The organism is Emticicia aquatilis (genome assembly GCF_014644295.1).
GTDB lineage: Bacteria > Bacteroidota > Bacteroidia > Cytophagales > Spirosomataceae > Emticicia > Emticicia aquatilis.
Genome location: NZ_BMKK01000021.1, coordinates 1 through 51,938 on the forward strand (window position 1 = coordinate 1; position 51,938 = coordinate 51,938).

Sequence of the window (51,938 nt, forward strand, 5' to 3'; positions counted from 1 at the left end):
TATTGTACCAACAGGCACAATCAAGTTTCGCTTTTTACAGGTATAACCCTACTTCGCTCGGCACATGCAACGTCTCTACGTGTTGGAGATTATTTATGATTCCGTATAATTCAAATCTTTATGAAAAGTTTCTTCCAAATTGTTAAGCCCCCAAAATGCTAGTAAAATAGCTACTACGCCTACAACCATTGCCGAATTTACTGTACCGATGTACGGGTTCAGAAACTCAAAAAGTAGTGTTTGCGGAATGACCGTTGCACGAAGGATATTCAATGAAGAAGTCGTAACGGTAGCTCTGATATTTGTTCCGTATTGCTCGGCAGCGAGCGTAAGCAACACAATCGAATAGCCTACACAGAAGCCCAAGAACAAAATCAAACCTTTATAAATCAAAGCAGATTGATTACCAACAACAAAGAACACAATAGCAGCTAAGGCATAAAGTGATAAATATAGGCGAATGGCTTTTTTACGACTTTGGAAATATTGACTCACGAAGCCACCCGTTAAATCTCCGAAGGTTAGTCCCAAAAAGTAATAAATGACAACCTCTGAAACCGTCGGTGCTTGCGTCATTCCCCAAGCTTTGGCAATTTCGGGCGTGAACGTCATCACTACTCCGTTGACATACCAAACAGGAAAGCCCAACACACAAATGCTGATGTATTTTTTGATATAATCTTTGTTTTTGAAAAGCAGACGCAAATCTCCTCTATTACTGGTTTTTCCTTTCATTTCGTTGAAAAGTCCAGATTCCAGCACGCCCAAACGAAGAATCAACAACACAAAACCTAAACCTCCACCTAATTGATAAGTAAATTGCCACGAATATTTACCTCCGATGTATGCCCCGAAAATAGCTCCCAACATTCCACAACCACCAATAATAGCAGGGCCAATTCCTCTGAATTTTTGAGGCATTTGTTCAGTTACGAGCGTGATGGCAGCTCCTAATTCGCCCGCTAAACCAATTCCTGCCAAAAATCTTAATAGCAAGTAGATTTCAAAATTGGGAGCATAAGCATTGGCAAAAGTGGCAGTAGAATACAAAATGATTGAGCCAAAAAGAACCGATAATCGACCCATTTTATCGCCAATAATTCCCCAAATAAAGCCTCCGATAAGCATACCTGCCATCTGAATATTGATAAGCCAAACTCCTTTTGAGAGCAAATCAGCTTCGGCTACACCCATAGCCAAAAGGCTGGGTTTTCGCACGACGCTCAAAATCATAATGTCGTATAAATCAACAAAAAAGCCCAATGCAGAGGCGATAATAGCTAACCAAATGTGTCGTTTCACGTCTAAATGAGTGATTGAGTGAATGATAGAATCTGTGAATATTTATACTCGTAAACTCGGTAAACCAACTCCAGCCGCATCGAAACCACCATCGGCACACAAAATTTGACCGTTAATGTAGCTTGCTTGCTCGCTACACAAGAAATAAACAGCATTCGAGATTTCTTCGGTTGTGCCGTAGCGAGCCAACGGAATCGCATCTGCATACGAAGTACGAATATCAGCACTGTGTACTAATTTGGCCATTTCTGTTTCTACTGGGCCTGGGGCAACCGCATTGGCACGAACACCCATGTTGCCGTATTCAACCGATTGTTGTTTAGTGAGGTGCATGATGGCCGCCTTACTTGTGCCATAAGCAATCCGTAATGTACTGGCACGAACGCCAGAAATACTGGCGATGTTTACAATACTCCCTTTTCCTGCCACCAATGCCGCTAAACAAGCCTGACTACACAGAAACGTACCGTTTAAATTTACGCCCATTACGGCACTCCAATCTTCAAAACTAACTTCTTGGGCGGGTTTAAAAATGGCAATTCCTGCATTATTGACAAGGGCATGAACCGCCGAAAATTGAGCCGTAATTTGAGCAAATGTCTCGCTAACTGACTGATGATTAGACACATCGCAGTTGAAAAATGAAAAACCTTCTTGACCTTTTAAATTTTCTTCACATCTGGCTAATTCAGCCGCATCAATGTCGAGAATCACGGCATGGTACCCTTCCCTATTAAACCTTTTGGCTATTTCTAAACCAATTCCTCGGGCGGCACCTGTTATTACGGCTGTTTTTTTCATGTTTTGTATGTTTATTATTTTTCGATTGTGGAGACAGGGCATGCCCTGTCTCTACGACAACCACAACAACGATAATTATTTCATCGTCCAATTGATACCATTTTCAATCAATTTTACAAAATTTTGGTCATTCCAAACCGATTCATCATGGCCCATTGAAGTATAGAATGTTTTACCTTTTCCGATTTGCTTACACCAAGCCACAGGGTGGTCTTTGCCCATTCCGAAATTTTTATCACTTGCCAAAAGAGGTATATTTCCATTCGGAATGATAGTTTCGCCATTAATTGTGTATAAAATATTGAAGCCCTTTTTGCGTGGATTTTCAAAAAACACATACCATTCATCGGTATGGCTCCAAGGCTGTGGAATCTGAGCAGTTATCGAACTATCCGCTTTTGCATCAACCAAAACATCTGTTTTTTGAAACTGTGGTTTGATTGGATGGTGTGAAAACTCAGCTCCGAGCAAGTTTTGTACGTACCAATCCCAATGATGAGAATTGTCGCCTGCACCATGAATACCCATCAGGCTACCACCATTTTCTACATATTGCTCCAATGCTTTTTGTTGCTCATCATTCAAAACTCTACCCGTCGAATTATTAAAAATAACGACCTTGAACTTTGCCAGTTGTTCGGCATTAAATACGCCACCTTCTTCTGTTTCGTAAAGAAACCAGCCGTTTTTCTTAGCCAAATCGGCAACGATTGGTTTTGAGGCATCAATCGAGCCACTATGACGAAATCCTGTTGATTTTGAGAATAATAATACTGCTGGCTGATTGGCAGGAAAGTTGATTTTGGGAGATTCGGTTTCGTAAGAGACTGGGAAACCATTTTTTACTTTATAGACAAATATACTCATTGCTCCACCAAGTAGCACAATGATTGTTAGAATCGACCAAAGTAAGATTTTAACTACTTTCTTCATAACATTATAAGGTTGGTTAGAGGATACCAAAATGATTTCTGGAACAAATGTAAAAAGATTTTCAATATTGTCTAAAAAAAAGACAATATTATTTTTTAATATTGTATCTTTGAATATTAATATTTTACAAACGGCATATTTCGAGGATAAAGAATTTATTGTAATACCAATTTATCATTCCGAATTTTGTAAAAACTAAGCACATCAACATGAAACTATTTGACGAAGACAATTATATACATCAGCTTTCGATAGATTGTGTAATTTTTGGATATAGAGAGAGAGAATTAAAGGTCTTGGTGCCAAAAGTTAATATCGAAATACCACTTTGGACACTCCCTGGGGGATTTATCAAACAAGAAGAAAGCATCGACGAAGCCGCCAAAAGGATTTTGGAAGAACGCACGGGATTAAAGGATATTTATCTCGAACAATATAGGGTTTTTGGGGAACCCACTCGTATCAATTTGGAAATTTCTGAAAATTTAAACAAGCTTAAAAATCAAGTTATTGAAAACTGTATGCTCAATGATACTGACGTAAAGTGGCTTTCAAGAAGATTTATTTCGATTGGTTATTATGCTTTGGTTGATATAAATAAGGTAAATACGAAAACGGGGCTGTTTGATGAATCGGTTGATTGGTATAACGTAAAAGATTTACCAAAGATGATAATGGACCACAATGAAATGGTCAGTTATGCACTCGAAACACTTCGCCAATATCTCGACCAAAAATTGATTGGATTCAACCTTCTCCCCGAAACTTTCACGATGAAAGAAGTACAAGAACTCTACGAGGCCGTTTACGATAAACCTTTTGCAAGAAATAACTTCCAAAAGAAAATCTTGGATATGAACGTACTCGAACGCCTTGAGAAGAAATTTACGGGTGCGGCCAATAAGGCTCCGTATTTGTACAAGTTTCGGAACTGAAGTTTCTTATGTAATGTATTTGTGCGAACCATCGCAGTTAGGTAGCCTTTTCGATAAGCCACAAATGCAATCATTAAAGCCTTTGCCATTCATTATTCGTTCGGTATAGCTTTCAATTCTTGAAGCACGAGCCTTTGAAGATTTCGCTCCAGTAAAATAAATATTATAAGCCCTCTGACGACCAGGAGTTAATGCTTCAAAGGCTACTTTAAAAGCAGAGTCAGATTTAAACTTTTGAAGCAGTTCATCAGGAAAAACTAATTCGGCTTTGCTAACAGATACTACTTTTAAACCTGCTTTTTCAACCTCGATAGCTTCATAAATATAGGCTTTCAAAGTTGGGGTTAAATCGTTTATTTTCTGAATCTCGGTAAATGAGATAATACGCCCCGATTGAGTATTTTCGCCTGGTTTTTGTAAAATGTTTTCTGAATCATGCAATAACACTCCTTTAAGAAAACTAATGAAACAATAATCTTTGAATCCTCCGAGAAGGATAACATTAGTGTTATTGAAGGTATAGCAAGGTTGCCCCCACTTTAGTTCTTCGGTCAGGCCACAAGCGAGAACAATATTTCTCAGCCGTTTCAGTTCTTCCTGCCATTTGGCACTTTTTTCTAAAAATTCATCAACTTTTGGATTCATGTACTTGATTGATTGGTGTTTAAAAACTAAGTTTTCTATCTGCTGGTCTAAAATACCAAGAAACGGCCGTTAAAATTAACAATAAAACTGGTCCGAAAAGCTCCTTGGCAGCATCTCCACTGGCGATGTGCGAGTAAACTGCCCCAGACATCGAAAAGAAAAAACCAGCATACGCCCACTCTTTCAATAGTGGAAATTTAGGTAAAAGTACGGCCACAACTCCCAGTATTTTCCAAACACCGAGTAAAGTCAGAAAGTAAAGCGGATAACCTAAATGTGCCATCATATCGGCTTCTTCTTTCATTTTTATTAGCTGTACGATTCCTGTCGAAACCATACCGAGCGAAAGCCAAACAGTGGCCACCCAATAAATAATTTTGTTTCTCTTTCCCATAATTGTATTAAATTAATTCGCTTAAAATTGCTTGTAATCTATCGTGAGCCATATTTAGGCCGTAAGCAAAAGGCAATTTCAATTGCTCGGCTCGGTGTTTTTCTGACCTATAAATTATCTGCATCGTGAGTTTGCTGGTATCGGGATTGAGTTGTTCGAACTCCAAAAACTCCAACTGAACACCTACTGGTATATTCTCCATTTCAAACGTTCGGATGATTCGCTGATTCGGCAAAAATTCATGAATAGTGCCATTGGCCTTAAACATCACATTGCCCTTGTGCGAAGTTTCAATCTGAAAACTACCGTGATTTCTGTTTTCAAGTTTTATGACTTTTGTTCCCATCCATTGTTCTACAAGCTCGGGTTCGGTGTATGCCTTAAAAAGTAACTCCAAAGGCAAATCAAACTCCCTCGTAATCACCAAATCTTGTTTACCATCTTCGACTTTGATTTTTGTTTTCTGTTCCATAAAAGCTATTCTTTGGTTTTGTATGCCTGCATGATGGCCTCCAATTTATTGAATCTATCATCCCACATTTTGCGGAATTGCTCAACAAAGTCTGCTACTTCTTCCATTTTATTGGCATTGACGTGATAGTAAATTTCTCGACCATTCTGCTCTTGTTTGAGCAATTCGCACTCAGTCAGAATCTGTAAATGCTTTGAAACCGTTGGTCGTGCGGTATCGAAATTGGCAGCAATCGCTCCCGCTGTCATTGATTGCGAAGCAACCAAAAGTAGTATCGCCCTACGGGTAGGGTCGGCTATTGCTTGAAAAACGTCTCTTCGTAAATTCATTATGTAGCTATTTGACTACAAATATATGTGTAGCTATTTGACTACGCAAATTATTTTTGACTTTTTTGATGAAAAATAATTCTGGAGAGCGATTTTGATACCTGCTTGACTAATTTCACTGAATAAATTCAGCGGCTAATTGAACAAAGGAGTGTATTTTTTGATTAAAACTGAATAAATTTAGTTTAGCGAAAGAGTAATTCTTTCACTTTTTCAAAATGTAGGTTTCTTTCATTATTAATTGATAAAAACTAAACAAACCTTGTAATAAAGCAAAAAGAGAGCGTTTCATTACGCTCTCTTTTTACTCTATTCTATTCAAATTTATTATTTCTTCTGTGTATGTTTCTTGATTGCTTCTACTTCTTCGGCTTTGTAGATACTGCCGTCTTTTCTGAAAATATCGTGAAACCACAACGGAGGTTCGCCGCCATCTGGCATTGGGTTCGACCAAGCGTAAATTGTATTGGTTTTTCCTGCTACAAGTCCCCAGTTGATAGCCCCAACATTGTATTTTTTGAAAACAGGTAAGCAAGTTTGGAAAAAACTATTGTCACGACGAGCCATATATTCTGAGCAAATCAAAGGACGACCGTATTTTTGAAGACCTTTTATTTCATTTTCAAGATTTTGAGCATCTTTATAATTATGAAATGTAATAATATCAGAATTTTCGAGCATTACTTGGTTGCTAAGTTCGTGATTATTCCAAATCGCTGCTGTTACGGGTTGAGACGGACGCACTTCTAATGCCCATTCAAATGTCTTTTTCAATAATGGCAAACAAGCATCAACATAACCGCTATTCGATGGCTCATTGAATAAATCCCAAGCCAAAACTCGATTATCGTTCGCAAAATGCTTGAGTGTGCCTTTTACGTATTCTTCCAAACGCCCCCATTTACGAGAATCAAAAAGCACTTTTGTACCCGGACTTCTCACCCAACCCGAATTATGAACGCCCGTTTTTGGCTCTGGTTGTTTGCCAAGTTTTGGGTCATCGTTCCAGCATGAATCAAAGAAAACAAAAAGTATTTTTATGTGATGCTTATCTGCAATTTTCAATAATTCATCCATTCTTTTCAAAAAACCATCTTTATCTTGTTCGTAAAGTAAATCATGCAAATAAACTCGCATCACATTCATTCCTAAAGATTCTGCCCAACCTAATTCTCGGTCAATAGTTGTAGGGTCGAAGGTATCGGCTTGGAACATTTCCAGTTGATTGATGGCAGTACTCGGAATAAAATTTGCCCCAGTCAACGTGCCTTGTTTGGCATACCATTCGTTGGCTTTCTGAGCTGACCATTTTTGAGCTTTAAGCGTTGAAATGCTTAACGAAAGCACTATCATTAAGAGGATTTTTTGAAATTTCATTGTAGGTTTGATTGAATAATTGAAACAGTAAACTATTTTTAGGCACATTTGTCTCTTATCTGCCTTAAAAGATGCTTATTACAAAAGTAGTTTACTTTTCAGTAAAACTCATATTTATTATTGGCTAAGTTCTATTTTTAACGAATGTGCAAAGCTTTGCTCGTTTGGTTTTATGTGGCAGAGTCGGTGTGCAAATGTTTGCACACTTTCCATATTTATCTTAGTTCTACTTATTTTTTTTAGTTTTTGCCATTGCCCCCTACTTCATCCATTTCATTGCCATTAATATTGTCGTAAATTTCTCAACTGTTTTACACTTATTCTGATAACTCATACTCGGTCAAAATCTGTACTGTTTTAAAACCGTTGAATGTACTACCAAAAGTAATATTGTCCTACATGTAGGGTCATAGCTTCAACTAAGAGCAATAAAAAAGGTAGCATATCCCCCGCTACCTTTTTGTTTTTGTCCTCTATTACCGAGTATTGCCGCTGCAAGTGTGTATAAATAATCATATTTCGTATAAATAGTCAATATGACCTGGGGATTAGCATTGGCATTATCATTAAGAGTAAACCTCTTGACTCTTTTTATTTTCTAATTCTTTGGCTAAATTAAATCTTTCCCATTTTGTAAACCAATATTTATGTTCTTTGTGAAATGTGTTAATTTTTTCAGCATCTATTATTGTATTTTGAATATCAGATTCGGTTGAACTACTCCTGTACAAAAGTAAAATTTTCTTTTTAAATTCAGCATCTACAAATGGGCAAGCAAATAAATCCAACATCAGATGAGCAATTTCAGATGATTTACCCCTTTTTTCAGTAGGATAAGAACTAATATAATCAAATGTATAGTCAATTAAAGCATTTTTAAGCTGAGGGTATTTTTGGGAATACCCAATATAATAAAATGTTACAACGATAGAAAAATAATTTAATGTTCCTTTCTTAATAGTTAAAATATCATTTTCTTGATATGTATTAATGAATTTAGAAAGTAGTTGTTCTGGCAATCTGTATTCTTTGCCTAAATCTCGTAAAACAGTTAGTAAATAAAGTGATTCGATTTGAGCATACTCATTCAAAGTATTCTTGTTTAGAATAAAAGTAGATTCATCTAATATTCTTTTGAATACACGTTCACGCCTATTCTGAGTATTTATTTTTTCCTTGTAAAATTTAATGATTTTAGAAAGAATATGACATACCTTAATGGTTGAGTTAACCCTCGGTGAAACAGAGTATATAAAGAAAATAAAATCAATAAAACCTTCAATGTGTGTCGCAAAAGAATCTTCTACTTTGTTTATCTTTATTAAATCAGACTTAGACAGTTCTTCATTAGTTTTCTTTACCCAATATTCTTTGATAACATTTTCAAAGTTAATAAGATTTCTTTCAATTATATTATTCAATACAGCTAAACTGTAATTCAGTACATCTTTGTAGTCAACTTTTGATTCTTTTATTATTATCTTATATTTAGTAGCAAGATTATTAGGGTCAAAATAGAAATTAAAATTGTGTTCTATCAAAGAAATATCCTTGTTCTCATCTCGCTTATTATTGATATTTGTAGAATCTATTTTACTTATTATAAACTTGGGTTCGTCAGAAAATAATTCTATGATTTTATTTTTTGCAATTGTTATTTCAGTTATTATTGGCTTACTATAATCCAACGATTTAGAATCATTTATTGCTAATTTATATAGTTTTAGCTCATGTTTTAATATGACTAAAATTTCATCTTTTAGAGATTCACTATCACAAAACAAAAAATAGTCATCAACATACCTATACAATTCATACTGTGTCTTCAGAAAATAACCCCTTACTTTCAGTTTATCTTCAACTGTTTTATCAATTCTTTGTAAAATAATTTCTGCAAAAATTCTTGAAAACTCGGGACCAATTAAAATTCCATTTGTTTCCCCATAGTTTGTGTATTGAATAAAATTATCAAAAATACCTCCAAAAGACTTTTTAGACTCATTTACATTCTCTTTAACAGCATCCAAACCCAAAACGGCCCAAACAATTGAATGGGTATAAATACTATAAAAACAGTTTGAAATATCGAATTTGAATAGATAATTATACTTTTTTTCAGCTCTTTGATAACGATAGTCTTCATAGAATCTGTAAATGTTTGTGTATTTACTATATGAAAAAAACGTTTTAAGGTTTTCATATTCTTTACCACTTAATTCCAAAAAATCGGTAACCTCTCCTTTGTTTGATTGGTGAAGTTTATCGTTGAAAAAAGAAAACTTTGCTACATTATCAGGTCTTCTTATGCTATAATTACTTACTGAACAAGAGTAAATTATTAACTCTTTAAACTGGTCATAGAAACTAATTAATTTCAACTGATTGATAGGATGAACTAAAGCAAGCTCTCGAAAATCATTCTTTTTATGAGATATTCGGTAAGTAAATGGAATTTTTCTAAAATTTGGATTCGAAATGTCAGCTGAAAATAAAATCTTAATTAGAATTTCAAAAGCATCCTTTTCATCTCCAATATATTTTGATTTATGTCGAATATTGTTGTCAATCACTTCTATTTTATTATCTAATAGAAACCTATAAAAATACCTATTAGAAAAAGTAATTGGTATTTCATAAGGAAGAACATCAGAAAGTATCGCTCTTTCTTTTGGATATTTAATATACTTTTTCTTTTTACTCATCTTTCCATATTGATTTAATTACCTCAAATTTGTTTGTAGACCTTTTGAATTTTTTGGAATAAAATTTATTTTCTCTGTCTCCAAATGTAAATGAGTAGAAGTATTTTTCTTTTTGATTAAAACCCTTTTGGAAGCTAAAATTGTTGAGTATGTGTAGAATAATATTCGTTTTTTTAATTCCAATTTTCGGTGGTGGTTGTAAGGATTTTACAGCTTTCATACGTTCTTTGTCAAGACGTTTAAGACTTTCGTATGTTATTGTATTTAATTTGAGCATCTCATTTGAATAATAAATGCCTGATTTAACATTTCTTTTATTATTATTTAAATGAAAATTTCCAGTAAGAAACTTTAACCTTGCGTATAGCATATTTCTTGCCTCTTTTTCATTATAAATGGAATCTTGATTATATGCATCAACTAAAAGTTTTAATCTCTTTTTATATCGTTCTATCTTATTATCTGATATTTCTAACAAAACTTGAAAGTCAACTTTCTTTTTACCTAAAACCATAGTTTCAGCTCTTTTTATTTGAAATAAATATCCTAAAAAATTAAATGACTCATTATAGGATACTCTACTCATAAGGTCTATTTCAAACGTTTTATTTTCTTTTCCATCCGTTCCGTCTTTCAATGATAGGCTATTATTATTACAAATTATTTTCTTAATTTCTTCCAGATATTTACCTTTTGTACTCGTCGTTTTGGGAGAAAAAATAATTATAATATCATCAACATATCGAGCATAATAAATTACATCTTGTAAAGATTTAATGCTATTATCAATATCTCTCATATACAATTCTGATAAATATGCACTAAGTCCTATTCCTCTTGGAATCCCTTTTTGAGGTTCAATAATAGTTTTATCCTTTTTGTCTTCAAACTCATAAAACAATTTTCTTAGAAGTTTCTTTGAAAATGGAGAAAGTAAGGTATTATCTTCAATTTTATCAAAAAGCTTATCTTGCGGAATTGACTCATAAAAAGATTTTATATCAGTTTTAATTACAACTTTTGGAAATCCGTCAGATAATATATTAAATAGCTGTTTTATAATTCTATTTCTATCTGCTTGTATTACTTTAAAAGTTTTACTAATATTCGTTTGAAGCTGTTTAATTGCATAATATGATGCAGCATCATTTTCTACTGTGTAAACTTCTTTCTTATTATTATATTCTATATTGAATTTAAACGTATTTAAATTTATTGCCTTTGAAAGGTCTTCAAAGATGGATATTCTTATCTCTTCTTTCTCGTTATTTATAATTTCAAGCCTTTTCGCAAAATCATCCAATTCTTCTTTAGATAGTTTTGCCTTCTCCTTTTTTAATAGAATCTTCTCACGTACCAGCGATTTAAACTCTTGATGCTTGGCTGTGTACTCAGGTGTAAAATAAGATTTGTTAAAATTCCCTTTCCGATTTTCTCTCAAAAACAATATAATGAGATTAGAACTTGAAAATGATTGGTCTAACATTTCTAACTACATTTACGAATTTATAAAAATATACCCTCATTCTTTCTCTTACTTCAAATATACTAAATCCAAAACCATCAAAATCACGATACTATAATTAATATACGTTTTATTTATTTTTCGGTATTACCCTATATCTCACTCCTCCCTATTTTACCACCCACCCAAATTTTTCACCCATTTATCAAGTTTCATATTCTTAGAAAAGTTACATTCATTAATATTGTCTAAAATTAAGACAATAAACTTTTTTAACTATCAGAAATGATGAAAAAATACCTTCTTCTTATACTCCTCACGGCTTTTTCTTTTGGCACTTTTGCTCAAATGCCAGGAATGAGTGCCGCACAAGCCAATATTGGCCATGTTTATGGCAAAATTGTAGATAGTCTGGGCAAACCCATTGAGTTTGTCTCGGTAGTGTTATTGACCAACAAACCCGACCCTGCCACCAAGCAAAACAAAGAAGTTTTGCTAAAAGGCACGGTTACAAAAGCCAATGGCGAATTTAGTTTTGATGAATTACCAATTTTTGGCAAGCATAAACTCAAGGTTTCGGCGGTGGGTTATAAAACTCTCGAAATGCCTGTGGCTTTTCAATTAATGATGAATGGCAAGCCAAACCCAAAAGCAGAAAATGACCCTGCCGAGCAAATGAAAATGCTTAAAAACCTACTCGGTGGTGTTGACAAAGACTTAGGAAATATCAAGTTTTATGAAGATAGTCAAGTTTTGCAAGGTGTAACCGTAACCGCAACAAAAGCTTTATTTGAGTCGGATATTGATAAAAAAGTATTTAATGTTGAGAAAAATATCGTTACGGCAGGAGGAACTGCGGTTGATATTATGAAAAATGTACCATCGCTACAAGTAGATATTGATGGAAACGTGAAACTCCGTAATGCTTCACCACAGATATTTATTGATGGTCGCCCGACGACACTCTCGCTCGACCAAATCCCTGCCGATGCTATCGAAAAAGTGGAGGTAATTACCAACCCATCAGCCAAATACGATGCTTCAGGGGGTAATGCGGGTATCTTGAATTTGGTTTTGAAGAAAAACAAAAAAACTGGCTACAACGGTATGGTAAACGCTGGTGCTGACCGTTTGGGTGGTGGTAACGTAATGGCGAATTTCAATGTGCGTCAGAATAAAATCAATCTTTCGGCAATGGCCATGACCAACCAAATGAGAAGCAAAACGATTGGCGAAAGCGACCGTTTTAGTGATGTTGATGGTATCAAATCAACGATTGGGCAGGACGTGGATAGCCGCATGAAAGGCGGATTTTTGTTTTCGAGATTGGGCTTAGATTATTTCGTAACGAACCGCACAACGCTTTCGGCAGCGGGTATTATCGGGCAAGGGAAGTTCAACCCGAGCGAAAACATTGATATTAATACCCTGAGAGGTTCAATCAATACTTACAGTAATCGTATTTCGGCAACCGACCGTATGTTCAGAATGAAAGGTATGCAGTTAGGTTTGAAACATAACTTCACGAAATCGGGAGAAGAATTAACGGCTGACATCAATTATTTTGGTGGAAAAAATGATGGTTCGGGTTTATACACAACCAATTATTATTCGGCAACTAATAGCATTTACGGCACTCAGATTCAGAAAAACTTATCGGATGGAAATAATAAATTCTTGACGATTCAGACCGATTACGTTAGACCGTTTGGCAACAAAGGCTCGCTCGAAATTGGTGCGAGAGCTCAAATCAATAATCTTAAAAATATCAACGAAAACTCAATTAAGGCTTTGGGTTCGACCGAATTCAAAAATATTAGTTCGGCCACAACCAACTATGAGTCGAGAAATGATGTTTATGCAGCGTATGTTTCGGTAGCGGGTGCTTACAAAAAAGTATTTTCGTATAAAGTTGGTTTGAGAGCAGAAAGCTCGAAATATGATGGTAAATTGCTGAATACCAACGAAGACTTCAATAATAAATTCCCTATTAGCCTTTTCCCATCGGTATTTTTGAGCAAAGATTTGAAGAAAAATCAGCAGGTTCAAATGAGCTTAACTCGCCGTATCAATCGCCCGAATTTCTTCCAATTGATTCCATTTGTTGATTATACCGATAGCTTGAATATCACGAAAGGAAATGCCGATTTAGTACCTGAATTTACTTATTCGTCGGAGATTTCTTATACCAAAAATAAAGGTGTAAATACATTCATCGGTTCGGCTTACTATAAATATACCGATAACTTGATTACGAGGTTTTTGGGTCAAGAAATCAACCCAATCAGTGGCAAAACCGATTTGATAAACACGTTTATCAACGCCAACTCGAGCAATAATTATGGATTTGAATTAACGGGCATCACCAAACCTAAAAAATGGTGGGATTTGACAGCCAACGTCAATTTCTATAATTCGAGAATCAACGTTAAGAACCTCGAAATTGCCTCAACACCAGCACTTTGGAGTATGTTTGGTAAATTGAATAATAATTTCAAATTGCCGAAGAAATTTACGGTTCAACTTTCAGCCGATTATCAAAGTAAAACTAATTTACCAATCAGCACTGGCGGACAACAGTTTGGCCCACCAAGCCAAGTGCAAAGTGCTTCGCAGGGGTATATCAAGGCATTTTATAGTGTCGATGTAGCCATCAAAAAGACATTCTTTAAAGATGCTGCATCATTGACTTTGAGTGTAAATGATATTTTCAGAAGCCGTTACTCGGTACAATATTCCGAAGGTGTTGGTTTCAATCAAACCTATTCGAGACTCACAAACCCACAAATGGTTCGCTTGAATTTCTCGTATCGTTTTGGAAAAATGGATATGTCGTTGTTCAAACGCCAAAACATGAAGAGCCAACAAGAGGGTATGCAGAACGGTATGCAAATGCAGTAAGATTTGTGTGTGAAAGTAAAAAGAGGCTGTCTCAAAAGTTTTCTTCACAAAAGAATATTTGGATAGCATTTGACCTCACCCTCTAAATCTCCCTCTCCTCGCAGGAGAGGGAGACTTTTAGCCCTTCTCCTGTGAGGAGAAGGGTTGGGATGAGGTGATTTGCAGAATATTTTTTGGTTGATTTTACTTTTAAGACAGCCTCTTTTATTTTAAACAATTTAGGAATCGGGCTGCCGATGCAGTTGTGCTACTTAATTACATTAATCTTCACTTCTCCAATCATTCCCGAAGGTAATAATGGTGAATTAGCACGATAGAATGGCATGGTTGTAAACGTAGTTTTTACTTTTACGTCTGGTTGAGCATCTCCAATTAGGCGGTTTACCCAAGTATTTGTTACTTTTACTTGAATAGTGTTAGCTCCTGCTTTGATAGCTTCCGAAATATCAAGCCTGAAAGGCTTTTTCCAAGCAGTACCAACGTTTTTGCCATTGATGATTACCTCCGCAATATTCTTTACATCGCCCAAGTCAAGCACATATTTGGCTGTTTTATTAAGTGCATCTACTTTGAAAGTATTAGTATAAGTAGCTGTACCTGAGAAGTATTTTACATCGTTATCAGAATTATCGGACCATGACGATAGCCTATCAAACGATACATTTTTATCGTTAAATCTCACTGTCCAAGGGGTAGAAATGGTAGTCAAAGCTGTTTCGGTTTCTGGAGCAATTACTAAACTATTAGCCGTTGTTTTCTCTTTGAAAACGACGAAATAAGCATCCCAAGAATCAAATTTCAACGGCACAATCGTTCTGCCATCTTTTATTTGGTAACTTACCTTCTCGATTTTTCCAGTTTGAGCATTCCACAGTTCTGGTATTTTACCACTTACTCTGAAACTTACTTCGGCATCGGTTGGGTTCTCGCTTCTGTTGTTTAGCCAATAAATTTCAGTTACTGGTGATTGGTTATTGGTTGATTGGATTTGACGATGACGAAACAAAATTTTGATTTTTGCATTTGAAATCGTTACGTCGGGTTGTAGAGACAGGGCATGCCCTGTCTCTACGTTGGCGTTAGAAACATTTGATTTCGACCAAATTTCATCAGCCAATTTCTTAAATTCTGCATCGTTATCAGCCAAACTTGGTGATTTTTCGGGCTTTGCTCCTATCACTTTTATTCCTGCATCTACCAATGTTTTGATTCGCTTCAAAACCGATAGGGTCATCAATTTGGTTGATTCGTCCAACATCAATACATTATATGAATTACCCGATTTGGCAATTAATTTGCCATTTTGTGGCTGGATAGCATTCAATAATGCCGATGAATTGACAAAATCAAACTCAAATCCTGCTGGGATATTTGGTAATTTTTCACGACAAACCCACGTAATATTCGTGTTTTCGCCATACAAGTAAAGAATATCGGCCACGTTTTTGCCTTGTTGAAGCATGTACGAACTTCTACCTAAATAACTCATCCAAGCGGTTGCACCTGCCTCTGCCCAAGTTTCTTGACGAGTAAAATACTGACCAAATGGCCCGAGCGAAAACCCTGGCTTTTTATCATCAAGTGGTTGATGAACCGAAGTATGAATCACAAAGCGATTGAGTCCAGAAGCAAACTCTAAATCAGCAGTACGTTTAAGTTTTTCGGGCGTCCACGAAAAAGCATTTTGAATTGCAGTCATTGACTCTGCAGCTACAATGTTTTGTCCGTAAATATTTGCTACCGATGCCGCCTCACGAATATCTCCTTCACTGCGAACTTCTTCATCTGCACCACCTGCTAAACTTCCAGGAGTCCACATGGCCGACATCGGAATCTCAGCATTGCGTTTTACATCCATTCCATCTGCTAAATAAATACGGCCATTTTCGTGCGACTCTGTGTAGCGTTTCATGCCTCTTTTGTGCAATTCTTCGCCAATGACATCATAATGATTTTCAGCAATCATTTCACCGATTGTTTTTCTAAAATCCCACAAAAACTTCTCGCTGGCTTCCAAATTATTTATAATTCTGCCCGTAAGCACAGGAATCCAAGCTTTAATATCATAACCACGTCGTTTCTGAAATTCGGCAGGAAAATCTTTTGTCCAGTTCATGTGGCCTGCTTCGTAGCTATCCAACACCATGTGCGTCAATCCCTTCGCTCCCATCAAGCCGCCTGTGGCATCTTTATACATATCTAAATACGTGTTGATATATCGACGAACAGCGTCTCTATCCAATTTATCTACTTCCAAACCCGTAGCCTCTGGTGAAGCAGGGTGATTTTGACGACCCGTAAGTGAATAACCCAAACGAACAACCATCCAGTTACCAGCAGGAACATCCCATTCGAGGCTACCATCAACACTCATTTTTCCAGTTAAATCTACCACATCTTGTGTAGGAATAGCTTCCACATTTTCAGCACCACTTAATTTCCCATCTTCTTTCCAAGCACTAAAACCCGCTTTGTCTTCTGCTTGGTCGATGCGAGAAGTATTGAAAAGTACAAATTCTGAAATATTTGTTCCAGCGGGCTTTGGGGTTTCGTTCATGCCCATCATGGCCGCAATCGGGCTAATTGAAGCTGGTAGGGTTTCAAAACAAATTCTCCAATATTTAGCTGTTGTTGCAGGAATTCCTGTCGTGATAAACGGCAATGTACTGTTTGAAACTTTGGCAATGGTATGGAAAGTTACTCCATCATCGCTCACTTTTAGACTACGATTAGTCGGTCCACCGTTGAACTCTGCCAATTCGCCCGCTTCGCCCATCCCCAAACCGAACGCTTTAAATGTTTGAGGTGAATCAAACTCATACTGTACCCACATATCTTGCCCCACTTCCATCGGTGGCAAAAAGTGGGTTTTGTTGGCATCGTGGTCGAGTAATAGTTTCGTATCGAAATCTCCGCCACTTTTGCTCATTTTTGGATTTAAGTCAATTAAATGTTTTTCGTTACTCGGAAGTTTGTAAGCAATCACGAAAGCGTCGGCAGCATAATGTGGCCTTTCGCCCACATAGCCACCCATCACTCCGCCTGCATGGGTTTCAATATCACCAAACTTACCAATCACATCGGGTAGCTTGGGCAATTGAATCGTTTGGTTTTTGCCGCCTGTTACCAAGGCTTCCGACCAAACATATTTTTTCATGCCGTCTTCGGGCTTTACCCACGGGCCACCCGTTACACTCCAACCTGGTGAGCCAGCAATGGCCATTTCAAGGCCTTTTTTGTCGGCAAATTCGGCGGTAAACTTAAAGGCATCTTTCCAATCGGGTTGCATAAAAACCAATTTCTTTGGTACAACTACTGGCGTGAAAAGGTTAGCATCAAAGTTTTGAAAGCCTCCGATTCCGACACGACTCATCCATTCTAAATCTTTTTGGATACCTTCTTTCGAGATATTGCCGTTCATCCAGTGCCACCAAACTCGTGGTTTGGCCGAATTAGGTGGCGTTTGAAAACCTTGTTGAAGACTTTGTCCGTGGGAGAAGCCGCTCAACATTGCACCAAGAGCAATGCCTAAAACTGAGTTTTTTTTCATAGGTTTAAAGGTAGAAAAGTAAATAAACAAAGATATAATAGTACAAATCATTGACCATCATGTACTATGCTGGCTTTGGAGGGTTTTCAAAAATATTTTTTTCAGAGTAGTGAATAATCAATCTCCAAAAAGTCCTCAACGTTTTTCATCCAAAAATTTTGAATAAAAGCCACGTGTTCGGGATGATTTGAATAGGAGTCATAATGCACTTGATTGTCAAATTCCATCGAAATACCATACTCAAATTTATTTTTGGGGCTAATTTGTCTCAAAACTTCAAATTTTTGAACGTCTGGAATTAGGGCGAGTTTATCGACTGCATTAAAAAATGCTTGTCTATCGGCTGAATTGATGCCAGATTTTAGTTTTAGAATAACTGAATGTCGTATCATGGTTTTATTATATTTTTTATTAGTAAGGCGAAACCCCTACCGAAGTCCACCCGCCATCAATGACAAGATTTTGACCCATGATTTGACGAGACAAAGGCGAAACCAAAAACAAAGCGGCATTGGCAATGTCTTCGACGGTTGCTGGTCTGCCCGATGGCGTTATTCTCGACCAAGTTTTGATATATTCGGCATCTTCGAGTGTGCGTTCGGTAAGCGTTGCCCCTGGAACAATTGTGTTGATATTGATGCTGTGCGGTGCTAAATCTACTATTAAGTTTTTTGCCAGTTGGTCGATGGCGGCTTTGGTCATTCCGTATGCTGCTAAGTTTAGATGTGCCGCATGAGCTGTTACTGATGATGTCAGTAAAATACTACCGCCATTTCCCTGTAAAACCATTTGTTTGGCGGCAGCTTGTGTCAAGAAAAATGTACCAAAAAGGTTGACTTGCAGCAGTTTTTGCATTGATTCTGGTTGATAAGCCAAGAAATCACCGAAGGTGGTAATACCTGCATTTGCAATCAAAATATCCAATTTGCCAAAAGTTTCTACTGCAAATTTTACAATTCTTTCGATGGTTTCAATTGTTGAAATATCTCCACCGAATGCTTTACAGACACCTCTCTGTTCGCTTATTTTTTCACTTGCCGATTGGGCTAAATTTTCATCAATATCATTTAAAACTACCTTTGCTCCTTGCTGAACTAATTGACGAGCCACTTCAAAACCGATACCTACACCCGCCCCCGTAACGATGGCTACTTGATTACTAAAAAGTTTGTTTTGCATTGTTAATTTTCGCTATTAAGTCTTTCAAATAAAATCATGTAAATGTATTGAAAAACTTAATTGATTCTGCTATTGAATAAACTGATTTACTCCTTCTTTCAAAGCAACCGTTTTACCCTTCCAAACAAGCTTACCTGTAACTGTTTTTGGCAATTCAATCTGAATTTTCCATTTATCGTTTTCTAATTGGTAACTTACTGAAACTTCTCCTTTGGGATGTGGTATTTTGCCTTGAATATTGCTCATTTCGCCCAAATGTGGCTCGATTTTTACTTTTGAAAAAGCCAATCCATCGCTATCAATGCCAAGTAAAGTTCTATAAAACTCAATATTTGGACTCGAACCCCAAGCATGGCAATCTGAACGAGATTTATCAATATCTGAGATTTCGGCCCAAGTTGTAAGTCCTTGCTGAATGTTTTCTCGCCATTTGTCGAGCCATTTCAAATAATCATTACCTTTTCCTGCTTTTATTAGGGCTTGATGCAAATAGTATTTAAAATAAATAGACGCAGGAGCTAACTGGTTATTGGTTATTAGTGATTGGGAAATTTGTTTTTCTTCATCTGCTGTTGCAATTCCTGTCAGAATCGCCAACGAATTTGCGTGCTGCGAAAACACATCTTTCTCTTCTCGGTCGGCAAATAATTGTTTCGTATTGTCCCAATATTTTGTTCTAATTGTCTTTTTCAAAGTAGCAATTTCCGTTGCATATTGTGTAGCAAAAGCAGGATTTCCCAATTTTGTTTCCAAATCTGCCGCTACTTGATACGCCCAAAGTAAGGTCAAATCAAGAACTGCCGATGTGCCATTGGCACTCATTGGAGCAACGCCCGCTTGCCAATCTTTGGCATTATCGACCCAGTCAGTAAACATCCATTGTGGTACATTTTTTAACGAGCCATCGGCTTGTTGATAGCTTTTGAAGAAATCCAAAATCTGCCGTACACCACCAATTTTACTTTTGACAAAATTCATATCACTGCCGTAGCGTGCGTAATCTTGCAACATCCCGATATACCAAAGCGAAAAAGTAGGAATAAATTGTGGTGTATAAGATGGATGACGACTCAAGGTAACGCCTTCTGGCTGACGAGAAAAATCCATCAGATTAATAGCATTTTTTACCAGTCGGTCGTCGCCACTGTTGAAAAGCGAAACTAAGGCTTGAATTCGACCATCGCCGATGTATTGGAGTTGCTCATAATATGGGCAATCCATGTAGGTTTCGGTGGCACATAGTCGAGCTGTACGCCAACCAATCTCCAACATTTTACTAATTTCATTATTCGATGAAGTCAAACTGGCATTCATTTTAAACGGATAGCCCGTAAATGTGCCGTAAATGTCATTTAAGGTCAATGCCTCATTTTGCGTAGTAATTGTCAATTGCAGATAGCGGTAAGTGCGATAAGTAAGACTTGTAAATTTTTGATTATTGCTACCATCAGATACTAAACTATCGGTTCTTCCTAAAAAAGTCTTGTCTTGTATCTCATTTCTATTACCTTTTGCTGGAAACTTGGTGTATAATGCCTCTGCATAACTCAGTGTAATCGAGGCATCTTTACCGCCACTAAATTCAAGATTGAGGTAAGCGTTAGTTAAATAGCTTTGGTCTAATATTATTTTTATCGAAGATTTTGCAGGAAAAACAACATCTTTCTTTTGCTCGGGAAAACCCGAAGGAATGGAGAAATTCTGAGCGACACTGGCTACTTTTTGTAGGCGTTCATCTTTTATTTCCATTTGCGGAATAATCGACGGGACAAGCATCCAGCCGCTCATAGTGCCATAAGCACCCAACACGTTTTTCGGAACTCCCGAGCCAATTTGCTTTGCTTTTTGCCAATTTTTATCATCAAAACCTTCACTTTGCCATGATTTTGGGTGCAATACCATATTCCGAATCTCGCCAGCACCCGCTACATAATAAGTACGAACATTGAATCGTAGCGGGGCATAGCTATTGTCTTTTTCGCAGAGCCACGAAGTATTGGTATTTATAGCTGACTCGGCTGTGGTTGCACCTTGCAAGATGAAACCCGTTCGGTATGTAATTTGAGCTTCTGGTTTAAAGTCGCCTTCATTCCAAACTTGTGCCGCTATAATATTTCTTCCTGATTTTAGATAAGATGCAATATCAACTGTTTCAAAGTTCCAGTGAGCAATATCGCCACGAGCTGGCCCCATCGAAACAAGTTTTTCGTTCACAAAAAGTTTGTAACGATTATCCCCCGAAACATGAATTTTATAATTATTGGGTTTTGAAGCCAACTCTATTGATTTACGAAACATATACACACCATAACCATCATTGCTTGCATTTGGCACCGTAATCCATTGTGCATGCCAGCGTTTGTTTATCACATCGGGTTCGCCAGTGGGTGGTCCAAACTGAGCATTGGTCAAAGTAGTAATCAGAAGAAATAGACATGAAGTAAGAATATTTATTTTTTTCATTTTATAAAGGGTTAAAAATTCAAAACAATCATTTCAATTCTACTTTCAAAAACTCAATCACTTTTGTTTTTATCTCATCTACATCATACATTTTACCAAAATGTGGAGCATCTTTTACAATCATTAGCTCGTTTTTAACACCATAATATTTCAGCCACGCACTAAATAGTTTCGATTGTTTGTTCGATACAATATTGTCTTTTTCACCATGAAAAATCAAAAAAGGTGGGTCGTTTTTATCAATATAAGTAATCGGACTTGCGGCTTTTGCCAAATCGGGGCGTTCCAATGGTTTTGCTCCAATCAAAATTCCTTCGGGCGATTTTTCATCTTCATTTCCCGGCAAAAGCGTTAAATCGGTCGGACCATAAAAATCGACTACGGCTTTGTATTTGAATGGCCGATAAGAAGCTGGAAAATATAAATTATCTACGTTATTATTTTGTGAAGTACCCATCAGCGAAGCCAAATGTCCACCTGCCGAGAAACCCATCAAAGCAATTCGGCTTTTATCGAGACTATATTTATCGGCATTATCATACAAAAACGAAACTGCTTTGTTGCAATCTTGCAAAATGGCAGGAAAAACAGCATTTTGGGCAAAACGATAATCAATCGAGGCTATGGCAAAACCACTTTCAAGCAGGGCATTGACGGTATTTGTCATGTAACCCATATCGGCATATTTATCATTGCCTATCCACCCACCTCCGTGAATAAATACTACCAGCGGAACGCCGCCCGATGGAATTTTCCCTTTGGCATTGGCAGGTAAGTAAATATCTAAAAGATGCTTTTTCAGCGTGTCATTATTGTAAGGAATATTCCCATGAATAACAGTACCTTGTGGCATTCGACCATGAATTTGGCTCGGCGAAGGTGGTTGGGCAAACGCTAACGTAGCAATTAAAAGCAAGGCGAAAATAAGACGAAATGGGTCCATCAATTTACATATTTACGGGGTATAATTTTGGCAAATAGTTTAAATAAAAAGGCAGAAATATCTACCTTTTATTTGAATAACCTATGATGAAATTTTGACTTAAAAAAAGGCTATAAAGTTTCAATTAAAATCAGATAAATATCATTTTCAAACAAAATAATACAATTTCTACCTATCAACACTCATGTACTATCATGTTTATGCGGCTAAATCTCATAAAAAATGATTATTTTTTTAGCGTTTCGGTCAGTTTCATTACGAAAAACAGACCAAAAATTGCCAATGTAGCAGCAACCCAAAGAAATGCAGAAGGGTCGATTTTATCAGAGAGTACGCCCGCAATAGCTGGTACAATTACTCCACCTACGATTTCGCCAACGGCCGTTATCAAGCCAATTGCTTTTGCTTTCAAATGCACAGGTACAGCTTCCGAGGGAATCACGGCTGCTACAAGCGGAATTGCTCCCATCAAAAAATATGTTAAAAACATGGCTGGTAAATGCAGAGCTGTACCAAATAAAAAGTAAACAGCAAACGGATATAACGCTCCTATAATTAAGAAGAGAAATACTACTTTTTTGCGGCCGAATTTATCAGACAAAGCCGTTACAATTATCGAAGAAACAAGGCCAGCAACTCCGAGCAAACCCATCGTTTTACCCATTTCGTCGGGCGTCATACCTTGGTTTTGTACAAAATAATTGGAAATAAATGGCAAGGTTGAAAACCACCAACCAAATACACAGCAAGCTGCTCCAATGCCGTATTTAATATTGTTGTATTGTAATAATTCTGAAATATTTAAAGCTGATTTTTCTTGCGTTTGGGCAACACTTTCAACGGTTGATTTTTTGAGAAATTTCCAAGCCAACAAACCCAACAGTAAACCCGGAGCACCTGCTACAAAAAAGGCATTTCGCCAGCCCATGTCTTCGGCAATTTTCACCAATAGCACGGGTGCTAAAATAGAACCAAAAAGTGCAGAACCTACGCCTTGCAGAATACCAGCATTCAGGCCCAAACGGTTGGGAGAAGATTCACGCTCAACAAAGTTTTGTGCCAATGGAATAACAGGACCTTCGGCAAAACCCATGACCAAACGAGCAAGCAACAAAGTAATGAATGAAGTAGCTAAACCTGAACCAAACGAACAAATTGAAAACACAAAAACGGCTACTATGAAAACGATTTTCTTTTTATTCTTACTCTCTGCCCAAGCAGTTGAGAAAAAGCTCGAAAACGCCCAAGCTAATGATAAAGCCCCAGCTAAAAGTCCGATTTGGGTATTATTTAGATTGAGGTCTTTGGCTACATAAGGCATTAGGAAATTGAGTGCCAGTCGGTCGAAAAACAAACAACCGAAAGTTAGTGCCATAAGTAGCACAATGCCGTTTTCGTAAGAAAGCACCTTGCCCTCCGATGGAGGCGTTAAGTTACTTTTTTCTTGATTTTTCATTTTATTAGGGTTTAGTTAAGGTTTCATTACTTATAAATTGTTAGCTAATTTTTGTACTCTAAATTATCTCTTGTTTTACTCCATTTTCCAACATGACAAATAGTCAAGGTAAAAACTTTAAAAACGGGATAGAAAAACATCTATCCCGTTCGGACTAAATATTCAACCTACAAGTTAAAATCTATAACTCAATGTCAAGAAATATGCCCTTGGCATCGACCCCTGCGTAGAATAAACTGCATTGGGGTTAGCCGCTACAAACTCCTTCGTAAAGCCTTGTCTGTTCAAAGCCGCTGGGAATCCACCAGGCCCAGACCAGCCCAACACACCATACACATTCGTAAGGTTGTTGATATTAGCTTGTAATCTCAGTTTTTTATTCAAATCATAACCAACGCTCAAATCAAGCTGACCAAAAGCTGGCATTTTGAAGGCATTCGGAACGTTTGCTTGGCGAGCCCCCATGTAATAATAATTGAGTAAAACATTGAATTTACCTTTCTGATACATCGGTGTTAAGCCAAACATCAACTGAGCATTATTATCTGTTTCGTTTCCTGAGAAATCAAGCAGCACATCTTTGCTGGCATTTACGCCGCTGGCAATCCATGTTTTGTATTCAACTGCTTTTGAATTTTGAATCGTTGCTTGACTTCTCACACTAAAATTAGCATTGATAGCGTAAGTACCTTCTAATTCTACTCCAAATGTTCGGAATTTACCGTATTGAGTAGTTGGATTATACGTCTGTCCGTTTGAATCTTGGAAACCAAACTGAAGATTTGGTACATTTGAAAGTAAACTATAAAACGGTGTAATATTGAGTGAATACTTAGATTTCTTCACTTTCAAGGCCGCTTCAATTTGTTGAATATTCTGAGCCTCAGTGTTTAAGCTATTAATCAAGAATTGGCTTGTTGCCGAAAAAAACTGACCAATTTCAGGAGCTTTGTTCCCGTTGGCATAACGTATATAAACGGCTGCACCATCATTGATTTTGTAGTTTAAACCTGCCGAAAACGAAACTGTTTTGATAGTTTTATCGAAAACAAGTTGTGTACCTACACTTCCACCACCATTATCATAAACCGTTAGTGGGTTTCCGTCTAAACCACCCCATGTTGGACTATTTTCATTGGCATTACGAGTAACAGGCACATTTGAGCCAGCAAAATTTGTATGCTCATAACGCAATCCCCAATCGAGATTCAATGCTGGAGTGATTGACCAATTATGCCCAAAAAACAGAGCCAATTGAGCTTTTTTTGCATTAGAAGTAGTGATACCACCTCTACCCAAATCCATAAATCCATTAGGGTCGGTAATTTGGTACGTTTTGCCGTCTAAACCTTTGAGTTGAATATCAACCAAGTGTGGTTGGTCTTGCATTGTACCCACGCCCACACCAGAGTCTTCTTGTCCACCTACACGGTCAACTTTAGAATTGGCATAAAAAGCCCCGAAATTAAAACTCATTTTATCCAGTTTCTTGGAAACCGAAAACTGATTCATGAATTCATTGATGGAAATATCTTGATAAAACAAAGGCAAGAAAAACAATGAGTTTTTCTGAATATTCGCCCCTGGAAAATTATTATTTGCACCTGGAATAAAGTTAAAGCCTGCAAAGTTTCCATTAATTATATTAGGTACTAAAGTAATCGTGCCGAGGTTTTGGCCAGTTACTTTATCATTGAAAATATAGGTTCCGAGTTTTCCTGTTTGAAGCAAATGAGGCAAGCCATAAAACACAATTCCATCAGTGGCATAAGGCGTTACTACGGCTGGCACACTCCCTGTCATGTGCTTTGCTGAATATTTGCCATCATTTTTGATTATCCAACCATTGCCCAGTTCTTGTGTCCAATTTAATCCAAAAGTATTGTCACGATTATGGTATTTATCTTTTGAATTAAAAGTGGCTGTTCCTGTATTATTGATAGGAATTTGCATCGAAAATGCTGGTAAATTATAAGAATCGGTAGTAGAAAGCCCAGACATTACCTTTGGATTATCCCAGCCCTGCGACGGAATAAACTCCGCTTGTGCATTGCGGTCATCTAATACTTTCACAAATAATTTCAAACTTCCTGACGAATAGTTTTTTAGAATATTTGCCTTTAATTGTCCTCCATTATTACTTGAATAGCCTGGGTATCTTGCACCATCAGATGTACGATAGAAACCACCTATATTATACGTAAGCGAACCATCTTTGCTCAAGGGGCCACCAACATTGGCATCTACTCTATAAAATGGATTTTTGCCATTACCCTCTAAGCCGTATTTTGCTCTCACTTCTCCTTGTGTAATTTTTCCACCCGTTTTTGAAACATAATTAAAAATTCCACCTGGAGCATTTGCTCCTAAAATCGAAGCTGTCCCGCCACGCACGGCTTCCAAACGTTCGGTCGTAATATCGGCTCTTAAATAATTATCCGTACCGTAATTAACATTCATTAATGGCAATCCATCTTCTTGCATTGATACATAATAATACCCCGAAGCATTATCAATCGAGTTAGCTGCAATACCTCTTGAATAAACTGTGTTGGCAATTTCGCCACGTGCGTTATTGACATAAACTCCAGGGATATTCCTCAATAAATCGGCAGCACTGGTTGCAGCCAAAACTGACATTTGCTTAGCATTGAGCGTCGAGATAGCCACTGAAGACTCCATCTTGGTGCGTTTATCAAAAACCCCCGTTACTACAACTTCATCAAGAGCAGCAGCATCTTCGGCCAATGATACATTTACTATACTTTGATTGTTGATGGCTACTTCTTTTGAAGTATAGCCAACAAACGAGAATGAAAGCGTTTGGCTTCCTAATGCTTCGATTGAATAGTTTCCTTCGGCATCAGAAACAGTGCCTTTAGTTGTACCTTTAATTACAACCGAAACACCAACAAGTGCTTGATTTTTTTCGTCAGTTACTCGCCCGCTAACTTTGGCAGTTTGTGCAAAAACCGATAAATTGACGATGGTCATAATAAAAACTGACCAAAATCCTTTTTTTAATAATGATTTTCTCATTTTTTTGTAATAAGGTTAAAAGATACGTTTTTTAAAACCTTGTTTCCTCTTTGTACTTTGGTCGGTTCGGGAGGATTTTCGGCTGATAGAGCTTGCAGGCTTTATCAGCTTTTTTATTAAGGTTTAAATAAATTATTGTACAAAACTAATAAGAAGAAAGCGAGAAAAATTAGCACAAAACGATGAATATCATGCAAAATCCGACAATATGGATTGATAATGATAAAAAATAGATTGATTTTTGTAGGAATAACGATTAACTAAGATATAACGTTTTTTCTGAATTCCTTTGGAGAAACACCTGTTTTACCTTTGAAAAAACGTGTAAAATCGCTTGGATTGGTTTCACAGAATTTGAAAGCAATTTCGCTAATGGAGAGACTTGATTGTTTGAGGAGTACTTTTGCTTCGAGGATAATCATATCGGCAAGCAATTCTTGTGAGGTTCGACCAACAGTTGATTTCACACACTTATTGAGGTGGTCGGGCGTGATAGCCAACATAGAAGCATAATCGCTTACTTTATTGGTTTTATAAATATGCTGCGAAAGCAGATTCTTGTACTTTTCGGTCACACGCAATGCGGCATTTTTAGGTAGATTTATCTGCTCTTTCTGAAAAATACTTATCTCTGTAAATAAAGTAAGCAAATACGCCGTAATCAGATTCGGATTAAGCGATTTGTTGGTTTCATATTCATAAATCAGCCGTTCGAGAATATTTAAAATAGGCTTTTGCATTTCTTTGCTCACTTCTACCAGGGGCTCGCCCGAAAACTGCCAAAAATTAAATTCTTCCGAAAGTTGAGTTTTAGTAAATACTTTAGAGAAGATTTCTTCATCAAAATGGCAAAAATAACCTTTAGCATCGGTACTCACATACTCATGCGTAGAGATTTGATAAGCAGGTAAGAAAAAGAAAGTATTCTCGCCAAATTTGTATTCATGCAAGCCCTTACTTCTGATAGAATGCCCTTGGGTCAGAAATAAAAAGTCGTTTACGGTTTTTCGGTGGGGTTGTAATGGAAATTTTATTTTGGGAATAACATCCTCAATTTTGTTTATATGAAACAGATGATGAAAATCGGCAATATTCATTTTCCATTCATCTCCAAAATGATGAACGTTTAACTCTTTTGGTGAAAGTGGGGCTATTTTACTTTCTTTCTGATTCATTGCAAAAGCCAAAGTAGTAATAAATACCCAAACGCACAATTCGAGAATTATATTTTTTGAGTTTGAGTATCTTGGCCCAGAGAAAATAAAAGAAGGATTTTGAGGAGAAATAAAACAATAGGTCGTGAAGGTCTATATAAACATAATACTCCCAAACATTAAAAATTTACATTTGAGAGTATCCATTAATCTTGTAAGCTATTTAGAGCCGTCGGCTCTACTAATTTTGTAGCCGTCGATTTTAATCGGCGGAAATAATGGTTACAATAAATTTAAGTTCCATCGGAACGAAGCATGTTGTAAATATATCGTTCCGATGGAACTCATATTTTATTCTATCATCGATTAAAATCGATGGCTACAAAATGAAACAATCCTATGGATTTAAAACTTCAAAAAGCAATTGATTAATTATTTTGATATTGTGATTGGTTTTGCTTCTAAATCATAATATCCAAGTATTTCTTTCACCTCTTCATCTGATAAAAATTTCAATTCTGACTTTTCCTTTGCCACAGATTCACTTTCCATAGAACGCATAAGAATAAGTCGATATGCTTCTTTCTTTTTATTCAAACCAAGTTTGGGCTTATTAATAGTGAATTTCTTATACGCTTTTGCCATTGATAACCAAATTGAGATTTCATTATCAGGATTTTTATCTCTCTTAAAATCATTTATAGTCTGTTCTAAGCTAAAAGAATCAACCTCAACAAAAGTATTGTGTATTTCTTTTATCTTGTCAATTTGCTCAGTATTCAATGTATCATGTACAACTTCTCCAACGACTAAACTTTGAGTATCGTCAGAACCACTTCTACCTGTACAAGAGAAAAAAAACAATACTGAGATTGTGAAAAAAAGAATTTTATGAATAACAATATATATAGTTTTCATATTCATTTTTACTTCACCAACCCTATCGAAATCTGGAATTGGCTTGGTGACATTTGGAATTGTACAGGATTATTTGTCGGGCCGATTTCATAATCAATCACATTGGCAAATAACCCTTCATAGCGACCTTCTATGAAGAAATGCTTAAATTCAAAACCAATACCTGCATTTACACCAAATTTCGGACGAGAAAGTAGTTCGTTCTTCAAATCTTTAACAGTATAAACTTTCAAGGCATCTTCTATCTCTTTATTGAACTGCATAGGAAAAGAAGCAACTGGCCCAGCAAAAATGCGACCTTGACGAAAACGAAGCCCGAATAACAATGGAATATCCACGGCATTGATTGTACCATTGACCCGCTTGAACAATGTTCCGTTTGTCTGTAAAATATCAAACTTCCCACCTTTTTGGGCATAAATAGCTTCGGGCTGAAAATAAAACGAGCCACGGGTCATACGCACAAATACCCCACCCAGATACCCCAAAGCCGATTGGGCATTATTCAAAAAATTATCTCTTACAATTGGAAATTGAGGTAGCCCCGAAGAAGTTACACGAACAACATCTTTTATCTCAGTAAGATTGTATCGACCAAAACTTACACCACCACGGAGTCCAAACTGGAATTTCACGCCATCTCGCTTAAATTCTTGCAAGTAACTCAAGGTGTCTTCCTCTACTTTTTTACGTTTTTTTGTAACTTCTTTTGAGTTAATTAAGGTATCAACTTTCACCGAATCGGTTTTCATTTTTGTTGTATCGGCTCTTTCTTGAGCAAAAATAGAACTTGATACGATACTCAATAATCCTAATAGTAGTTTTTTCATACAAAACTTTTTTATAATTCACTCAACATTAAATTACTCATTTTTAAGCAAAAATCAAGCCATAAAAACATTACTTAATTTCTACTATTGCTACCGTAAAACGCACCACACATACCAATTTTTGTTCTTCTGAAGTTATTTTTATATCCCATACGTGGGTCGTACGTCCCAAATGTAGCGGTACCGCTTTGGCATATACCCATCCACTACTTACTGGGCGAATATGATTAGCATTGATTTCCAAGCCTACAGCACGGTGGGTCTGAATACTATCTAAGGTAAGTAATGATGCCACACTACCAACAGTTTCGGCTAAGGCTACTGATGCTCCGCCGTGCAAAATTCCAAAAGGCTGCGTAGTGCGGTGGTCAACGGGCATTCGGGCCGTGAGGAAATCCTCCCCTACTTCCAAAAACTCAATTCCTAAATGCTCACCCATTGAGCTTTGTCCAAATGGCTTCGTAATATCAAAGTGCTTCTTAAACATATTTCTATTTTTGATGATTGGTAATTTTAAAAAATTTCAAAATTTATAGAGTCGCCTACCGTTATAGTCTAATATTTCGTAATTTTGCGGCTTTATTAGTTTTAGAGTCAAAACTAAGGTTTGTTTTAGATAGTTTCAATTTTAAATACTGATATTTTGCTTACCAAAACAATTTACTTGATTCGTCACGGAGAAACTGAGTTCAATCGCAGAGGTGTAGTACAGGGAAGCGGCATCGACTCAGACCTTAATGAAATAGGTTTTTTACAGGCCAAAGCCTTTTTTGATGCTTACCAACATATCGAGTTCGATAAAATATATACGTCGAAGCTACGCCGCACGGTGCAATCGGTTCAAGAATTCATCAATCTTGGTATTCCATACGAGCAATTCGAGGGACTCAACGAAATAAGTTGGGGCGAAAAAGAAGGTAAAGTGCCTAATTACCTCGAAGACGAAAACTATCTCGAAATTATTGCCAATTGGGGTAATGGAAAAACAGATATACCAGCAGCTCCAGGAGGCGAAACACCCGAACAAGTAGCCGCTCGGCAAAAAATTGCCTTCGAGAAAATCATCGAACGTTCAGATGAAAAAATGATTTTAGTAGCCATGCACGGCCGTGCTATCAGAATTTTGCTAACTCATCTGCTCGACCTTCCACTTTCCGAAATGGACTCTTTCAGCCATAGTAATTTATGCCTTTATCGACTAAGCTATGATTACCAAACACAAAAGTTTAGTCTTGATATAGCCAACGATACCGCACATTTATCCGAACTCTTGGTAAAATAATATGTCCGTTTATCGAATCAATTCCCCTTTGATGTAGAAAACCCGTCTTTTTCGTCGGGTTTTCTGTATTTTTATTTTGTAATGAAGTTCAAGACGTTTGTGAAAATTATAGATATTTCCACTATCTTGAATAGAAAACCTTCAAAACAAAGTAAAATGGAAGCAAAATCAGTAGATAGCAAGACTTTTCAATTAGCTGAAAACGGACAACCTTTAGGAGAATTAATTTACGAAAGTTTACTTTCTTTAAGTGCGAAAATCATATTATCAAATTCAGAATTCTATGAAATTGAACACATTGGTATTTTTGACACAAGCATTAATGTAACAAAAAATGGAGCAGTAATAGCAACATTAAAAATGAACTGGCGTGGACAAATTGTTTTTAATTTTCACGATGGCCAAGAGTTTATTTTGAAAGCAAAAGGTCTTTTGGGAAATAAATTTACGTTTGAAAATCATAGCGATGAACAACTCTTTCAACTTGACTCGCAACTTAATTGGAAAAAATTAAACTATAATTACAATATTATATTCACCGATAAACCACAAAACATTTTATTAATATTACTCGGGGTATATGCCGCAAATTATTACATGGCCTCGATGTCAGGAGCAATGGCATAAGGTTTGAGAAGATAATACCATAATTGAGAAAAAAGTCAGAAAAACATTTTGAAACATCATGAGTAAAAACAAATTATATTGGTTATTTCAGATTGTGGGCTGGTCACTTTATTTCGGCAACGAAGTATTTGTGTACTCAATACAATATGGCTTCGAGAATCAGATGCTTTTTCAGGCATTTGCCAATATAATCTTGGCTATCTTCCTAACACATTCTTTCAGATACATCGTCAAGCGATACAATTGGATAACACTTCCAATGCCTCGATTGGCTATAAGAGTTGTTTTAGGGGTTTTTATAATGACCGACTTCATGGTAGCTCTTAATCTACCGCTTGATGCTAAATATACGGGTCAACTTCTTAGCGAAAACCCAATTCTCGCCATCGAATATTTTATCAATCTCTCAAAACCAACAATGGTTTGGGTGCTGGTTTATATTTTTTATCATTATTCAGAAGAAAAAGGTCAACGAGAAATCGAGCAACTGAAACTCCGTACATCCATCAAAGAATCGGAAGCCAAAGTACTGAAGGCTCAGATGAACCCCCATTTTATGTTCAATGCTTTAAATAGCATCAGAGCATTGGTTTATGAAGACCCCAACAAAGCCCAACAAGGAATCACGCAATTATCAAATATCTTGCGTAGTTCGCTCATTGCTGACCGCCGTACGACGATTTCGCTCAAAGAAGAGCTTCGCACAATTGAAGACTATTTGGCTCTCGAAAAAGTACGTTACGAAGAGCGTCTGCAATCAAAATGGGATATCGATGATAACACTCTCGGCATACAAGTACCACCCATGATGCTCCAAACTTTGGTAGAAAATGCTATCAAACATGGGGTACAAAAAGCCATAGGCTGGGGATTTATCGAAATCAATACGAGCATTATTGAAGATAAACTTCACATAAAAATCCGAAATACAGGACAGCTACACGGCACAAACTCAGATTCGGAATCTGGTGGTTTTGGACTAAAAAACACCGCCCAACGTCTTGATATTCTTTACGGAACAGATGCTTCGTTTAAGATTTATCAAGAAGATAACCTGACTGTTTGTGCCGAAATAGTTATTCCAACCGAAAACATTGACCAAAAAAATAGTAATATTTCGCTCGATTCATCTAATATGAGAGCAGCGAGCTAAGACTGGTTACTGGTAAATTGGTAAACTGGTGAATTGGTAACTGGAAATTTCCCTCTAATGGCAAATTCTACGCTTAGTAAATAACCAATTCACCAATAACCGATATACTAATAACTAATTTCCCAATAACTGATATTCCAATAACCAATCACCAAATGAAAGCACTTATCATAGATGACGAACGCTTGGCTCGCAATGAACTGCGTCGTTTGTTAGAAAATTTTCCTAAAATCGAGGTAATTGGAGAAGCTGCCAATGCCGACGAGGCCCTTAATCTGATTGATGAATTATCGCCAGATTTATTATTCTTGGATATTCAGATGCCAGGTAAAAATGGGTTTCAGTTGCTCGAAGCTATCGAAGGAAAAGTGCCAGAGGTTATCTTTACAACTGCTTATGACGAGTACGCACTCAAGGCATTTGAATTTAACGCCCTCGATTATTTGATGAAGCCTGTTGATATGCAACGCTTAGCCGAAGCAATTCAGCGTGTTGAAGAAGAGCAAATCCATGAGGTTGAGCGTAAAGAAGGTATTAAACTCTTGGGCGAAGCCGACCAAGTTTTTGTGAAAGATGGTGAAAAATGCTGGTTCGTAAAATTAGGAAAAGTGCGTTTGTTCGAATCAATGGGGAATTATGTGCGTTTGCACTTCGACGACCAAAAACCGATGATTCTAAAGTCGTTAAATAGCCTCGAAGAGCGTCTCGACCCAAAAATATATTTCCGTGCCAATCGCAAGCACATCATTAATTTGGCTTGGATTGATAAAATTGAGCCATGGTTTTCGGGCGGACTTTTAGTAACTTTAAAGACAACCGAAAAAGGAACTGCCACCGAAAAAATTGAAATTTCTCGCCGCCAAGCAATCAAATTCAAAGATTTGATGTCGTTATAATCAATATTTTATCGACGTGTAGAGACAGGGCATGCCCTGTCTCTACCTAATCTCTCCCCTATCTATTTTTATTTAGCAATAAAATCTAAAAATAGACCCCACCTAACTCGTCTTTTTGTTGTAGATTTTCTTAGATTTGTCCAACTCAACGAACATCGAAGATAACAATGACAGCAAAATCAAATTTAGACAAACTCGAAATTCTTAACCGCAAAAATGAAGAAGCACTTTTGGGTGGAGGCGATAAAAGAATTGAAGCTCAACATAAAAAAGGAAAACTTACCGCTCGTGAACGCATCGAACTATTGCTCGATGAAGGAACATTTGAAGAAATCGGCAAATTTGTGATGCACCGCAGCAAAGACTTCGGCTTAGATAAAGAATATTATCTGGGTGATGGTGTGGTGACTGGTTACGGCACAATTACGGGGCGTTTAGTCTATGTTTTTGCTCAGGATTTTACGATTTTTGGCGGTTCGCTTTCTGAAACTTACGCCGAAAAAATCTGTAAAATCATGGATATGGCTATGAAAAATGGAGCTCCCGTAATTGGATTGAATGATTCGGGCGGAGCAAGAATCCAAGAAGGTGTAAACTCGTTGGCTGGCTATGCTGATATTTTTTACAGAAATACGCTTGCATCGGGCGTAATTCCTCAGATTTCGGCTATCATGGGGCCATGTGCAGGTGGAGCGGTATATTCACCAGCGTTGACCGATTACGTAATGATGGTCGAAAACACTTCGTATATGTTTGTAACTGGGCCAAACGTAGTAAAAACTGTTACACACGAAGATGTAAGTTCGGAAGAATTGGGCGGTGCAATGACCCACGCTACAAAATCAGGTGTTACGCACTTCGTATCAGCCAATGAAATTGAGTGTATTAATGATATTAAACGACTCTTCAGTTATATTCCTTCCAACTGCGAAGAGCAACCTCCTTTTGTTGCATATGAATCGAACGGCAACGAAAAACGTCCAGAATTAAACAAATTAATGCCTGAAAACCCTAATCAACCCTACGATATGCGTGAGGTTGTGGAGCAATTGGTTGACGAAGGTAGTTTCTTTGAAGTACATAAAAACTTTGCTGAAAATATTGTGGTTGGTTTTGCTCGAATCGGTGGGCGTTCTATCGGAATCGTGGGAAATCAGCCAGCCGTTATGGCGGGTGTGCTTGACATCAATGCAAGTTTGAAAGGAGCAAGATTTGTGCGTTTCTGTGATTGCTATAATATTCCGCTTTTGGTTCTGGAAGATGTTCCAGGTTTCTTGCCAGGCACTGACCAAGAATGGAACGGTATCATATCGCACGGAGCCAAACTTCTGTACGCTTTCTGTGAGGCAACTGTTCCACGTATCACGGTCATTACTCGTAAGGCTTACGGTGGTGCGTATTGCGTAATGAACTCGAAACACATTGGTGCTGATATGAATTATGCTTGGACTTCAGCCGAAATTGCCGTAATGGGAGCAGCAGGTGCAGCCGAAATTATTTTCAGAAAAGAGATTTCGGAAGCCGAAGATTCAGCGGCAGAATTGAAAAATAAAGTTGACGAATACACCGATAAATTTGCCAACCCATACAAGGCAGCACACCGTGGCTACATCGACGAAGTAATTAACCCAGCCGACACCCGTGAGAAGCTTTTAAAGGCATTTAAAATGCTCGAAAACAAAGCAACAAATTTACCTCGCAAAAAACACGGAAATATTCCGTTATGATACACTTCTTACCACGAATACAGCTAATGATTAGTGTATTCGTGGTAATTTTACTATTTACGCCACTCTCACGACCTCACTTGTTTCTAAGTACACCAACATCATCTCAATATTTTCGTAGCCCATTTGGCGGTAAAGTTTGCCGTAATTTCGTACTTGGCGAGCGTTTTTCTCGTGTTTATTTTGGTCTTTGCTTGTGCCAGTTTTATAATCAATTATATGCACAATTCCATCTTTCATTACAACTCGGTCAGGGCATTGGGCATCTACACCATTGAGTAAGATTTCTCGCTGATTATCAACCTGTAAGCCTTCTTCAAAAAGAGATTTAAGCTCAGGTAAACTGATTATTCTCTCAACCGACTCGATGATTTCATCACTCTCTTTCGGACTCACAACTCCCTCAAATTCAAGCAATTGAATGGCTCTTGGTATATCTTTTCGAGTTTTTATTTTCACAAATGCTTCGTGCAATTTATTTACTCGGTCTTTGGTTTTATCGAGGGTTTCGGGGTCAAAGATTTTCTCTGAAATACGACGCAAACGAAGTTTATCACTGCGGTCTTCGCTCACTACTTTGGGTAGAAAAATAATATCTCGCTCTTCGGGAGCAGGCTGTTCTTTTTTAATGAAATGTCCTTGACTTACTTCGTAAACGCTTTGCTCGGGTTTATAAAGTTCGGCCGCCGCCAAAAAACCATACATCAAATCGCCTACGCCTTGAATCTTTTGATGGTAGTTTTTGCCCGAAAGCACAAAAAGTTTATCGACCGCTCTCGTAAATGCCACATAAAGCATATTGAGGTTTTCAAGGAAAATGGCTTCTAATTCAGATGCGTATTGACCACCCAAATCAGTCATTTCGAGCATCGCATTTATTTTTATTGGTGCTGATTGAAGTTTAGCTACCTCACCATCCTTTTCGCACATAAACTCCTCATAATCAACTATGTCTAAGTCAGCCCAAAGTTCAGAATAATGATTCGGGCGAACATCCCAATGAGCATAAGGAATAATCACGATTGGGTATTCAAGACCTTTAGAACGGTGGATAGTAGTGATAGTAATGGCATCTTGCTCAGACGGAGACTTGACCGAAAGTGCCGAGCTGTCCTTTTTCTCATCCCAAAATTTCAAGAAATCTTGCAAGTGATTACTTTCTTTTAGGCTGTAATTCAGCACCACATCTAAGAATCGGAAAAGGTACGATTTGCGGTCGGTTCGCTCAAATAACTGAAAAACGTGAATGATTTTTTCGGCGAGTTCGTAAATACCCGCTTTATTAAGATTAATGGAGTCGAGTGTGAAACCGTGCTGAGCAAAAAGTAAATAAAAATCTGCGATTTGTGGAGTATCCACAGCTTCAGAAATTAAATCATTTGCTTTATTATCAGGTATTTGTCCGAGAATGGTCTGATAAAATAAATAGGCCACCTCAGATTTTGCCAAGCGATTATCGGGCTGATTAACTACCCGCATAAATGCTACTAAAAGTCGAACAATAGCTGAATTTTTGAGTAAAAGCGAGTCACGAGAAATGATATTATAATTGGCCTCAGTCAAGAAATTGGCAATTTCGGCCGATTCCTTATTTTTTCTGCACAATATCGCTATATCTCCCATCGAATAGCCTTCGGCCAGCACTTTCTCAATCAACTCTACCGTTCGGCCCAGCATTAAGTCTTCGTCTTTTACATAATCCAAAAACTCAATCTGTACGTGTCCACCCATTTTGGCATTTTCAGGAATCACCTGTACAAAATCAGCATAGACTTCGGGTAAAAACTTATAAATCTGTCCATAATCGCCCAAAACGGTCTCAAAAAAGCGGTTATTAAACTCTATTATCTCTCTACTACTACGATAATTTGTAGTCAAATTTTTAGATTCGATATACTCCGAAATGGTTAGAAACTGCTCAATCTGAAAGTCTTGAATGAGTGGATTATTCATCAATCGCTCAACTTTTTTATTGAACAGATGCACAATCAACTCCATTTTTCCACCACGCCAACGGTAAATTGCCTGTTTGGCATCACCTACAATGAGGTTAAAGTGATTGTTGGCCAACGAGTTTTCAATGAGCGGCAGTAAGTTATAAAACTGCATATCAGAAGTATCCTGAAACTCATCTACGAGTAGGTGATTATAACGCTCGCCGATGCGTTCATAAATAAACGGCACAGGTTCTGATAAGATGATTTTCAGAATCTTACGATTAAATTCCGATATATAAACTTGGTTTTTGTCTTCCAGTACTTCGTCGAATTCTTTCTTTATTTTTTTCAATAAAGACAACTTCCGCAGGTTAGGCTTAAGTAGAGTAAAAAGCGTATATTTTGCTAAATGCTCAGCCCTAAAATCTTGCATTTCATTGAAAATCGCCGTCAAATCTTCTTTGATAGAATCAATGGCAACTTTGATTGGAGTCGGTGCTTTTGCTCCGTACCATTTATCTTCATTGATGGCAGCCCAATGATATGAGTTGGGAGATTTATCTTTTTTTCGGAAATATTCATCTTCAAAATCTTCTCGCATATTATAAAAATACCCACCGATACCTTTATTTTTTTGCGTAAAATCGTCAACGCTAAGGCCTTGATTTTCAATATATTGAATCGCTCTTTCGGCTAAAGCAGTTATTGTTTCTTCAAACCATTTCAGGTAAGAATAAATATTATTTGAAATTGACCAAAAATCTTTTGAGTCAAGGTTGTCGAGTTTTATTAAAGAAGAATAAAACTGGTCGTTGATGAGGTGATTTCCAAATTTAGCCAGTTCTTCGGTTACGAAATTCCAAGTTTTACCATCACTTACTTTTTCTTCGATGAAACGCTCCAAAATACGAGTTACATCTTGGTACTCGTCAACGCCCGCTTTTTCAATCAGACGTTCTACGGCTTCAGTCATCACCGTGTTTGAGTCAAGCACGATTTCGTAATTATAAGGCAAACCCAAATCTTCGGTGAACGCATTTACAAGTTGATTGACGAAACTATCAATCGTTTTTACGGCAAAATCTGAGTATTCTTGAATAATGTGGCTAAATACTGCACCTGCTCGTTGTTGGATAATATCGTCGGGCAGTCGAAGGTCATCAGCTATCATTCTAAACATTCCCCAGAACTTCGATTTTTCGTTAAAACCCTTTAAATCAGCTATTTCCTTCAAAGCAGCCAAGATACGCTCCTTCATTTCTGAAGCAGCATCGTTGGTAAAAGTAATAGCCAAAATACGCTTGTAGTAATATGATTTATCGCTACCAAGAGCCAATTTTAGATACTCCTTTGTGAGTGTAAATGTCTTACCTGAACCTGCCGACGAACTATATACGTTAAATTTTGACATTCTTAGTTTTTTATCTTAAACCTTATCTGTTTTTACTTCAAAATCAGTAATACCATAAATCAGCATACACTTTGAAGCTACCGTGATTGTTCTGATTACAGGATAGGCCCACAAAAGTTTCTGCAAGAAAGTATGATACGCATTCATGATATTGGCAATAACCAATAATGATAATGCTAAGATAATATAAAGTTTCCGTTCTTCGCTAACAGGAAGAAAAACGGCTACGATTCCAGTATAAGAGAATATCAACACATACAAAAACACAAGGATAGTATAAATGCCAGTGAGAGTCTGGTACAAGCTAAAGAAATAAAACAGCAGAGGAAACAAAAAGAAAGCAGGCGAGATTTTATTCAATGTTTTTTCGGTATCTCTTATATTAACTCTTGCTCCTAAATTGTGAAAGTAGTAAATCCAAATACCAAAAATAATTCCGTTGATGATGATGTTAATAATAATTGCGGTTCGCTCAAGCATTAAGTAGGAAGTCAGAGAAACAATGATGGGAAGAATGATACTGATAAGAAATAATAGCTGCTTTCGCCCAAAATTCATTTTCTGTAACTGATAATACCATAAGCCCATCAAAAGCCACGAAGCAATCCGAAAGTTATTACTCCAAAAATCGGCAAATTCTTTATTGGTCTGGTCATGAACAAAGCATTCTCCCAATAGTACAATCAATATTATACCAATAAATAAGAAGTTTATTCTCATAATAGGGTAAGTTGAGGATTTTTCATTACATAGGTTTATAGATAGAAGGAGTACTTCGGCCACGTATTGTGCGAAATACTCCTACTTATTTTCGTCGTTAAGTCCAGCATTAATGTGACTCTCTTTTTACTTCGTGTCCTGATTTCCCAACCAAGAAATCTAAGTCAGCACCTTTATCAGCTTGCATAACTGTATTGATATATAGCTGTGTATAGCCACGGTCGTAGCCTAAGTCAATCGGCGTCCAGTTTTTACGGCGTTCGGCCAGTTCTTCATCCGAAACGTGTAAATGAATCTTGCGATTTGGTACATCAACTTCAATCTCATCACCGTTTTGTACTAATCCGAGTGTACCACCAACTGCCGACTCTGGTGATGCGTGAAGAAATACAGTTCCGTAGGCTGTTCCACTCATACGAGCATCCGAAATACGCACCATATCCGTAATTCCTTTTTCAAGTAATTTCTTAGGTAATTGCATGTTTCCAACTTCAGGCATTCCAGGGTAGCCTTTTGGGCCTACATTTTTAAGTACCATTACCGAAGTTTCGTCGATTTCGAGATTTGGGTCGTCGATACGAGCGTGATAGTCTTCGATTGTCTCAAAAACTACTGCTTTACCACGGTGCTGCATCAAGTGCGGTGAAGCAGCCGAAGGCTTGATTACTGCTCCATTTTCGCATAGGTTTCCTTTTACTACCGCAATTCCACCTTCACGTAAAATTGGGTTTTCGGATGTTGCAATTACATCTTCATTCCAAATTTTAGCTCCTTTTGAATTTTCTACTAAGCTCTTACCATTTACAGTAATAGCATCTCGGTGAAGGTGTTTTTCCATCTCCTTGATAACCGCAGGAAGACCGCCCGCATAGTAGAAATCTTCCATTAAATATTTGCCAGAAGGCATCAAATTTAACAAAAATGGCATTTTACTACCAATTTTATCAAAATCTTCAAGATTTACATCAACTCCGATGCGTCCTGCAATCGCCAGCAAGTGTAGCACTAAATTGGTAGAACCACCCACCGCAGCATTCATCATGATTGCATTTTCGAAGGCTTCACGAGTAAGAACTTTAGAAAGCGACAGATTTTCTCTGACCATTTCTACGGCACGCATGCCTGACATGTGAGCCAATACTTTTTTGCGAGAATCGGCCGCTGGAATGGCTGATGCCCCCGGTAGTGTAAGTCCTAAAGATTCAACCATAACTGCCATCGTAGAGGCAGTTCCCATCGTAGAGCAGTGCCCTATGCTTCGGCTCATGCACGACTCCGCTTCTTCAAATTCTTCGGGAGTCATTTTACCAGTTTTCAAATCGTCAGCAAAACGCCAAACGTCAGTACCCGAACCAATGGCTTTTCCTTGAAAACGACCATTGAGCATTGGTCCTCCTGGTACAACAATCGTTGGGAGGTCACAACTGGCTGCCCCCATCACAAGTGAAGGAGTTGTTTTATCGCAACCCGTGAGCAACACAATGGCATCGAATGGATTTCCTCTGATACTTTCTTCAACGGTCATAGCGGCCAAATTTCGATAAAGCATAGCGGTTGGGCGAATGATAGTTTCGCCAAGCGACATCACAGGGAACTCCAAAGGGAAACCACCTGCTTCATAAACTCCATTTTTTACCACTTGAGCTAATTCTCTGAAGTGTCCATTGCAGGGCGTAACCTCAGACCATGTATTACAGATTCCGATAACCGGTTTTCCTTTAAACTGATGTGCAGGATAGCCTTGATTCTTTATCCAACTGCGGTAGATAAATCCATCTTTTCCTTCTTTTCCAAACCAATCTTGGCTACGTAAATTTTCATTTTCTTTGTTAGGCATAATTTGTATTACAGTTTTGTTTGTCAAATCATATTGACAGAGGTCGATAGATATAATTTATTATTGAGATATTTAAAGATAGCTTTTAAAGTTATTAATTGATAATCAATTCTTTATAAAGTACAATTACTTATTTTTAGGTATCATTTTTGTAAGACTTAATTATGAATTTCAATAAAAAGGTAAGAAAATTCTACCAAAAATCCGTACTTTTGTGTTGTTTTGCACCAAATTATAAATTTTGCAGGAAACAATTGCCAATTATTTAAATAAAAATAAACTTATGAACTTATTTGATACGTTGAACGAGGCTCTGACTGATGAAGTGGTATCAAAGATTGCCAAACTTTCTGAAGAAGAGCCAGAAAAAACTCGAAAAGCCTTAGATGGTATTTTTTATACATTAGTTGCGGGGTTGGTTCGTCGTACGGGTAGTATGATGAGTGTGAGTATGCTTTTCAATCAAATTCAAAAAGGCAATCAAGGTGGAGAGCTAATTGGAGATGTGATGTCTTATCTTACTAAAAAAGATAAATTAGATAATATCTTGAAAGTTGGAGATGGCCTTATCAGCCAGATTTTTCCTGCATACAAAAGCCCGTTGGTGAGTATGATTGGTATCTATGCTGGTATCAAGAAAAACTCTTCTACGATGTATTCGAGCCTTGCTGCACCTTTATTGATTGATGCTGTAAGTAAGGAGATTGATACTAATAAATTAGATGTTGATGGCTTAATTACTTACCTAAGCGACCACCACGAGCCACTCTTCAAATTAGTGCCTGAAGATTTACTGGAGAAAATGATTCCGCAATTAGGTTTGCAAGAATTACTTTCACCAAAATTTGTTACCGCTAAAAAATCGGTTTCGGCGAAACCTGTTTCTATCAAAGGAAAAAGCATTACACCAGCCGAAGAAACACCAACTCCATCGAAAAGTGCTGCTTCAACTTACGAAGAAGAAGAAACCACGAGTTCACCATTTCCAGTTAAATGGTTATTGATTGGTCTAATTGCGGTAGCAGCAATTGCAGGTGGAATTTATTGGTACATGAATATTTACAAGCCGTCGCAGACAGAAACACCTGAGGAACTTGTGGTTGACTCAACGGCTATTCAGACAGATAGTTTAGTAAAACCTGCCACCGATTCAGTAGCGGTAAAAGATACAGCACAAGCAGCCGTTGCTCCTTCATTGAATTCAACTGAGCAATACAGTACTTTTGGCGAAGGTTTAAGTGCGTATCTGAATGATAAAGCTAAACCAGTAGGTCAGATTTTCCCAATGTCAAATGTTGCTTTTGTGAAAGGCTCACAAGCTTTAGATGCTGAGTCAGATTTGATTATTGATGAATTAGCTGATTTGATGAACAAGTATCCAAAAATGCAGATTCAACTACAAGGACACTCCAATAATGCTGTTGGCATGGACAACAAAACAATGGCTGTGAAAAGAGCATTTGCTATAAAGAAGAAATTGTTGGTAAAAGGTATTGTAGAAACAAGAATTGATGCAATAGGTGCAAACGGTGCTGGAAATGGTGCTGATATTAAGGTAGTATCGAAATAATCTGATTTACAGATAACAAGAAAAAGCGTGAAGGGGGACTTTCACGCTTTTTTTGTTATTTTGAGGTAAACTGTCTTGTTATAAAATATACTGACTCAAATCTCGGTTTTTAACTAATCCTGAAAGTCGGAGAGAAACTAACTCTTTGGTAATTGTGATGGATGAATCCATGACAATATTATCTGGCACATCAAACATAATTTCGTTGAGCAAATGACTCATAACCGTCTGTAATCTTCTCGCACCAATATTCTCTACTTCACTATTAGCCTCAAATGCAATGCGGGCAAGCTCACGAAGTGCTTCATCATCAAAAGATAAGGTTACACCTTCGGCTTCGAGCATAGCAATGTATTGTTTTGTAAGGGCGTTTTTAGGTGCTTTCAGAATCTGATAGAAATTATCTTCGGTAAGGCTTTCTAACTCAACTCTGATTGGGAAACGTCCTTGTAACTCGGGAATTAAATCAGAAGGCTTCGATACATGAAATGCTCCCGCTGCGACAAACAGAATATGGTCAGTTTTGACGGTTCCGTGCTTGGTATTTACGGCACTTCCTTCAACTATTGGTAGTAAATCTCTCTGCACACCTTCACGGCTAACATCTGCTCCCCCACCCGATTTTGCACCGCTATTGGCAATTTTGTCTATTTCATCAATAAAAATAATTCCAAGATTTTCGGCTTTCCAGATTGCTTCTTCTTTTACCTCATCCATGTCGATGAGTTTTGCGGCTTCTTCTTCCAACAAAATCTTTCGAGCCTCTGCTATTGTAAGTTTGCGTTTTTTACCTCTTTTGGGCATCATTCCACCCAACATTTCTTGAATGTTCATCATCGACATATCATCAATCGGGCCACCCATAACTCCGATATTAGGCATTCCAGCTGCTTGTACATCAATTTCAACTTTACGGTGGTCGAGTTCACCATTACGCAATTTTGAGCGAAACGCCTCACGGGTTTTCTCGTTCAATAGTGATTCGGTATAATCTTCGATTTCTTTTTTATTTTCCTCAATAACAAAACCAGTCTCTTTTTGATCTTTTACTGGAGGAATCAGAATATCTAAAAGATGGTCTTCTACAACTTCCAAGGCTTTAGCTTTTACTGTTTCTTTCTTGGCAAGCTTCACCATATTAACCGACTGCTCGACCAAATCACGCACCATGCTTTCGCAGTCACGCCCAACGTAGCCAACCTCGGTAAATTTAGATGCTTCTACTTTCACGAAGGGAGCATCAGCTATTTTTGCCAGTCGGCGAGCGATTTCGGTTTTACCAACACCCGTAGAGCCTATCATCAAGATATTATTCGGAATAATCTCCGACACCATTTCGGGGGCGGCATTCATTCTCCTCCAACGATTGCGAAGTGCAATAGCCACATTTCGCTTGGCTTCTTTCTGTCCAATTATATATTTATCGAGTTCGTTTACGATTTGTTGTGGTGTAAGGTTTTCTATTTTTTTCGACATTCTGAATTGAATATTGTGCTTAATGCTATTAAACTTTGGTTTGAATTTACTACACAAAGGTAGCTTTAGTAGTGATAAAACAAAATAGATATTAGAAAGTTTGTATGAAGTTGATTACGTATGAGATTCTACAAAATAAAAAAACAGAAACCACAATTGTAGTTTCTGTTTTTGTCAAATAAACCTCTGATAATAAGCTTACTACCAAAGATTCTTACTCAAAAAAATACCTTTTGCATGAAAATAAATTTCATGCGGTCCACTCAAAAGACAAGGCTTACTCAATTTATAATTAAAAACATTTAATTGTGCATAACGATAAATTTGTCACTCTTCATCTTTCGACCGTTGACAGAAAGTTGAAAAAAGTAGGTTCCTTCCATCCAAGTAGAAGTGCTTACTTTGATTTTATTTTCATTACTTTCTAAACCGTAAGAGGCAATAACCGTACCAGATACATTGAAAAACACCAGTTTTGCTGATGGTAAACTCTCTGGCAAATTATAATCAAGCGTCAGATGGTCGTCGGCTGGATTAGGGTATAATGCCGTAATTGTAACCTTACTGAAATCATCATCTGGCAAGATAGTGGCACTTTCGCACTTACAAACTTTATCTTTAAATACACCTTCTTTAACTGGTGCAATTTCAGTCAAGGTTAGTTCACGCTTCATACTAAGAGTTTTGGTCTTACGGTCACGAGCAGCTACAAAATACGTTCCTGCTTGTGATGGTGTGAAAACCGTTCCTGTAGCAATCGGCTTGGTAGCATTTTCGTCGTCAAACCACAATACATCTGTTCCTTTAGCAGTGCTAACTACACTGAATGTCGGAATTTCATTACCTGTGGCAAATGTCTCTATCTGATTCAATACCAGCGGAGCTTGTACTCCTTGAATATTACAGTTAGGAGCATTTACGATTTTACTGCTACTACATTTACCCGAAATATCGGTTGCAACCAACGCAACGTTAGGCATGAATGCTGGAATGTTTTCGATGGTATAGAACCCATCGCCATTGGCTACTACATAACCCGCACTCGATTGCAAAGGCAGACGGTTCAGACGCTTTAGGTAATCAACAGCAGTTGGCATACCGATATTTGCAGTAGCTAAATATGCTTGCTGAACGATACTCCAATCGTCATCGAGTAATTTAACTCTTATGCTATAACTATCAATTTTCTTATTACAATATATTGAATCTACTACGATTTTTGGTCCCGAACAGCCTTCAATGATGATGGGACAACAACTACCAACGTTACAAGTACCGACGAGTTTAGAGAAAGTATATTCTCCGCCCTTCAGAACACTTAACGAACTATCTTTATTGATAACGGCTATATCCGATGGAGTACTTTTTGTAATTTCTTCATAAACTCCCGAAGACACATTTTTGTAGTACCATTTCACACCGCTATATTTCTGAAGAGTAACTTTGTAGTTTTCGCCTTTTTTCAATGAAATAGGTACACTTACACAACTTACGCCATAATCATCGCCGCCATCAGCTCCGTTACGAGCTTTTATATCTCGTTCTTTACCATTCTGACGCCAGATATAAGATGTCAAATATGACAAGCCTTGTTGCAAAACTTTTGCTTTTACTACGAGCTTGATGGTTTCGCCACCGTTAACATTGCCTACGCCCCACAAACCACTGGTTGACTCGAAAGTACCTTTATCAGCATAGAAATAAACTACCTTCAAACTGCTACTTATCAAGGTTTGAATCTCAACTCCTGTTGCAGTTTTATTTCCTTTATTAGATATGATGGTTGTAAAAGTAACCGTTTCGTCAACTTGAGGATTATGATTATCTACGGCTTGAATCAATTCTAATCGACTTTCATCGACTAAATCTGCAAAGTTTACGTGTTCTAAAGTGATTATTTGGTCAGCAAAACAAGTCTCTGAATTATAAACCCTTACGGTGTAAGAAGTAAAATCAGTAGGATTTGGTAAACCTTTGATAACCACTTCTTTTTTAGTTGGGTCGAAAACCGTTGCCTTAGCATAGGTCATATCGGCCGTTCCTTTTTCAGAAATAGAATAACGTCGAGCATTCTGGATATTCGATAAAATAAGCTGAGCATCATTGGTATTTGCCTGCGTAACATCTACACTTCGGAGTGTAAATACAGGCGGAAAACAATCGGCTTTCGCTGATTTTCCTTTTGGTTTATTCAATCGTGCATTTGTACCATAACTACTCGAACCCAACAAGACCAAACCCGAGCATAGCAGTACAGTTACGAAGATATTACCAAAGGTTTGCTTTAGTAAACCTTTAATTTTTTTCATAGAGTAATCAACTCAATAGCATTTATAGAAACTCAATAGCTAAATTTTCTTGGTAGAAAACTGACACTTTCAAAGAATGCTTTTGGCATTATTGAAAATTAAAAATGGGGGACATCAGGAATGGTCGTAAATGATACCGCAAGATAAGAGTTTTTTCTGAAAAAATTATTAAACGAGTACATTTTTTTACGAGGTACACGAATTTAGAGTAAAAAAACTCGAACTTTTGGGCCAAACAATGATGAATCCTATGCAATAAATACGATATGTATTAAACTTTAGATTTCATTGTTGTTTGTATATTATTATGACTGCATTTCTGATAAAAGGTAACAAAAAGAAGAACTTTTTTTATTGTTAACCCCAATGGTGTAGTTTTCTAAAAAAAATTATTTCACTTAGCAATTTAATGTATGCAAAACTGACATTTTTAAACTAATAAAATTATCAATTCTACTATTTAACCTAAGCCCAGCCCACTATTTTGTAGTGAGCTGGGACAGGCTATTTTGGTATTTTAGACTTAGGTAATTATCCTAAGTGATTGTCTAAAGTCTTACTTACTTCGTTTTGGTAATTGTTGCAGGTTCGCAATATCCACCAGGACATGCACAATCTGTTTTTGTCAATGTTGCTACACGGTCAATTGTACAACCATACGAGTTTTTGATTCGTACTGCATAATCTTGAGATGCAGTAGTTGGGTTAGCCAAGTTACTTGCAAATACCCCACCAGAGTATGGTTTAGTCAAGATTGGTAATGTTGTACCAGTAATTGTACTACCAGTGTTGTATTGAATTACCTCGTCAGAGTTGCGGTATCTTGTCAAAATCAACTTAGCATTGTTTTGAGATACAGTTCCGATACAAAGTGAGTTAACTGCAATAACGGTTGCTACTGGTTTAGGGTCGATAGTTACAGGAATACCCGACATACCCGACTCACAACCTGTTCCTGGAATTGATTGAGAAACATAGAAGTATGTCAAACCAGCTGTTGCTGTATTAGGCGTTGGAGCAGTTGTTGAAGTTGCACCGCCGTTATACCAGATGATTGTGTTACCATTTTCTCCCGTTGCAGTAAGAGCTGTTGCTGTTGCATCTTGACAGTATTTAACACTCGCTACTACTGGAGCAGCTGGTGTACGATTTACAATTACGATTGCATCATCGCGATTAGACTCACAACCAGTTCCGTTGTCTTTTTGACTAACATAATAAGTCGTTGTTCCTACCGAATTTGTTGAAGGGACTGGAGCTGATGTTGAACTTGTACCACCAGTTGACGAAGTGCCATACCATAAGAATGTGTGTTGTGCTGCACCTGTTACTGTAAGAGCCGTTGCTGCTACACCTTGGCAGTATGTTTTATCACCAGCAACTGGAGGTAGAGGTTTAGCATTAATCGTTACAAGGAGTTCACTACGATAAGATTGACAACCAGTTACGTCATCAACTTGAGTTACAAAATATTTCGTTGAACCTGCGGTAAGTGGGTTATAAACCGGCGTTGTAGTAGATGAAATACCACCTGTCGAAGCATTACCGTACCATAATAAATGATTTCCGTTAAGAGCCGTAGCTACAAGAGATGCTTGTGGGTCTTCGGCACAGAATACTTTATTAACAACTACTGGTGCAACAGGAAGAGAATTAACAACTACCACTACTGATGTACTTGCCGAACATCCTACACCATTTGTAACAGTTACGTTATATGTACCTGCGTTAACCAACGCTGCACTTGCGATAGTTGGTGTTGCAGTATTGCTTCCTGTGAAACCAGATGGCCCACTCCATATATATGTTGTTGCACCAGCAGGTGTGGCAGTGAAATTGATTGCACTTTCTGCACAAACTGGGCTGTTAGATGCCAATGTTGGTACTGGAGTCGCACGAATCTCAACTGGAATTGTTGCACGATTCGATTCACAACCTGTGTCATCAGTCTTTCTACTCACATAATAAGTCGTAGTTCCTACTGAGCCAGTTGGGGCAATATCTGCTGTTGTTGAACCTGTTCCACCAGTTGAATTCACACCGTACCATAATACTGCAAATCCTGTATTACTACCCGATACTGTTAAAGTAATAGGGTTTGAGTTTTGACAAGCAGAAACTGGGGCAGTGGTTGGTGGTAGTGGTTTTGCATTTACTGTTACGAGCAATTCAGCAAGGTTAGACTCACAACCTGTTAAATCAACTTTCTGAGTTACGTAATAAGTAGTATTTCCTGCCGTAGTTGGATTATAAGATGGTGCAGTTGTTGAAGATATACCACCTGTTGAGTAGGTACCATACCATAACAATGTATTTCCATTAAGAGCAGTAGCCGAAAGTGTTGCTTGTGGGTCTTCAGCACAGAACGTTTTATTAGCAACTACTGGTTTAATTGGTTTAGGATTAACTATTACTGCTGTTGTAGCTGTTGCAGAACAACCTACACCATTTGTAACTGTAACTACGTAAGTACCTGCACTCGCAAGAGCTGCACTTGCAATCGTTGGATTGGCAATACTTGAGCCTGTGAATCCATTAGGTCCTGTCCAAGCATAGTTTGTAGCACCCGCTGGTGTTGCTGTAAAGTTAATAGGACTTTCTGCACAAACTGGGCTGTTAGATGCAAGCACTGGTGTTGGCAATGCTTTAATTTCAAGCGTTACAGTTACAGAGTCAGCACAATTAGGGTGACCTTGTTCGTATGCTTTCAATTTATAAACATAAGTACCTACTGCAGTTGGAAGGGCAGTTAAAGCAAGGCCTGTTTCGCCAGAAATTGCAGTTGTAGTTGGGTTAGAAGCACCATTAGCATTGTACCATTGGTAAATGTATGTACCATTTGGTGTTGTTTGCGTGTTGGTTGCAGCTACTGCATTGAAAGGTTTACTGAAACAAACTGCCTGTGCAGTTGGAGCTACCAATACTGGTGGCTTACCAGCTTCGACTCTAATAGGGCAACATCCACCACTTGGACAAGCATTTGGGCCAACTGTCATGCTATATGAATAATCGCCAGTGGCAAATACTGTTAAAGAACCATCAGTATTCAATCTAACACCATTCGTAGCTGCATTTGCAGCTGTCAATTCAGTAGTTCCTTTAAACCACTTAATGCTTGTATAACTTGGCAATGTGATAGTATATTCGTCATTCGTACAATAGTCAAATGGAGTAGAGATACAAACCGAACCAAAATCGTCTTCACCTGGTGTATTACTCGGATTTGTTGCAGTTGTAGGTCTTGAGTCAGTATCGTTTTCAACCTCACCTGTAAGGTCTGCCGTTAAATATTTAACCCCTCTTGTTGCAACCGTACCCGTTAAAGTCAATTTAATATTTGTTTGCCCCACGGCTACATTCCCGAGTGTCCACTTTTTGGTGACATTATCATAAGTTCCGTAAGATGCAACTCCTGTTACACCAGTAAGTCCTGCTGGAATTCCAACGGTATATTCTACACCCGTTGCTGGTCCTGTTCCTGTATTTTGTACAACTACATCAATTGTTACAGTTGAGCCTAAAGCATAAAAACCCAAGTCTGGTGTTTTCACAACTGACACTTGGATATCGGGATAAACTGGAGCTGTATTAAAGTTTACATATTCTAAAGTAAATACTTGGTCATAATAACATGTGGTATCTGCTTTGTACACCCTGATTGTGTATTGCGTACCAGCAGTATTGGTTGGAGTTGGTAACGTTTGCGACAAATACCCTCCTGTTAATGTAGATAACTTAGGTGTACCTGCGAAATTAGTTCCTGTGTAAGTTGCTCCAATCGAATAACCAACACGGTCATCTCCTGCTAAAGCACCTGAGATACGCATTTTTGCATCATTAGCAGTCGGCGAAGAAGCATCTTCTCCAATGATTGTAAAAGGACCTGAACCTGTACAAGGTACTGGCACCCTTTGTCCGTAAGTTGATTGGCTCACAAACAATAATAGCATACAAACCGTCAAAAAACTTGACCAAATTTTGGTAAGCTTGAGGTTTATAGGCATAATGGTTAGTAAATTGTTTTCCATTTGACAAATTGAGTAATGTAAGTATATTTAATTGAGTTTGAGTGCTTTATATTAAGTAACTAAGTGGTACGGTTACCTACTAATTTATTAATTAGCAAAAACTATACCACTTAATAATTTTTTATTTAGTTTTTACAACCGTTGCAGGCTCACAATATCCTGCTGGACAAGGACATACAGTTACAGTCATAGTAGCAGTAAGGTCATTAGTACAGTTTGTAATTGTATTCTTCAATCTGATTGTGTAAGTAGCTGCTGTATTTGCCAATCCTGTGGCAAAAATTCCACCTGCTGGAACATTTGCAAATGTTGGAGTTGCAGAAATTGGCGAACCATAAGCTACTTGGTCTGAATCTTTGTATTTATTTAGCATTAACTGACCATTGCTTTGTGAAACGCTACCAATACACGAAGATGGTATTACAGTGACTTCGGCTGTTGGAAGAGGCTTCACATCTAACCAAACTGTGCGTGTAATCGAACAAGCTGGGCTTGACGCTGATGTTATTGTCAATGTATAACCAGTCGGTACTGTTGGACTTACAGAAATGCTTGATGTAGTTGCACCTGTACTCCATAAGAACGTAGCTGCGTTAGATAAACCTGTTGGAGCAAGAACTGTGGTTGCTCCCGCACAAGTTGCTGGTGCAGTTAGCGTTGCTGTTGGTAAAGGATTAACAGTTACCAAAACACTCGCTGTGGTCGTACATCCGCCTGTCCCTGCTGTGGCCGTGATGATATATTGTACACTTCCGGCAGTAGCACTTGGATTGGTTAAGACCTGTGAGATTATTGACCCTGTGCCTGAACTCGCTCCAGTAATACCGCCTGTGATAGTGCCTACTGTCCAACTATACGTACTTGCTACACTTGAACTAATCGCTACCGATGGGGCTGTGCCACTACATATAGCTGCATTGGCTGCTGTGATTGTTGGCAATGGATTCACCGTCACTAAGACACTCGCTGTGGTCGTACAACCGCCTGTACCTGCCGTAGCCGTAATGATATATTGTACACTTCCGGCAACTGTACTACTTGGATTCGTCAAGACCTGTGAAATCGTTGAACCTGTGCCTGAACTCGCTCCAGTAATACCGCCTGTAATCGTACCAACTGTCCAACTATACGTACTTGCTACACTTGAACTAATCGCTACCGATGGTGCGGTACCACT

General features: G+C 37.7%; 36 protein-coding genes. 8 read left to right on the forward strand and 28 right to left on the reverse strand.

Annotated features, from left to right (window positions below; translation table 11 throughout):
- Positions 1–93 precede the first annotated feature (93 nt).
- The 3 genes from IEX65_RS26920 to IEX65_RS26930 all read right to left on the reverse strand — a co-directional run bounded on the left by IEX65_RS26920 (position 94) and on the right by IEX65_RS26930 (position 3,036).
- Complete coding sequence (locus IEX65_RS26920; RefSeq protein WP_188771329.1) at positions 94–1,302, reverse strand: MFS transporter; 1,209 nt, start codon at positions 1,300–1,302, stop codon at positions 94–96.
- Positions 1,303–1,344: 42 nt separating this feature from the next.
- Entirely contained in the window at positions 1,345–2,103 is a 759-nt protein-coding gene (locus tag IEX65_RS26925; protein ID WP_188771330.1) for an SDR family NAD(P)-dependent oxidoreductase, read from the reverse strand.
- Between the two features lie 75 nt (positions 2,104–2,178).
- Positions 2,179–3,036 carry a ThuA domain-containing protein gene (locus tag IEX65_RS26930; RefSeq protein ID WP_188771331.1) on the reverse strand — a complete coding sequence of 286 codons (858 nt, stop codon included), beginning with the start codon at positions 3,034–3,036 and terminating at the stop codon, positions 2,179–2,181.
- A 209-nt stretch (positions 3,037–3,245) separates the two neighbouring features.
- Between IEX65_RS26930 and IEX65_RS26935 the strand changes: the two genes are divergently transcribed.
- Positions 3,246–3,971 carry an NUDIX hydrolase gene (locus IEX65_RS26935; RefSeq protein ID WP_188771332.1) on the forward strand — a complete coding sequence of 242 codons (726 nt, stop codon included), beginning with the start codon at positions 3,246–3,248 and terminating at the stop codon, positions 3,969–3,971.
- 6 nt (positions 3,972–3,977) lie between these two features.
- On the opposite strand, the gene IEX65_RS26940 is transcribed toward IEX65_RS26935, so the two are convergent.
- The 7 genes from IEX65_RS26940 to drt3a all read right to left on the reverse strand — a co-directional run bounded on the left by IEX65_RS26940 (position 3,978) and on the right by drt3a (position 11,376).
- Positions 3,978–4,616, reverse strand: coding sequence for a DUF1801 domain-containing protein (locus IEX65_RS26940; protein ID WP_188771333.1), 639 nt, complete (start codon positions 4,614–4,616; stop codon positions 3,978–3,980).
- A gap of 19 nt (positions 4,617–4,635) precedes the next feature.
- Positions 4,636–5,010, reverse strand: a complete 375-nt coding sequence (locus IEX65_RS26945) for a DoxX family protein (protein ID WP_188771335.1) — start codon at positions 5,008–5,010, stop codon at positions 4,636–4,638.
- A 7-nt stretch (positions 5,011–5,017) separates the two neighbouring features.
- Entirely contained in the window at positions 5,018–5,482 is a 465-nt protein-coding gene (locus IEX65_RS26950; protein WP_188771337.1) for an SRPBCC domain-containing protein, read from the reverse strand.
- 5 nt (positions 5,483–5,487) lie between these two features.
- Positions 5,488–5,811 carry a metalloregulator ArsR/SmtB family transcription factor gene (locus IEX65_RS26955; protein WP_188771339.1) on the reverse strand — a complete coding sequence of 108 codons (324 nt, stop codon included), beginning with the start codon at positions 5,809–5,811 and terminating at the stop codon, positions 5,488–5,490.
- Between the two features lie 327 nt (positions 5,812–6,138).
- Positions 6,139–7,188, reverse strand: coding sequence for a cellulase family glycosylhydrolase (locus IEX65_RS26960; protein WP_188771341.1), 1,050 nt, complete (start codon positions 7,186–7,188; stop codon positions 6,139–6,141).
- A gap of 566 nt (positions 7,189–7,754) precedes the next feature.
- Complete coding sequence (drt3b, locus tag IEX65_RS26965) at positions 7,755–9,890, reverse strand: antiviral reverse transcriptase Drt3b (protein ID WP_188771342.1); 2,136 nt, start codon at positions 9,888–9,890, stop codon at positions 7,755–7,757.
- On the reverse strand, positions 9,883–11,376 hold the full coding sequence (gene drt3a / locus IEX65_RS26970; RefSeq protein WP_188771344.1) for an antiviral reverse transcriptase Drt3a: 1,494 nt from the start codon (positions 11,374–11,376) through the stop codon (positions 9,883–9,885). The genes drt3b and drt3a overlap by 8 nt, the downstream gene beginning before the upstream one ends.
- Positions 11,377–11,643: 267 nt before the next feature.
- Between drt3a and IEX65_RS26975 the strand changes: the two genes are divergently transcribed.
- On the forward strand, positions 11,644–14,256 hold the full coding sequence (locus IEX65_RS26975; RefSeq protein ID WP_188771346.1) for a TonB-dependent receptor: 2,613 nt from the start codon (positions 11,644–11,646) through the stop codon (positions 14,254–14,256).
- A gap of 247 nt (positions 14,257–14,503) precedes the next feature.
- Here the strand turns inward: IEX65_RS26975 and IEX65_RS26980 are convergent, their stop codons facing one another.
- The 11 genes from IEX65_RS26980 to IEX65_RS27030 form a co-directional block, all read right to left on the reverse strand.
- Positions 14,504–17,806, reverse strand: coding sequence for a glycosyl hydrolase (locus IEX65_RS26980; RefSeq protein WP_188771348.1), 3,303 nt, complete (start codon positions 17,804–17,806; stop codon positions 14,504–14,506).
- Positions 17,807–17,907: 101 nt separating this feature from the next.
- Positions 17,908–18,198 carry a Dabb family protein gene (locus IEX65_RS26985; protein WP_188771350.1) on the reverse strand — a complete coding sequence of 97 codons (291 nt, stop codon included), beginning with the start codon at positions 18,196–18,198 and terminating at the stop codon, positions 17,908–17,910.
- Positions 18,199–18,217: 19 nt separating this feature from the next.
- A complete protein-coding gene (locus tag IEX65_RS26990) occupies positions 18,218–18,985 on the reverse strand; it encodes an SDR family NAD(P)-dependent oxidoreductase (protein ID WP_188771352.1) in 768 nt (255 codons plus the stop codon).
- A gap of 69 nt (positions 18,986–19,054) precedes the next feature.
- Positions 19,055–21,448 carry an alpha-L-rhamnosidase-related protein gene (locus IEX65_RS26995; RefSeq protein WP_188771354.1) on the reverse strand — a complete coding sequence of 798 codons (2,394 nt, stop codon included), beginning with the start codon at positions 21,446–21,448 and terminating at the stop codon, positions 19,055–19,057.
- Positions 21,449–21,476: 28 nt separating this feature from the next.
- Complete coding sequence (locus tag IEX65_RS27000) at positions 21,477–22,391, reverse strand: alpha/beta hydrolase (protein ID WP_188771356.1); 915 nt, start codon at positions 22,389–22,391, stop codon at positions 21,477–21,479.
- A gap of 226 nt (positions 22,392–22,617) precedes the next feature.
- Positions 22,618–23,847 (reverse strand): MFS transporter, encoded by a 1,230-nt coding sequence (locus IEX65_RS27005; protein ID WP_188771358.1) that lies wholly within the window; start codon positions 23,845–23,847, stop codon positions 22,618–22,620.
- A 174-nt stretch (positions 23,848–24,021) separates the two neighbouring features.
- Complete coding sequence (locus tag IEX65_RS27010) at positions 24,022–26,886, reverse strand: TonB-dependent receptor (protein ID WP_188771360.1); 2,865 nt, start codon at positions 26,884–26,886, stop codon at positions 24,022–24,024.
- A gap of 260 nt (positions 26,887–27,146) precedes the next feature.
- The gene (locus IEX65_RS27015; RefSeq protein ID WP_188771363.1) at positions 27,147–28,061 is read right to left on the reverse strand and encodes a helix-turn-helix domain-containing protein; all 915 of its coding nucleotides are present in this window, start codon (positions 28,059–28,061) and stop codon (positions 27,147–27,149) included.
- Between the two features lie 411 nt (positions 28,062–28,472).
- The gene (locus IEX65_RS27020; protein WP_188771365.1) at positions 28,473–28,958 is read right to left on the reverse strand and encodes a hypothetical protein; all 486 of its coding nucleotides are present in this window, start codon (positions 28,956–28,958) and stop codon (positions 28,473–28,475) included.
- A gap of 8 nt (positions 28,959–28,966) precedes the next feature.
- The gene (locus IEX65_RS27025) at positions 28,967–29,788 is read right to left on the reverse strand and encodes a porin family protein (protein ID WP_188771367.1); all 822 of its coding nucleotides are present in this window, start codon (positions 29,786–29,788) and stop codon (positions 28,967–28,969) included.
- 70 nt (positions 29,789–29,858) lie between these two features.
- Positions 29,859–30,275, reverse strand: coding sequence for a hotdog fold thioesterase (locus IEX65_RS27030; RefSeq protein ID WP_188771368.1), 417 nt, complete (start codon positions 30,273–30,275; stop codon positions 29,859–29,861).
- A 156-nt stretch (positions 30,276–30,431) separates the two neighbouring features.
- On the opposite strand from IEX65_RS27030, the gene IEX65_RS27035 reads away from it, so the two are divergent.
- From IEX65_RS27035 to IEX65_RS27055, 5 genes are all read left to right on the forward strand, one after another.
- Complete coding sequence (locus tag IEX65_RS27035; protein WP_188771370.1) at positions 30,432–31,070, forward strand: histidine phosphatase family protein; 639 nt, start codon at positions 30,432–30,434, stop codon at positions 31,068–31,070.
- A 156-nt stretch (positions 31,071–31,226) separates the two neighbouring features.
- Entirely contained in the window at positions 31,227–31,697 is a 471-nt protein-coding gene (locus IEX65_RS27040) for a hypothetical protein (protein WP_188771372.1), read from the forward strand.
- A 58-nt stretch (positions 31,698–31,755) separates the two neighbouring features.
- A complete protein-coding gene (locus IEX65_RS27045) occupies positions 31,756–32,850 on the forward strand; it encodes a sensor histidine kinase (protein WP_188771374.1) in 1,095 nt (364 codons plus the stop codon).
- A gap of 155 nt (positions 32,851–33,005) precedes the next feature.
- Positions 33,006–33,746 (forward strand): LytR/AlgR family response regulator transcription factor, encoded by a 741-nt coding sequence (locus IEX65_RS27050; protein ID WP_188771376.1) that lies wholly within the window; start codon positions 33,006–33,008, stop codon positions 33,744–33,746.
- A gap of 167 nt (positions 33,747–33,913) precedes the next feature.
- Positions 33,914–35,473 (forward strand): acyl-CoA carboxylase subunit beta, encoded by a 1,560-nt coding sequence (locus tag IEX65_RS27055; protein ID WP_188771378.1) that lies wholly within the window; start codon positions 33,914–33,916, stop codon positions 35,471–35,473.
- Between the two features lie 57 nt (positions 35,474–35,530).
- Here IEX65_RS27055 and IEX65_RS27060 read toward each other — a convergent pair whose 3' ends face one another.
- The 3 genes from IEX65_RS27060 to IEX65_RS27070 all read right to left on the reverse strand — a co-directional run bounded on the left by IEX65_RS27060 (position 35,531) and on the right by IEX65_RS27070 (position 41,378).
- Positions 35,531–38,821: a UvrD-helicase domain-containing protein gene (locus IEX65_RS27060; protein ID WP_188771380.1), complete on the reverse strand. Its 3,291-nt coding sequence runs from the start codon at positions 38,819–38,821 to the stop codon at positions 35,531–35,533.
- 15 nt (positions 38,822–38,836) lie between these two features.
- Positions 38,837–39,541 (reverse strand): hypothetical protein, encoded by a 705-nt coding sequence (locus tag IEX65_RS27065; RefSeq protein ID WP_188771382.1) that lies wholly within the window; start codon positions 39,539–39,541, stop codon positions 38,837–38,839.
- Between the two features lie 109 nt (positions 39,542–39,650).
- Positions 39,651–41,378 (reverse strand): IlvD/Edd family dehydratase, encoded by a 1,728-nt coding sequence (locus tag IEX65_RS27070; RefSeq protein ID WP_188771384.1) that lies wholly within the window; start codon positions 41,376–41,378, stop codon positions 39,651–39,653.
- Between the two features lie 283 nt (positions 41,379–41,661).
- Here IEX65_RS27070 and IEX65_RS27075 point away from each other — a divergent pair, with 283 nt between their 5' ends.
- Entirely contained in the window at positions 41,662–42,948 is a 1,287-nt protein-coding gene (locus IEX65_RS27075) for a DUF937 domain-containing protein (protein WP_188771386.1), read from the forward strand.
- A 78-nt stretch (positions 42,949–43,026) separates the two neighbouring features.
- On the opposite strand, the gene hslU is transcribed toward IEX65_RS27075, so the two are convergent.
- From hslU to IEX65_RS27095, 4 genes are all read right to left on the reverse strand, one after another.
- Positions 43,027–44,424, reverse strand: coding sequence for an ATP-dependent protease ATPase subunit HslU (hslU, locus tag IEX65_RS27080; protein WP_188771388.1), 1,398 nt, complete (start codon positions 44,422–44,424; stop codon positions 43,027–43,029).
- Between the two features lie 302 nt (positions 44,425–44,726).
- Positions 44,727–46,733 (reverse strand): T9SS type A sorting domain-containing protein, encoded by a 2,007-nt coding sequence (locus IEX65_RS27085; protein ID WP_188771390.1) that lies wholly within the window; start codon positions 46,731–46,733, stop codon positions 44,727–44,729.
- A gap of 560 nt (positions 46,734–47,293) precedes the next feature.
- On the reverse strand, positions 47,294–50,761 hold the full coding sequence (locus IEX65_RS27090) for a DUF11 domain-containing protein (protein ID WP_188771392.1): 3,468 nt from the start codon (positions 50,759–50,761) through the stop codon (positions 47,294–47,296).
- Positions 50,762–50,882: 121 nt separating this feature from the next.
- Positions 50,883–51,938 (reverse strand): PKD-like domain-containing protein (locus tag IEX65_RS27095; protein ID WP_188771393.1); only part of this gene is annotated, 1,056 nt, incomplete at its 5' end.

What these genes read in the sequence shown, in the direction of transcription:
- IEX65_RS27000 (WP_188771356.1), bottom strand. Translation starts at nt 22,391, where the DNA reads ATGGACCCATTTCGTCTTATTTTCGCCTTGCTTTTAATTGCTACGTTA.
- IEX65_RS26975 (WP_188771346.1), top strand. Translation starts at nt 11,644, where the DNA reads ATGAAAAAATACCTTCTTCTTATACTCCTCACGGCTTTTTCTTTTGGC.
- IEX65_RS27060 (WP_188771380.1), bottom strand. Translation starts at nt 38,821, where the DNA reads ATGTCAAAATTTAACGTATATAGTTCGTCGGCAGGTTCAGGTAAGACA.
- IEX65_RS27020 (WP_188771365.1), bottom strand. Translation starts at nt 28,958, where the DNA reads ATGAAAACTATATATATTGTTATTCATAAAATTCTTTTTTTCACAATC.
- IEX65_RS27065 (WP_188771382.1), bottom strand. Translation starts at nt 39,541, where the DNA reads ATGAGAATAAACTTCTTATTTATTGGTATAATATTGATTGTACTATTG.
- IEX65_RS26955 (WP_188771339.1), bottom strand. Translation starts at nt 5,811, where the DNA reads ATGAATTTACGAAGAGACGTTTTTCAAGCAATAGCCGACCCTACCCGT.
- IEX65_RS27005 (WP_188771358.1), bottom strand. Translation starts at nt 23,847, where the DNA reads ATGAAAAATCAAGAAAAAAGTAACTTAACGCCTCCATCGGAGGGCAAG.
- IEX65_RS26930 (WP_188771331.1), bottom strand. Translation starts at nt 3,036, where the DNA reads ATGAAGAAAGTAGTTAAAATCTTACTTTGGTCGATTCTAACAATCATT.
- IEX65_RS26960 (WP_188771341.1), bottom strand. Translation starts at nt 7,188, where the DNA reads ATGAAATTTCAAAAAATCCTCTTAATGATAGTGCTTTCGTTAAGCATT.
- IEX65_RS27045 (WP_188771374.1), top strand. Translation starts at nt 31,756, where the DNA reads ATGAGTAAAAACAAATTATATTGGTTATTTCAGATTGTGGGCTGGTCA.
- IEX65_RS27030 (WP_188771368.1), bottom strand. Translation starts at nt 30,275, where the DNA reads ATGTTTAAGAAGCACTTTGATATTACGAAGCCATTTGGACAAAGCTCA.
- IEX65_RS26935 (WP_188771332.1), top strand. Translation starts at nt 3,246, where the DNA reads ATGAAACTATTTGACGAAGACAATTATATACATCAGCTTTCGATAGAT.
- IEX65_RS27010 (WP_188771360.1), bottom strand. Translation starts at nt 26,886, where the DNA reads ATGAGAAAATCATTATTAAAAAAAGGATTTTGGTCAGTTTTTATTATG.
- IEX65_RS27025 (WP_188771367.1), bottom strand. Translation starts at nt 29,788, where the DNA reads ATGAAAAAACTACTATTAGGATTATTGAGTATCGTATCAAGTTCTATT.
- IEX65_RS26990 (WP_188771352.1), bottom strand. Translation starts at nt 18,985, where the DNA reads ATGCAAAACAAACTTTTTAGTAATCAAGTAGCCATCGTTACGGGGGCG.
- IEX65_RS26950 (WP_188771337.1), bottom strand. Translation starts at nt 5,482, where the DNA reads ATGGAACAGAAAACAAAAATCAAAGTCGAAGATGGTAAACAAGATTTG.
- IEX65_RS27090 (WP_188771392.1), bottom strand. Translation starts at nt 50,761, where the DNA reads ATGGAAAACAATTTACTAACCATTATGCCTATAAACCTCAAGCTTACC.
- drt3b (WP_188771342.1), bottom strand. Translation starts at nt 9,890, where the DNA reads ATGAGTAAAAAGAAAAAGTATATTAAATATCCAAAAGAAAGAGCGATA.
- IEX65_RS27075 (WP_188771386.1), top strand. Translation starts at nt 41,662, where the DNA reads ATGAACTTATTTGATACGTTGAACGAGGCTCTGACTGATGAAGTGGTA.
- IEX65_RS27040 (WP_188771372.1), top strand. Translation starts at nt 31,227, where the DNA reads ATGGAAGCAAAATCAGTAGATAGCAAGACTTTTCAATTAGCTGAAAAC.
- IEX65_RS26985 (WP_188771350.1), bottom strand. Translation starts at nt 18,198, where the DNA reads ATGATACGACATTCAGTTATTCTAAAACTAAAATCTGGCATCAATTCA.
- IEX65_RS27050 (WP_188771376.1), top strand. Translation starts at nt 33,006, where the DNA reads ATGAAAGCACTTATCATAGATGACGAACGCTTGGCTCGCAATGAACTG.
- IEX65_RS26925 (WP_188771330.1), bottom strand. Translation starts at nt 2,103, where the DNA reads ATGAAAAAAACAGCCGTAATAACAGGTGCCGCCCGAGGAATTGGTTTA.
- IEX65_RS26945 (WP_188771335.1), bottom strand. Translation starts at nt 5,010, where the DNA reads ATGGGAAAGAGAAACAAAATTATTTATTGGGTGGCCACTGTTTGGCTT.
- IEX65_RS27085 (WP_188771390.1), bottom strand. Translation starts at nt 46,733, where the DNA reads ATGAAAAAAATTAAAGGTTTACTAAAGCAAACCTTTGGTAATATCTTC.
- IEX65_RS26940 (WP_188771333.1), bottom strand. Translation starts at nt 4,616, where the DNA reads ATGAATCCAAAAGTTGATGAATTTTTAGAAAAAAGTGCCAAATGGCAG.
- IEX65_RS26980 (WP_188771348.1), bottom strand. Translation starts at nt 17,806, where the DNA reads ATGAAAAAAAACTCAGTTTTAGGCATTGCTCTTGGTGCAATGTTGAGC.
- hslU (WP_188771388.1), bottom strand. Translation starts at nt 44,424, where the DNA reads ATGTCGAAAAAAATAGAAAACCTTACACCACAACAAATCGTAAACGAA.
- IEX65_RS26995 (WP_188771354.1), bottom strand. Translation starts at nt 21,448, where the DNA reads ATGAAAAAAATAAATATTCTTACTTCATGTCTATTTCTTCTGATTACT.
- drt3a (WP_188771344.1), bottom strand. Translation starts at nt 11,376, where the DNA reads ATGTTAGACCAATCATTTTCAAGTTCTAATCTCATTATATTGTTTTTG.
- IEX65_RS27055 (WP_188771378.1), top strand. Translation starts at nt 33,914, where the DNA reads ATGACAGCAAAATCAAATTTAGACAAACTCGAAATTCTTAACCGCAAA.
- IEX65_RS27015 (WP_188771363.1), bottom strand. Translation starts at nt 28,061, where the DNA reads ATGAATCAGAAAGAAAGTAAAATAGCCCCACTTTCACCAAAAGAGTTA.
- IEX65_RS27070 (WP_188771384.1), bottom strand. Translation starts at nt 41,378, where the DNA reads ATGCCTAACAAAGAAAATGAAAATTTACGTAGCCAAGATTGGTTTGGA.